The organism is Spirosoma validum, from assembly GCF_014699035.1.
In the GTDB taxonomy this organism is placed as follows: domain Bacteria; phylum Bacteroidota; class Bacteroidia; order Cytophagales; family Spirosomataceae; genus Spirosoma; species Spirosoma validum.
On sequence record NZ_JACXAA010000020.1, the window covers coordinates 1 to 57,671 of the forward strand.

49 protein-coding genes (1 of these 49 running past the window's edge) are annotated in these 57,671 nt (G+C 48.3%); 19 read left to right on the forward strand and 30 right to left on the reverse strand.

Translation table 11 applies throughout. The features are described from left to right. The first annotated feature begins 118 nt into the window (after positions 1–118). Complete coding sequence (locus IC230_RS34260) at positions 119–3,094, forward strand: sodium:solute symporter (protein ID WP_223860962.1); 2,976 nt, start codon at positions 119–121, stop codon at positions 3,092–3,094. Positions 3,095–3,225: 131 nt separating this feature from the next. Next, the gene (locus tag IC230_RS30750; protein ID WP_191042916.1) at positions 3,226–4,110 is read left to right on the forward strand and encodes a sugar phosphate isomerase/epimerase family protein; all 885 of its coding nucleotides are present in this window, start codon (positions 3,226–3,228) and stop codon (positions 4,108–4,110) included. 59 nt (positions 4,111–4,169) lie between these two features. On the opposite strand, the gene IC230_RS30755 is transcribed toward IC230_RS30750, so the two are convergent. Continuing rightward, positions 4,170–5,291: a ScyD/ScyE family protein gene (locus tag IC230_RS30755; RefSeq protein WP_191042917.1), complete on the reverse strand. Its 1,122-nt coding sequence runs from the start codon at positions 5,289–5,291 to the stop codon at positions 4,170–4,172. A gap of 233 nt (positions 5,292–5,524) precedes the next feature. On the opposite strand from IC230_RS30755, the gene IC230_RS30760 reads away from it, so the two are divergent. Continuing rightward, positions 5,525–6,589 (forward strand): glycoside hydrolase family protein, encoded by a 1,065-nt coding sequence (locus tag IC230_RS30760; RefSeq protein WP_191042918.1) that lies wholly within the window; start codon positions 5,525–5,527, stop codon positions 6,587–6,589. 80 nt (positions 6,590–6,669) lie between these two features. Further along, a complete protein-coding gene (galB, locus tag IC230_RS30765; RefSeq protein ID WP_317171876.1) occupies positions 6,670–9,093 on the forward strand; it encodes a beta-galactosidase GalB in 2,424 nt (807 codons plus the stop codon). Between the two features lie 11 nt (positions 9,094–9,104). On the opposite strand, the gene IC230_RS30770 is transcribed toward galB, so the two are convergent. Beyond that, positions 9,105–11,651 carry a glycosyl hydrolase gene (locus IC230_RS30770; protein WP_191042976.1) on the reverse strand — a complete coding sequence of 849 codons (2,547 nt, stop codon included), beginning with the start codon at positions 11,649–11,651 and terminating at the stop codon, positions 9,105–9,107. Positions 11,652–11,749: 98 nt separating this feature from the next. Between IC230_RS30770 and IC230_RS30775 the strand changes: the two genes are divergently transcribed. Further along, on the forward strand, positions 11,750–12,751 hold the full coding sequence (locus IC230_RS30775) for a glycoside hydrolase family 43 protein (protein ID WP_191042920.1): 1,002 nt from the start codon (positions 11,750–11,752) through the stop codon (positions 12,749–12,751). 37 nt (positions 12,752–12,788) lie between these two features. On the opposite strand, the gene IC230_RS30780 is transcribed toward IC230_RS30775, so the two are convergent. Further along, on the reverse strand, positions 12,789–13,118 hold the full coding sequence (locus tag IC230_RS30780; protein WP_191042921.1) for a DUF4377 domain-containing protein: 330 nt from the start codon (positions 13,116–13,118) through the stop codon (positions 12,789–12,791). A gap of 203 nt (positions 13,119–13,321) precedes the next feature. On the opposite strand from IC230_RS30780, the gene IC230_RS30785 reads away from it, so the two are divergent. Next, the gene (locus IC230_RS30785; protein WP_191042922.1) at positions 13,322–13,453 is read left to right on the forward strand and encodes a 30S ribosomal protein THX; all 132 of its coding nucleotides are present in this window, start codon (positions 13,322–13,324) and stop codon (positions 13,451–13,453) included. Between the two features lie 168 nt (positions 13,454–13,621). Next, complete coding sequence (locus IC230_RS30790; RefSeq protein ID WP_191042923.1) at positions 13,622–13,930, forward strand: hypothetical protein; 309 nt, start codon at positions 13,622–13,624, stop codon at positions 13,928–13,930. A gap of 164 nt (positions 13,931–14,094) precedes the next feature. On the opposite strand, the gene IC230_RS30795 is transcribed toward IC230_RS30790, so the two are convergent. From IC230_RS30795 to IC230_RS30805, 3 genes are all read right to left on the reverse strand, one after another. Continuing rightward, positions 14,095–14,817 carry a hypothetical protein gene (locus IC230_RS30795; RefSeq protein ID WP_191042924.1) on the reverse strand — a complete coding sequence of 241 codons (723 nt, stop codon included), beginning with the start codon at positions 14,815–14,817 and terminating at the stop codon, positions 14,095–14,097. A 10-nt stretch (positions 14,818–14,827) separates the two neighbouring features. Further along, positions 14,828–15,463, reverse strand: coding sequence for a type VI secretion system tube protein Hcp (locus IC230_RS30800; RefSeq protein WP_191042925.1), 636 nt, complete (start codon positions 15,461–15,463; stop codon positions 14,828–14,830). A gap of 315 nt (positions 15,464–15,778) precedes the next feature. Then, positions 15,779–18,388 (reverse strand): YfhO family protein, encoded by a 2,610-nt coding sequence (locus tag IC230_RS30805; RefSeq protein ID WP_223860963.1) that lies wholly within the window; start codon positions 18,386–18,388, stop codon positions 15,779–15,781. Between the two features lie 97 nt (positions 18,389–18,485). Here IC230_RS30805 and IC230_RS30810 point away from each other — a divergent pair, with 97 nt between their 5' ends. Next, a complete protein-coding gene (locus tag IC230_RS30810; protein ID WP_317171877.1) occupies positions 18,486–18,785 on the forward strand; it encodes a hypothetical protein in 300 nt (99 codons plus the stop codon). A gap of 157 nt (positions 18,786–18,942) precedes the next feature. Here IC230_RS30810 and IC230_RS30815 read toward each other — a convergent pair whose 3' ends face one another. Further along, positions 18,943–20,370 carry a hypothetical protein gene (locus IC230_RS30815; RefSeq protein WP_191042926.1) on the reverse strand — a complete coding sequence of 476 codons (1,428 nt, stop codon included), beginning with the start codon at positions 20,368–20,370 and terminating at the stop codon, positions 18,943–18,945. 1 nt (position 20,371) lies between these two features. Beyond that, positions 20,372–21,208: a hypothetical protein gene (locus IC230_RS30820; protein ID WP_191042927.1), complete on the reverse strand. Its 837-nt coding sequence runs from the start codon at positions 21,206–21,208 to the stop codon at positions 20,372–20,374. Positions 21,209–21,807: 599 nt separating this feature from the next. Here IC230_RS30820 and IC230_RS30825 point away from each other — a divergent pair. Further along, positions 21,808–22,104, forward strand: a complete 297-nt coding sequence (locus tag IC230_RS30825) for a hypothetical protein (RefSeq protein ID WP_191042928.1) — start codon at positions 21,808–21,810, stop codon at positions 22,102–22,104. On the opposite strand, the gene IC230_RS30830 is transcribed toward IC230_RS30825, so the two are convergent. The 8 genes from IC230_RS30830 to dusB form a co-directional block, all read right to left on the reverse strand. Next, positions 22,092–22,283 carry a hypothetical protein gene (locus tag IC230_RS30830; protein WP_191042929.1) on the reverse strand — a complete coding sequence of 64 codons (192 nt, stop codon included), beginning with the start codon at positions 22,281–22,283 and terminating at the stop codon, positions 22,092–22,094. The genes IC230_RS30825 and IC230_RS30830 overlap by 13 nt on opposite strands. Positions 22,284–22,803: 520 nt before the next feature. Continuing rightward, positions 22,804–24,798, reverse strand: a complete 1,995-nt coding sequence (locus tag IC230_RS30835; RefSeq protein WP_191042930.1) for a hypothetical protein — start codon at positions 24,796–24,798, stop codon at positions 22,804–22,806. A gap of 173 nt (positions 24,799–24,971) precedes the next feature. Then, positions 24,972–25,199: a hypothetical protein gene (locus IC230_RS30840; RefSeq protein WP_191042931.1), complete on the reverse strand. Its 228-nt coding sequence runs from the start codon at positions 25,197–25,199 to the stop codon at positions 24,972–24,974. A 51-nt stretch (positions 25,200–25,250) separates the two neighbouring features. Then, a complete protein-coding gene (gene frr / locus IC230_RS30845; RefSeq protein ID WP_191042932.1) occupies positions 25,251–25,811 on the reverse strand; it encodes a ribosome recycling factor in 561 nt (186 codons plus the stop codon). 125 nt (positions 25,812–25,936) lie between these two features. Further along, the gene (pyrH, locus tag IC230_RS30850) at positions 25,937–26,659 is read right to left on the reverse strand and encodes a UMP kinase (protein WP_191042933.1); all 723 of its coding nucleotides are present in this window, start codon (positions 26,657–26,659) and stop codon (positions 25,937–25,939) included. A 132-nt stretch (positions 26,660–26,791) separates the two neighbouring features. Beyond that, a complete protein-coding gene (locus tag IC230_RS30855; protein ID WP_191042934.1) occupies positions 26,792–27,757 on the reverse strand; it encodes a sugar phosphate isomerase/epimerase family protein in 966 nt (321 codons plus the stop codon). A 31-nt stretch (positions 27,758–27,788) separates the two neighbouring features. Then, positions 27,789–28,286 (reverse strand): acetyl-CoA carboxylase biotin carboxyl carrier protein subunit, encoded by a 498-nt coding sequence (locus tag IC230_RS30860; RefSeq protein ID WP_191042935.1) that lies wholly within the window; start codon positions 28,284–28,286, stop codon positions 27,789–27,791. Positions 28,287–28,379: 93 nt separating this feature from the next. Beyond that, positions 28,380–29,369 carry a tRNA dihydrouridine synthase DusB gene (gene dusB / locus IC230_RS30865; protein ID WP_191042936.1) on the reverse strand — a complete coding sequence of 330 codons (990 nt, stop codon included), beginning with the start codon at positions 29,367–29,369 and terminating at the stop codon, positions 28,380–28,382. 261 nt (positions 29,370–29,630) lie between these two features. On the opposite strand from dusB, the gene IC230_RS30870 reads away from it, so the two are divergent. The 4 genes from IC230_RS30870 (at position 29,631) to IC230_RS30885 (ending at position 32,382) form a co-directional block, all read left to right on the forward strand. Then, the gene (locus IC230_RS30870; RefSeq protein WP_191042978.1) at positions 29,631–30,545 is read left to right on the forward strand and encodes a CPBP family intramembrane glutamic endopeptidase; all 915 of its coding nucleotides are present in this window, start codon (positions 29,631–29,633) and stop codon (positions 30,543–30,545) included. Further along, entirely contained in the window at positions 30,517–30,735 is a 219-nt protein-coding gene (locus IC230_RS30875; protein ID WP_191042937.1) for a putative signal transducing protein, read from the forward strand. Before IC230_RS30870 ends, IC230_RS30875 begins: the two co-directional genes overlap by 29 nt. Next, the gene (locus IC230_RS30880) at positions 30,716–31,549 is read left to right on the forward strand and encodes a phosphatidate cytidylyltransferase (protein WP_191042938.1); all 834 of its coding nucleotides are present in this window, start codon (positions 30,716–30,718) and stop codon (positions 31,547–31,549) included. Before IC230_RS30875 ends, IC230_RS30880 begins: the two co-directional genes overlap by 20 nt. A gap of 104 nt (positions 31,550–31,653) precedes the next feature. Continuing rightward, positions 31,654–32,382 (forward strand): carboxypeptidase-like regulatory domain-containing protein, encoded by a 729-nt coding sequence (locus tag IC230_RS30885; RefSeq protein ID WP_191042939.1) that lies wholly within the window; start codon positions 31,654–31,656, stop codon positions 32,380–32,382. 23 nt (positions 32,383–32,405) lie between these two features. Here the strand turns inward: IC230_RS30885 and IC230_RS30890 are convergent, their stop codons facing one another. Further along, positions 32,406–33,185, reverse strand: coding sequence for a UDP-2,3-diacylglucosamine diphosphatase (locus IC230_RS30890; RefSeq protein WP_191042940.1), 780 nt, complete (start codon positions 33,183–33,185; stop codon positions 32,406–32,408). Between the two features lie 237 nt (positions 33,186–33,422). On the opposite strand from IC230_RS30890, the gene IC230_RS30895 reads away from it, so the two are divergent. Next, a complete protein-coding gene (locus IC230_RS30895; RefSeq protein WP_191042941.1) occupies positions 33,423–34,187 on the forward strand; it encodes a hypothetical protein in 765 nt (254 codons plus the stop codon). A 164-nt stretch (positions 34,188–34,351) separates the two neighbouring features. Here the strand turns inward: IC230_RS30895 and bioB are convergent, their stop codons facing one another. Next, positions 34,352–35,353 carry a biotin synthase BioB gene (gene bioB, locus IC230_RS30900; RefSeq protein WP_191042979.1) on the reverse strand — a complete coding sequence of 334 codons (1,002 nt, stop codon included), beginning with the start codon at positions 35,351–35,353 and terminating at the stop codon, positions 34,352–34,354. A 236-nt stretch (positions 35,354–35,589) separates the two neighbouring features. Between bioB and IC230_RS30905 the strand changes: the two genes are divergently transcribed. Further along, entirely contained in the window at positions 35,590–36,942 is a 1,353-nt protein-coding gene (locus IC230_RS30905) for a D-arabinono-1,4-lactone oxidase (RefSeq protein WP_191042942.1), read from the forward strand. 111 nt (positions 36,943–37,053) lie between these two features. Next, entirely contained in the window at positions 37,054–38,280 is a 1,227-nt protein-coding gene (locus IC230_RS30910; protein ID WP_191042943.1) for a DUF6563 family protein, read from the forward strand. 49 nt (positions 38,281–38,329) lie between these two features. On the opposite strand, the gene IC230_RS30915 is transcribed toward IC230_RS30910, so the two are convergent. The 4 genes from IC230_RS30915 to IC230_RS30930 are packed head-to-tail and all read right to left on the reverse strand — an operon-like array spanning position 38,330 to position 45,467. Further along, the gene (locus IC230_RS30915; RefSeq protein WP_223860964.1) at positions 38,330–40,771 is read right to left on the reverse strand and encodes a hypothetical protein; all 2,442 of its coding nucleotides are present in this window, start codon (positions 40,769–40,771) and stop codon (positions 38,330–38,332) included. 47 nt (positions 40,772–40,818) lie between these two features. Then, a complete protein-coding gene (locus tag IC230_RS30920) occupies positions 40,819–41,958 on the reverse strand; it encodes a DUF4249 domain-containing protein (RefSeq protein ID WP_191042944.1) in 1,140 nt (379 codons plus the stop codon). 3 nt (positions 41,959–41,961) lie between these two features. After that, positions 41,962–44,733, reverse strand: coding sequence for a TonB-dependent receptor (locus tag IC230_RS30925; RefSeq protein ID WP_191042945.1), 2,772 nt, complete (start codon positions 44,731–44,733; stop codon positions 41,962–41,964). Positions 44,734–44,735: 2 nt separating this feature from the next. Then, a complete protein-coding gene (locus IC230_RS30930; RefSeq protein ID WP_191042946.1) occupies positions 44,736–45,467 on the reverse strand; it encodes a hypothetical protein in 732 nt (243 codons plus the stop codon). Between the two features lie 689 nt (positions 45,468–46,156). Here IC230_RS30930 and IC230_RS30935 point away from each other — a divergent pair. From IC230_RS30935 to IC230_RS30945, 3 genes are all read left to right on the forward strand, one after another. Beyond that, positions 46,157–46,573, forward strand: a complete 417-nt coding sequence (locus IC230_RS30935) for a hypothetical protein (protein ID WP_191042947.1) — start codon at positions 46,157–46,159, stop codon at positions 46,571–46,573. 247 nt (positions 46,574–46,820) lie between these two features. Then, positions 46,821–47,084: a hypothetical protein gene (locus tag IC230_RS30940; protein WP_191042948.1), complete on the forward strand. Its 264-nt coding sequence runs from the start codon at positions 46,821–46,823 to the stop codon at positions 47,082–47,084. Between the two features lie 153 nt (positions 47,085–47,237). After that, a complete protein-coding gene (locus IC230_RS30945; protein WP_191042949.1) occupies positions 47,238–47,840 on the forward strand; it encodes an HD domain-containing protein in 603 nt (200 codons plus the stop codon). 134 nt (positions 47,841–47,974) lie between these two features. Here IC230_RS30945 and IC230_RS30950 read toward each other — a convergent pair whose 3' ends face one another. From IC230_RS30950 to IC230_RS30985, 8 genes are all read right to left on the reverse strand, one after another. After that, on the reverse strand, positions 47,975–49,942 hold the full coding sequence (locus IC230_RS30950) for a pyrroloquinoline quinone-dependent dehydrogenase (RefSeq protein ID WP_191042950.1): 1,968 nt from the start codon (positions 49,940–49,942) through the stop codon (positions 47,975–47,977). Between the two features lie 94 nt (positions 49,943–50,036). Beyond that, a complete protein-coding gene (locus tag IC230_RS30955; protein WP_191042951.1) occupies positions 50,037–51,272 on the reverse strand; it encodes an acyltransferase family protein in 1,236 nt (411 codons plus the stop codon). A gap of 129 nt (positions 51,273–51,401) precedes the next feature. After that, positions 51,402–52,613, reverse strand: coding sequence for a helix-turn-helix domain-containing protein (locus IC230_RS30960; protein WP_191042952.1), 1,212 nt, complete (start codon positions 52,611–52,613; stop codon positions 51,402–51,404). 89 nt (positions 52,614–52,702) lie between these two features. Beyond that, positions 52,703–54,466: a signal peptide peptidase SppA gene (sppA, locus tag IC230_RS30965; protein ID WP_191042953.1), complete on the reverse strand. Its 1,764-nt coding sequence runs from the start codon at positions 54,464–54,466 to the stop codon at positions 52,703–52,705. 183 nt (positions 54,467–54,649) lie between these two features. Then, a complete protein-coding gene (locus IC230_RS30970; protein WP_191042954.1) occupies positions 54,650–55,252 on the reverse strand; it encodes an inorganic pyrophosphatase in 603 nt (200 codons plus the stop codon). Positions 55,253–55,305: 53 nt separating this feature from the next. After that, a complete protein-coding gene (locus IC230_RS30975; RefSeq protein ID WP_191042955.1) occupies positions 55,306–56,316 on the reverse strand; it encodes a glycosyltransferase family 2 protein in 1,011 nt (336 codons plus the stop codon). 87 nt (positions 56,317–56,403) lie between these two features. Then, positions 56,404–57,120, reverse strand: coding sequence for a tRNA1(Val) (adenine(37)-N6)-methyltransferase (locus IC230_RS30980; RefSeq protein ID WP_191042956.1), 717 nt, complete (start codon positions 57,118–57,120; stop codon positions 56,404–56,406). A gap of 35 nt (positions 57,121–57,155) precedes the next feature. Then, positions 57,156–57,671, reverse strand: the 3' portion of a protein-coding gene (locus IC230_RS30985; protein ID WP_191042957.1) for a ribonuclease H1 domain-containing protein. Its footprint extends 123 nt past the window's final position; only the last 516 of its 639 coding nucleotides appear in the window; its start codon lies beyond the right edge, outside the window — the gene reads right to left on this strand; the stop codon is at positions 57,156–57,158.

Here is a 57,671-nt window from a genome sequence, read left to right on the forward strand (position 1 = left end):
GATGACCTTTGACAAAAGGTAGTCTACCGACGGAGGCACTCAAAAAGGAACGCGCACAAACATAGAATGACAAAAAACTACTCTATAATCTATTTATACTGTTTTATTTTCAAACCGAATGCCAAACCTAACCTTGAGCGTAATTGATTACCTGATAATCGTTACGGTGTTGATAATCAACCTGTATTTTGGTTTGCGCTACGCTAAAAATCAGAATACAACCCAGACGTATTTTGCCGCCAAAGGTAGAGTACCCGCCTGGGCAATCGGGATGTCACTGCTCGCTACGTTGATCAGCAGCGTTACGTTCCTGGGGTATCCGAGCGAGGGCTATTCGTCCAATTGGATTTTGCTGGTACAAGGCTTAATGGTGCCTATTGTCTTGCTGGGCACCATCTGGTTTATTGTGCCGCTGTATCGCAAAGTGATCGGGCTCAGTACGTACGAATACTTCGAAAAACGCTTCGGTAGTTTTGCGCGCTATTACAGCTCCATTGCGTTCGTTCTCAGGCAATTTTCGTCCATGGGAACCGTCTTCTTTCTATTAGCTGTCGCCCTGACCAACATGACCGGCGGCAACACGTTCTACATCATTGTTCTGGTTGGATTGATCATCATTGCCGTCAATTTACTGGGTGGCATTGAGGCCGTTATCTGGCTGGATGTGTTTCAGGGATTTATGCTCTTTGCCAGCGGCATTCTCTGCGTAGCGGTCATTATTTTCTCCGTCAACGGCGGTTTGCCCGAAATCATCAACGTAGCGTCAGCCAATAATCGAACGGGATTTGGTCCTTATGAACTCGACTTTACGAAGCTCACGTTCGTCGTCATGGTCATCAACGGCGCGTTCTACGCCGTTCAGAAATACGGTACTGATCAGACCGTTGTGCAACGGTATCTTACCGCCAAAACTGACAAAGCCGCCATCAAAGCGTCCATTCTGGGCATCTCGCTGACGGTACCGGTTTGGGCGTTGTTCATGTTCATCGGCACGGCTCTGTTTGTGTATTACAAGCAGCAACCATTGCCGCCGTCGCTACGTCCCGATGCGGTTTTTCCGTATTTTATCATGACCAAATTCCCAACGGGTGTGGTCGGATTTATTCTGGCGGCTATGATTTCAGCGGCCATTTGCAGCCTCAGCGCCGACCTGAATTCGTTAGCCGCTGTTGGTCTGGAAGATTTTTACAAGAAATTCCGTCCGGCACGTACCGATAAAGAGTATCTGACGATCAGCAAGGGAATTGTCGTCCTTTCGGGTTTGATAGCGATTGGTATTGGGGCCATCTATTTGCAGGCTGGAAATGAGGGTGTATTGGGGATTGTCTTTACGTTGTATGCTATTTTTTCGGGCGGGATCGTCGGAATTTTTCTGCTCGGCATCTTTAGCGCACGGGCTAACAAACAGGGCGTCAACATTGCGATTATCGTGTGCATTCTGTTTACGGCTTACGCGTTTCTGACGTCGACTAAAATCGGGTATGGCGACAACAAACGGCTGTTGCTGGATCTGGGTACGTATAATTTTACGCATCACAAACTGATGCTGGGCGTGTATAGCCACCTGATCGTGATTGGCGTTGGCTACGTGGCAAGCTTGTTCTTCCCCAAACCGAAGCTCGACAGGAATCTATTATACAGCGGCTGGCGGACCGCATCGAAAGAAGCGGCAAAAGAAACTTCCGATGCGTCGAACCGGACTAGATTTGAAGCAGCCGGGAAACTGGGCGTCATCGTTTTATTACTTGGATGCAGTCTAACAGCATCTGCTCAAACATCTGATGATCAATTTAAAAAGCCACTCAAGGAAGTCATTGATGAAATTGAGAGTCGCTATGCCGTTAAAATTCGCTACCCCGAAGAGCTAATCAAAGACAAATTCGTTACGTATGCCGACTGGCGGTTTCGACCGGGAGATGTCGAGAAAACGATGACGAATATTCTGGCGTCGCAGGACATTACGTTTGCCAAAGAAGGCGATAAAAAATACAAACTCCAGGCGTTTCAATACCACCTCAAAACCCCCGACGAAGGCAAACAACAACTCGACTATCTGGCAACGTTGTATACCGACGTAACAAGTTGGGAAAAACGCAAAGCGGAGTTGAAAACCTGTATGTGGGAGGCTCTTAAACTGTCACATCTGCCCGCCAAACCCAACAGTCAGCCCATCATTACGAACAAACGTACCTACGATGGCTATACGGTTGAGAACGTAGCCATTGAAACCCTGCCGGGTTTATACGTAACAGGATCTCTTTATAAGCCACTGAATACTAAAGTTCTGATGCCCGTCATTCTCAATCCCGACGGGCATTTTGGGGATGGACGCTACCGGGCCGACGCACAATATCGGTGTGCGATGCAGGCTCGACTGGGCGCCATTGCCTTTAGTTATGATCTGTTCGCCTGGGGCGAATCGGCGTTGCAATTCAAGTCGGAAGATCATCGAAAAAGTCTTGCCCAAACGATTCAAATACTCAACGGAATGCGTAGTCTGGATTGGCTGCTGACACTCAAAAATGCCGACCCGAAGCGCGTTGCGATTAGTGGAGGTTCGGGTGGCGGAAGTCAGACGATGCTCTTGACCGCCTTGGACGACCGCATTACGTTGAGCGTGCCGGTGGTGATGCTATCGGCCTATCACAGTGGCGGTTGTCCCTGCGAAAGCGGTATGGGCGTACACCTTTGCGGCAGCGGCACGAACAACGTCGAGATTGCAGCTATGGCGGCTCCCCGCCCGCAACTGGCCATCTCCGACGGCAAAGACTGGACCCAGCACGTACCCGACACAGAATTTCCCTTTCTGCAACGTATCTACGGCTTCTACGGAAAAACCGGCGTAGTAAAAAACGTGCATTTGCCACAGGAAGGCCACGATTACGGGGTCAACAAGCGGCTGGCGCTGTATGATTTTCTCGCGAAGAACTTTGCCCTAGATATCAGGAACGTACAGGATAAATCCGGCAGCATCGACGAATCGAAATGTACCATCGAGAAATACCCGGAGATGTATGTCTTCGGTGAAAAAGGCGAAAACCTGCCCGCTACCGCCATCCGAAAGTTCGAGGATTTGGAGAAGTTGGTACAATGACTTTAACGTGACGTCAGGTTCCTAAATCTGACGAGTGCGGTTTCTCAAAACCGCGTGTAACATTCTGAAACGGTTTTGAGAAACCGCACAGTGTCGGGTTTAACAACCCGACACCACATCGCCCAACGACCATGCTCCTCAACCGCCGACAATTCATTACGTCCAGTTCACTCCTATCAGCCGGATTATTTTTACCTGAAGCATGGGTGAAAACGAAGCCTACGTATAAGATTGCCGTCGTTGATTTGATGATTCTCAAACGGCAGAAACTCGGCGCATTCCAGCTCACGAAGGAGATTGGTGCCGATGGTCTGGAAGTTGATATGGGTGGCTTGGGTCAACGCGAAACATTCGATAACCAACTGGCTAATCCAGAAATTCGGCAGCAGTTTCTGGCAAAAGCAAAGGAATTGAATCTCGAAATCTGTTCCCTGGCAATGACGGGATTTTATGCGCAATCTTTCGCCACGCGGCCAACGTATCAGCGCATGATTCAGGATTGTTTCGATACAATGAATGCCATGAATGTGAAGGTAGCGTTTCTGCCATTGGGTATTCAGGGCGATTTAGTCAAGAATCCTGAATTACGTCCGGCTATTGTTGAGCGCCTGAAAGTCGTTGGTAAGATGGCCAGAAAAGCGGGCGTGATTGTTGGTATTGAAACATCGCTGGATGCAAAAGGAGAAGTCGCGCTGCTGGACGACATTGGATCGAAGAATATCCAGATTTATGTCAATTTCTCAAATCCACTCAAAGCCGGACGCGACTTGCACGACGAATTGCGAATACTTGGCAAAACGCGTATTTGCCAGATCCACTGCACGGACGAAGACGGCGTCTGGCTCCAGAACAACCCCCGTATTGACCTCAAAAAAGTGAAGCAAACACTGGACGATATGCACTGGAAAGGCTGGCTGGTCATCGAGCGTTCCCGCGATGCCAGCGACCCACGTAACGTCAAAAAGAACTTCAGCGCGAATGCTGCTTATTTAAAATCTATCTTTCAGGCTGGTTGACTTGACTCCGCGGTGTCGAATTCTTAAGGCCAACACCGCGGAGGTTCTATCCCACTAACTCACAGAGTTACTTTCTGAATGGTTCCGTCGAAGGTCTGAGCGACGTAATACGTATTCGGCCCTGTTCGCTTGATCGAGTTAGGAAAATTCAATCCACTAACCAACCTCGTATTTGACTGAGCTGTCGAGCGAACGATCGAACCCGAATTGTCTTCGAATCCCTGTCCGTTGAAGATTCCATACTCAACGACCACGGGTTGCTGATCTAACCCTAGCTCAATATCCGTCATAGTCGTCAACCCCGTTTGATAAGCCGACTCACTGCCCTGAAGATCATACTGGTAGATAGTTGCCTGTCCTGTAGGAAACGGATAACCCGTAAAGTTGCTGACCAGGAATTTCTGGCCATCAAACACAATGCCTGTAGGTACCGCTTCGAGCGTATCCCCGCTAGGCTGAATAATTGGGGGAATGGTCGAAAAAACACTGAACGCTTTCGTAGCAGCGCTCCGGCGAATGATAGCATTGGCGCCCGCATCCACAATGAACAGGTCGCCATCGGGCCCAACCGTCAGATTAAATACATCCGATTCACCCGTATCGTCCGGAAAATCATGGTCTTTCACAAACTTGCCAATATCTTCAAACGCTATGTTACTAGCTTGTAAAGGCATATCGCCCAGTTTAAAGGACGTAATATCAAATTGGTAAAGCCTCCCTTCTACCCCGTGTAACATCCAGAGTGTATTCCCCTGAAGAAGTACGTGATTGAGTCCAAATATAGCTCCCTCCGGACTAGCTTTTGATGTAAAACCCTGAATTACAGGATACTTTCTTCCGTCAGGCGTGACAAGGGTAAGCTGACCATCATTGGCCGTTCCGCTACCAGCTTCCGTCACCCACAACTGACCTTTGGCATCGGCTTCCAGACCCAGCGGAGCCACCAACCCCGAAGCGAAGGAAGTGACCTGAGGTTGACTGGGATGATCAACCAGCAGGTTTTGACAGCCGGTCGTGTAGACAACGATCCCGAGCAGGAGGAAAAAAATTGATACGTTACGTATCCGGTTCGCACGAGGCCAGCCTACTACGTCGGCAGATGGATTAACTTTTCGGGAGAGATGGCGAGACCATGCTGCAGCTAATTCTTTTGACTGAGGTTTTGCAACTGTGTTTTTCATGAATGAATGGATTGGTGAGAAGGTTATTTGTGTCACAACGAGAAGATAATAAGGCAGAATGCCTACTGTTTCTTTGGCACGCTAACATGCTATAATCTTCAGAAAAAATAATAGACACGTATAATCTTCATCGCGGATAGATTTGTAGCCTCAGTCACCCTAAGCCGCAATTAATCAGCGCAATGACTTCCCAACTCATCCGAATTATATTTCTTTGCCTTCTATCCACACCTATGTTTGCTCAGTCTGCGCGTGTTTCCGATGCGCAGATGCAGCGAATTTATGACGAAGTCAAAACGCCGTTCAAGTACGGATTGGTGATGACACCCGCCGACAATTCGCGAAAAATGGATTGCCCAACGGTGTTTCTGAAAGATAAGAAATGGTACATGACGTACCTGATCTACGACGGGCGCGGTTATGAAACCTGGTTGGCCAAAAGCAACGATCTGTTGAAGTGGGAGACGCTGGGACGTATCATGTCGTTCTCCGACAGTACGCAGTGGGATGCGAATCAGAAAGCAGGTTATAATGCTTTACAGAATTACCAGTGGGGCGGAAACTACGAGCTGGAGAAGTACCAGAACAAGTATTGGCTATCGTATATCGGCGGTGCTGCTAAAGGTTATGAAGCAGGTGATTTGTCAATTGGCATCGCTTATACGTCTCAGGAGCCCACGATAGCGCATGAATGGCAACGGCAATCGACGCCCGTTCTGACCGCCAAAGATGCCGACACGCGCTGGTGGGAAAATCGAAAATTATACAAGAGCACCGTCATTCACGATCCGAAAAAACTGACGGGTCACCCGTTTGTGATGTACTACAATGCCAATGGCGATACGACCGGGGTGAATAAAACCCGCTGGTTTGAACGTATCGGCATGGCTGTTTCGGACGATATGCTAAACTGGCAACGCTTTCAGACAGAGCCCGTTCTGATGCATCCGGTTGGTATCACAGGCGATGCTGTTATTCAGAAAATCGGTGATCTCTACGTCATGTTCTACTTCGGCGCGTTTTGGGAAGATCGAAAAGGAGCCTTCAACCGATTTGCTGTTTCAACGGATCTGGTCAACTGGACAGATTGGTCAGGCGCAAATCTGGTCGAGCCGTCGGAACCCTATGACGAGCTATATGCTCACAAATCGTTCGTTGTGAAGCACGATGGCATTGTTTATCATTTCTACTGTGCTGTCAATAAAGCAGATCAACGAGGCATTGCCGTCGCTACATCGGTTGATTTAGGGAAAAGTAAAAAGACGTTCGTGCCTGCACCTGCCAATAAGAAGCCATGAGGAATAAGCCTTTTCTCGGGATTAGTGGTGTCAGATGCTTACATCTGACAAATGAGGTTTCTCAAGACCGACACTACGTAGTGGGATTAATCTACTTATTACTGAGTTTGTTCACCGCTCCCGTTTTCGCCCAGAACGAACCCCGTACCATTCAGGATTTCAACAAAAATTGGCGGTTTCATCTGGGCGACGAAGCGAAAGCAAAGGACGTAGCGTTCAACGATTCGGACTGGCGAACGCTAACCTTACCCCACGACTGGAGCATCGAAGGGCAGTTTAGTGAACACCATTTGAGCACCACGCAGGAAGGTGCGTTACCAACTGGCATCGGCTGGTATCGAAAGGCGTTTACGGTGCCCGTTTCGGCAAAAGGTAAAAACGTTTTCATTGAATTCAATGGGATTTATCGAAACAGTGAAGTCTGGATTAATGGGCATTCGTTGGGCATCCGGCCATATGGCTACAGTTCCTTCCGCTATGAGCTGACGAAATACCTAAACGTTGGTAATGTGAAGAACATTCTTGCGGTACGGGTTGATAATTCGGCGCAACCCAATTCCCGCTGGTATACGGGCTCAGGCATTTACCGGAACGTGCGATTGATCACTACGTCGCCTATTGCTGTTGATCATTGGGGTACCTACGTAACGACGCCAGCGGTAACGAATCAGAACGCCAGCGTTACGTTGCAAACCAGCATTCGTAACGCGTTCGGTGGGCGCTCCGATGGGAAACCGCAAACCGTCAGCATCAACAGCGTTATTCTGGATGCGACGGGCAAAGAAGTCGCTACGTCAATATCCGCAGCAGTTCGCCTACTGGATACGCTATCGACGGTTACACAGCCATTTGAAGTAAAAAATCCAATTTTGTGGTCAGTTGACAAACCTTACCTGTATAAAATCGTAACCCGAGTTTACAGTCAAAATCAACTGGTAGATACGTACGAAACGCCACTCGGCATTCGCTATTTCAAATTTGATCCAGCTACCGGTTTTTCGCTGAACGGACAGTCGATGAAAATTCTGGGCGTTTGTCTGCACCATGACTTAGGCGCCTTGGGTGCTGCCGTGAATGTGCGAGCGATACAACGACAGCTTGAGTTATTGAAGGCCATGGGTTGCAACGCAGTTCGCACGTCGCACAACCCACCCACACCCGAATTTCTGGACTTATGCGACCAGATGGGGTTTATCGTTATGGACGAAGCCTTTGATATGTGGAAGAAAAAAAAGACGAAACAGGATTACGGACTCAACTGGGACGCCTGGCACAAAACCGATCTCGAAGATATGGTTCGTCGTGACCGAAATCATCCGTCAATTTTTATGTGGAGTATCGGCAACGAAATCCGCGAGCAGTTCGATTCAACGGGGCTTACAATTACGAAAGAACTGGCCGGTATTGTTAAAAAACTGGATTCAACCCGCCCCGTTACGTCGGCGCTGACCGAGAATGTACCGGAGAAAAATTTTATTTATCGCTCCGGCGTTCTGGATTTGTTGGGCTTCAACTATAAGCACGAAGCCTACGCCGATTTTCCAAAAACGTTTCCGAATCAGTCTGTATTGGCGTCCGAAACCGGTTCATCCCTGCAAACGCGCGGGCATTACGACATGCCCTCAGATTCGATACGTATGTGGGGTAAAGGCGGGCCGACCAAGTTCACGGATGGTAACCCCGATTGGACCGCATCAGCCTATGACAACGAAGCCGCTTATTGGGGCTCTACGCACGAACAGACCTGGAAAGTTATCAAAAAATACCCGCATATGGCGGGGCTCTTTATCTGGACTGGCTTCGATTATTTAGGTGAGCCTCACCCCTATCCGTGGCCTGCCCGGAGTTCGTATTTCGGCATTCTGGACCTGGCCGGTTTTCCCAAAGATGTGTATTATCTCTACCAATCTGAGTGGACTGATAAGCCTGTTCTGCACTTGTTCCCGCACTGGAATTGGCCAAAAGGCAAGACGGTTGACGTGTGGGCGTATTACAGTCAGGCCGATGAAGTCGAGCTTTTCCTGAATGAGAAATCCCTGGGCGTTCGTAAGAAAACCGGCGATGAGTTGCATGTCATGTGGCGCGTTCCATACGAACCCGGTACGTTAAAAGCTATCTCCCGAAAGGCGGGCCAAACCATACTTACCCAAACAATTTCAACTGCTGGCAAACCCGCTAAAATTCAATTGGTTGCTGATCGAAATATACTTAAAGCTGATGGCAAGGATCTGTCATTCATCACCGTAAATGTACTGGACGAACAAGATAATCTCATCCCAGATGCCAGTCACCTTATTACGTTCAACATCCAGGGCGAGGGCGAATTGGTGGGCGTCGACAATGGCTATCAGGCTAGCCTTGAACCGTTCAAAGCCAACTACAGAAAGGCTTACAATGGAAAATGTCTCGCCATCATTCAAACAACAGAAAAAGCGGGAAAGATAACCGTTAATGCTACGTCGGAAGGATTACAAAGCTCTACTATTGAGTTGAGTAGTCGGTAATTTAGCTGCTGTCAGAAACTACGTCGAATTTGAATCGGACCGAGAAGCCCCGAAGGCATGGGTTCCCATTTCGACGCATCGAAAGGTTGGTAGCGAATGTCTACGATGTTAATGTCGTAAAACTTTTTCCAGCCTGGGTTCTGGCGGTCATACAGCCGCATGTAATTGGCCGAGAGATTCGTTACGTCGATTTCCAGTCGATTCGCTCCCCGCCGAAGCCGGTTGGCTGGAATGGTCAACTGAAATAGGATGCACCAGGCTGTACCGAGTGGTTGCCCATTGAGCCGTACCTCCGCTACTTCCCGCACGTCGCCGAGATCAAGCGTATAGGTTTGGGTGATATCCAGCGTGGCGGGTAAATCGAACGTTGATACGTAATGCCCTTGGCCGGAAAAGTACGAAGCCGAATCGCTCAGCGTCGTCCAGGAGGTCAGCATTGGCATCGTTTGCTGTAAAGTAAGTGCTGGTCTTCCTTTCTGAAACTGGAATTGCCAAGGGCCGTTTAGTTGTGCGATCACCGATTCATCATGAGACCGTTCAGCCGTTTTTGTTACAGAACGAGCTGACTTTACTACGTTAATAAAAAACGACTGACCCGGTTTAACATGCAAAAACACTTCGTCCTTCCCAGCCGATGTTCTACGTTGTTCTATCTGTTGGATTTGATTAGTCAGGGGATCGTATTGCGTAGCGTTACCGATCATTGACAGTGTCACCCAGCCTTCCTGGAAACGATCGCCGAGATTCGTGATAAAGTACTGCGTCGTATCGGCGATTTGTTTGCGAATGAACGACAACCCGGATGAAGCCAGCTGTTCGGAGCGAACGCCCAGACTGTCGAGCGTCTGAAATACATTCTGACTTACCCGCACCGAACGTAATTTCTGTAACTCTTTTCCCCGCTGCTGCATCGCCAACGAACGCGACTGGTGCTGATAAAAACCGGCAGCCTGCTTCGGCAATTGGTCTGCAAACACAACCCGTACCCCCTGCTTTGCCAATTTTTCGATCTGAGCAAGCGTCGTTTCGGGCAGATACGTACAGCGGGGAATCAGCAACACCCGATACGTAGCAGAACCGCTTTTCAGTTGCCCCTGCTTATCGACGGTTAGCTTAGCCAGCAGATCATCCGATACATAATCGAACGAGTAGCCGCGTTGCAACAATTGCTCCCCAAGTCGGCCAAATGGTAACGGCAATAACCATCGCTCCACATGGTGAACTTCTAACTGATGAATCCCGCCAGCCGATTTAGCGGGTGTTGACCACAGATCGTGGATAGGAAAATAAACCAATACGTCGTTATCAGGCCGACTCCGTTGCAAACGGCTTTGACAACGTTCGATATATTGATTTAGTAGCGGAAAATGGGGCCACAAGTGTGACGTCGGGCCATAGTGAGTCGAGGCATAAAACAACCAGCCGGGATAGGCCTCCGCTGCGGGTGAATAGTTTGTGCCGTGGTAAAAAATGTGGTTGATGCCCGCCGTAAATAACTCGTCGATCTGCGGTTTGATCTGTGACAACGATACATGAAAATGATTCGCCAGCCAGGTCGTTGTTTCGGAGCTAACCAACGGTTTACCGGTCAGGTTAGCTGCTGACGAGGCAAACTTCATGGCCAGTGGATGGGGCGTTCCAAAGCGCTCTACGTCGTAATATTTATCGACACGCAAGCCAGGAATTGGAAAGCGGCTACTGCCAAACGACTCGGTTTCGGGAATATCGGTCAGTGCGTACAAATCAAGTAAATTACCGGGTGACCCGTGCGCCTGATTCCGGGTTTTATAGCCCTTCGATTGCGCCCAGCCGGTCCAGGTATCGGTGAAACCATCGTGCAATAAGTCAGAAAGTGTCTGATGAAAATCCTGTTTTACCCAGATCCCGGTTTCGGTTCCCGTTGTGTCCAGGAACGCCGGTAACTGACTGTTCAGATCATACCCACGTCGTTTCTTAAACTCATCCGCAAACGTGGTGGACCAATTGGCTCCGTATACTTCATAAGAATCGTTATAAACCGCTCTCGGTTTTTGCGGAAGCCGGACCAGTGTTGAGTCGAAGCGGGTGAGGTATTGCCGAACGGCCGTTTTGTCGAAATAATCCACAACCAACCCTGCCCCTCCGGGAGCCGCCCGTTTGACCTGTTGCTTGGTTAGCTCAGTTGTCAATTTTCCGTCGATAACTTTCCATTGTTTGGCGGCCATATCGGGCGTTACGTTCGGTCCGCCAAACGGCCAGCCAGTACCCGCACTCAGGTCAACACCTAAACCGACCCGGTTGGCCTCCCGAACAGTATGCGCAAAAACGGCCAGCCAACGGTCGCTCAGAAAGGGAATAAACTGTTTTTCGTAGCCACGCACGCCGTAGATGGGAATAATGTGAACCCCACCCAGACCAGCCCCCGCAAACTGCTCCAGTTGCCGGGTAATGTCGGCCTCGTTGACGGCGCTGCCCATCCACCACCAGTACGTCCAGGGGCGGCTGGTCTGCGCAAGCGATTGGGCATTAGCGACCGTAGTGACAGCAAACAGGAAAGACAGAAGCAGGAATCTTTTTATCACGGAGCTTTCGATTTTGTATTCGCTATGGATAAAGCAGGTTTTGTTTTTACTTTTACCCAATCATCCGTATTCATTGATTGCTACGTTCCTCTGTTATGCATCGTTTACGCTTTATCCTATCCCTCGGTTTCCTTACGCTTATCAGTACGTTCAGCCTGGCGCAAAGTTCACCGAAAACTACACCAAAAAAATCAGGCAACCCCGTTTTTCCAGGCTGGTATGCTGATCCTGAAGGGGTTATTTTCGGCAAACAATACTGGATTTACCCGACCTATTCAGCGCCATACAATCAGCAGGTGTTTTTTGATGCATTCTCCTCGCCCGATCTGGTCACCTGGACCAAACACAGCCGTATTCTCGACTCAACAGCCGTTAAGTGGGCAAAAAAGGCTATGTGGGCACCCGCCATTATTGAGAAAGGTGGCAAGTACTTTCTGTTCTTTGGCGCCAACGATATTCACGATGACAAAAAAGAAGTTGGTGGTATTGGCGTGGCTGTTGCCGATAACCCAGCCGGGTCGTTCCGCGACTATTTAGGCAAACCACTGGTGGGCCAGATTCATAACGGTGCGCAGCCAATCGATCAGTTTGTTTTTAAAGACAAGGACGGTCAATATTACCTGATCTATGGCGGGTGGAGTCACTGTAACATCGCTCGATTGAACGATGATTTTACGGGCTTTCTGCCATTTCCAGATGGCACTACGTATCGCGAGATCACGCCGAAAAATTACGTCGAAGGCCCGATCATGTTTGTTCGGAACGGTACGTATTATTTCATGTGGTCGGAAGGGGGCTGGACGGGGCCAAATTACTCCGTGGCCTATGCTACGTCATCGTCGCCTTTTGGCCCGTTCGAGCGGGTGGGCAAAATTCTTCAGCAAGACCCGACGGTGGCCAGGGGTGCCGGCCATCATTCGGTGATTCAGGTTCCCGGTAAAGATGAATGGTACATTATTTACCACCGTCGCCCACTAACCGAAACAGACGGTAACCATCGCGAAACCTGCATCGACCGGATGTATTTCGATGAAAAAGGGGCGATTAAACCGGTGAAGATCACCGTTGAGGGGGTAGAGGCAAGGGCATTAAAGTAATGATCCGTCTGTTACCCCTAAACATCGAAAAAAGCACTTACATTTTAATCTTATCTACGATTTCAACCAGCGTATAGCGGATACTTGACCCATCGGCAGGCGGATTGGCGATCGGTTCACGTTTGACAAGCAACTGATACTCGAATCCTTCTTCATAGGAAAATCCCTCGATTCCGCTATAAAAGAATTTCCAGTCTGTGTCGCCATCCGTTTTCACCAACAGGCATTTTTGAGGGCCTACGCCTACACAATCCTGTCGATGGTCAGCAACACGCATTGTAACTACGTCTGGCTTCAGATCATTCTTATCACAACTTGATAACACGGTTAAAACAACCAACAATAGAGATAATACGAATCGATTCATAGTTTAAATAAGGTACGTTTTGTTTGTTGTGATCCATTGAATCACCGATCCGTTGCAAGAGCCATACTCTTTTTTACTTTTTTTCCAGTACAGTGCGCCTTTACTTCATTACTATGGGAGGAGTTTTAGCTAACATTAATAGCTTCAGGTGAACAAACAAAGCTAGTTTCGAGTAGCCCCTAAACAACTGAACGACTAATAATATGGGCAAGGGCGATCGAAAATCCCGCAGAGGCAAAATAGCAAGAGGATCATACGGAAAGAGCCGTCCTCATAAACCCAGCGAACCAGTGACTGCCGCTCCTCCCAAGCCGGAGGTCAACACGCTTGAATAATTGATCGTTATCAACCGGACTGATGGAATACTGATTGTCTTTTCCAAAGCGGTTCGCTTACACAGTGTTTGTTCAGCAGGTAGATTATACAGAGGTACGAGTTTCTTCAACAATGAAGTTGCTCCCTGTGTTAAACATACAGGAAGTATAAACTCCGTACCCCTATCTATGGAAAACGAATCGATCAAAGCTCGAATTCTGGCTGATTACAAAACGCTGCTAGCCATTAAATACGACAGCCCGCTGGTCATTGTCGATAAGCTCAAGCTGATCGGTGAACACATTACCCAGCTTGGCAACGCCGGGCCAGACGAGCAGGCAAACTATACAAAGGCTGGCGAGTTGATTGAGTCAGCCAGGAGTACGGAATACGTAGCCTTCAGTCAGGCTCAATCCGATGACGAAAAAGAGCAGAGACTGGCCGACCTTAAGCACAAAGTAGCCGAGGCCTGTCAGCTGTTAGCCATTCACAGTTAAGCGGATACGGTCGAATTCACAGTAGGTATCAAGCCAGTACGTATTGTAAGCAGGCGCCGATAAGCTCAGGCTTACAAAATTGATCAAACATACGTAAACAGCCTGCCCCTGATCAGGGGCAGGCTGTTTACGTATTACTTTTCTACTGATACCGAAACCGGGAATCACTGCTGAAAATATTCGACCTTATCCGCATCAACGTTATTCGTTGCCCGCACTTCACCAATGGCCGTTCCCAGCACGACCACACTCGCCGTCATAGATCCGGTTGTGGCTCCTGGGGTAAACGTTCCCGACAAACCTAAAGTCAGCTTGTCGCCAGCGGCAATTGGTTCACTTGTCGTCAGGACGTAGTAGTTGGGGTCGGTATCAATGAAAGTCCATAGGCTGTTCGTCACGTCCCGGTTGTTGATGCGTGTTACCGTTGGGGAAAAGCTTAGAGTGGCTTTTTTGTCCCGGGTCAGTTTGACCGTAATCAGTCCGCTGGTTGCCACATTGTTGACTTCTACTACATCAACGATCACCGTTACGCTGGAATTGCCGTAGAGCGTTGTGGGTCGAGCATAGACGATGGGGGTCAGGTCGGGATACTGGATAACAGCTTTCCGACAAATAGTGCTGCATGGCAAAGGATCAGCCGCGACCCTGGGCGGGGAAGCAAACGAAAATTTATCTTTCGGCGTGGTCGAGAACTGGGCTGTGTAATAGCCTGCTTTAGTCATAGACACTAACTGATCGGCCCGCTGCTTTATACTGAAAAAAGGGGGATCCGTTGTGGTTACTGTCCCGCCTGCGTTTGCCCATTCGGTGTTTCCTAGCAGGATTAAAACGAATAGCGCACCGTTGACTGTAAATGATTTTAGGATCATTCTGAATTGAGTACTCATCAGCGCTTATCTAATTAGTTCCTAATTCAGTTGAAGGATCTGTATCTTGTACATTCCTTACCCGATTCCAGCCCGCAGGGGGGTTTTGCGTGAATGAGCCGTTCGACTGCTGCTTGTAAGTAGATTGTATCATCCCACCATACTCAAAGCTAACACTCTCGGCCACACACCCATTTGCGCAATCAGCCACCGAACTGACCGCCTGCGTCTTGACGCCAGCGAGTTTAAGAAGGACTTTATAGATTACAGAAGCCGTGTTACCATCTGCAGTCGGTTTAACAAACAGAATTTCTACAAACTTATAAGCTGTTCCAGAACACATGGCCTGGAACAGCTTGGGGGTAAGCGCATCCACCGATTTGGTGATCGTCAGGGGATTGAAGGCTACTCTCCCCGCACCCGCGCCAGAACTTTGCGAACCGATGTTCAGGGTCTGCTCTTCATCGAACTGGGCACTGGATACCTGAAGATAATCATTGAGCCGAACGGTATTATTACCATCCTTAACTGTTTGGTCTGGGCCGAGACCTACCGTCGCTACGGCACCACTGCCGTATGGCGTAAATTTCATGTAAATGTCCTGTGCGCGAACCGTGATGGCAATCAGGCAAATTGCGAGCGTACTGAAGAGTTTAACAGATTTCATATACTATTCAAAATGAGGTTAAAAAGCGCTATGGTCATAGCTAATGCAATTTACGAAAAAGTATTTAGTATAGTTTATCAATAGTTTAACTCACTTAATCTTATATATTTATATATAATCTTATTAAAGTTACCGTTTATACCAATAAAAATAATCTATGTTACCATATAATTCAATTTGTAAAAATTTTATCTATTCAGGCGGGTCAACCTGGCTTTACCCTATCTTTCTGATTAGAACAGAACAGGTCATATGGCAAAAAAAAGCCTCGCTACTTAGAAACTAGCGAAGCTTTTTTTTACTGATTTAAGGAACTTACCGGGTCTTCGATTTGGCGGGTCGCTGCGTCGGTCTGATTTCTTCCGGCGCGGATGGCATAACCGGCTCGGGTTCTGGCAGGGATTTAGAACGCCGATTACGCCCTTCGTGGAAAATCACGAAGCCAATCAACGCAATCAGCAATACGTTACAGATCAGGTCAATCGTGTCGCCCGTATGCGCCAGTGGCGGATCGAACCGAAACTCGACTGTGTGTTTACCCGCCGGGATGCGCATCGCCCGTAGTACGTAATCAGCCCGTAGATGAGAAGCCGGTTTGCCATCGATAAACGCCTGCCAGTCTTCCTGTCCCCGGTAATAGATTTCGGAGAAAACAGCCAGCCCATCGCGAACGGCATTGACCTGATAGATCAGTTTATCGGGTCGGTAGTTGGTTAATTGAATGGTGCTGCCGGTATGGTCCATTGTTGCAGGCAGGTTGCCCAGCTCAGGAACAAACCGTTTGTCGATCACTGCCGAATCGCGCGGATTCAGCGTTTTCATCACCGCCAGTTCCTCATCCGCATTGCTTACCTGCTGCACATGGCCAACAAACCAGGCCGCACCCAGCGCTTCGGGATTAGGTGCCGCAATTGGCCCCGCGGGTTGTTGCTGCGGATTGGCGGGATCGGGCTGTCCGGCCTGAATGACGTATTTCGCATTGAGCATGTTCAGGATGTTCAACGTATTAGGCTGGAACGCATAGGAAATCAGCTCATTATACCGACGTAGTTTGGCCGCATGATACCCACCGATAGACCGATGGAAATACGATACGCGGTTATCATTCATGAAATTACTCGTCTGATCGAACACGCGATAACCGAGGGATTTATCCTGCAAAATCTGCTGATCAGCGACCGTGGGCTCGAAAATCTGATTAGCCTGCGATTTGGATATGAAATCTGCGTTGTTCAGGAATCTTTTGTCGACACCAAACAGATCGAAAATAACGATAGCCAGCAATACCGGATAGAAAACGATTGGCTTGAGTTTACCCGTTACAAATCCCCACAAGGCACCCGCCGTTAACAGAATCAGAATGAACGACCGGAAGGCATCGCTCCGCAACATACTTTGCCGGTCATTGATCAGCGCCGTTTGGAAATCTTTTGCAGCTTCCCCAAAATAACGCGACAGCATATCCAGATCCGTAGGCGTCTGGAACGTAAAGAACGTAGTACCTAACAGCGCCAGCAGCAACGACACGCCCGCCGTTAATGCCAGACTGATGAGCAGCGGCTGCCGGAGTTGGGCAAAGGTTAGTTTCTGGTTGATGATGGTTTGTATGCCCAGTGCGGCCCCGATACCGATGAACAACTGCGCCAGACAGAGCGCCATCGTCATCGCCCGGAATTTGTTCAGGTATGGTAGGTAATCGAATAGAAACCCGTTGATGGCCATCAGATTTTTCCCCCAGGCCAGCATAATCAGTACGCCAGCCGCACTCAGTAACCACCAGCGAATGGGCGTGCGAATGACGAACATGCTGAGCACGAACAAAAACATCAGGGCGGCACCTGCATAGGCAGGTCCACCAACCATGGGCTGATCGCCCCAGTACGTCGGCGCGCCCAGTTCAGCCATTTGCTTTGCTGCCGCCGGATCAATACCCCGACTCGTCATGGCTTTATAAAATTCAGAATCAGTACCCAGGCCCCCGCCCGACGCGCCACCAAAAGCATTCGGTATGAGCAGCGTAAATGTTTCGGCTTTGCCGTAGCTATAGCTGAACGCGTAGTCTTTATCTAACCCACTTTTCGACTCATTGCCGGTAGACTTCCCGTCTGGGTTGGTCGTTTTAGCCGTTAGTTCCGATGTACCGCGAATGGTTTCTTTGGTGTATTGATTGAGCACAAGCAGTCGTTTGCCAAAGCTTCCGGCCGCCAGACCACCGGCCAACACCAGTGTAGCCAGCCCCAGAGCCAGTTGTTGCGCTTTACCCGCCCGGATCAACGAAATACCTTCAATAAGAACGTAGAGGCCAATGGTGATAAAAAGATAATACGTAATCTGAATGTGGTTGGCACCGAACTCCATGCACAGAAATAAACCTGTCAGCGCAGCACCGAGCCAGTAACGACCCCGTAACGCCAGAATGACACCCGCCAGCACACCCGACCCAAACGCCATGGCATAGAGTTTGGAAATGTGCCCTGCTTCCAGACTGACGATGCTCAATGTACCGAATCCGTAGGCAGCTGCACCGAGCGCCGAAAGCCAGGGGTTACAGCCCAGAACAACCAGCAACAGGTAGGCCCCGAGCATAACCGTAAATACTACACTGGCTGTATTGGGAAGTAATCCAATAACCCCCATCACAGCCTTATAAACGAAAATAAATGGATAATTGAAGTCAATCATGTAGGCGGGCATACCACTGAAAACAGCATCGGTCCAGAGGGGTTTCTGGCCCGTTTGCTGCGCTATTTCGCGGATTTCGCGAGCCGACGCCATGCTCTGCTGCACATCGGACATAGATAGGGTTTTGCCCGACAGCACCGGTGAAAAATAAATGATGGCCAGCACGAGCAGCCCCAGTACCGCAATCAGGTGTGGAAGCAGGCCAGTCCGCTGGGGCGGGTGAAACAGGGTTGGTTGGTTCATAGAATAAAAACAGTACGTAGCTCAAAGATACGGCTTTGTGCTAAAACGGACAGAAATGCCGGTCGATTGTTAGCAACAGCCCCTCTTCTAAAAAAGAGTGAACACACGCAACCCTACTACACCTTTTTACGTATATGGTGTCATGCGCTACATCGTTGTTTTCGCTCAACAGGAAATTGGCTACGCCGTGGGATTCGACGACTCCTCCGACGCGGCTGATTTTTTGTATTGGGGTTACGAAGAATACGATCTGGTGCCGTATGGTACGTTCGATGTGCTCACGGGCGAGGTCTGGCCTTACGAGCATCGGGGTGAGCGGGTAGCTGAACTGGACGAGCCAGGCATTCGCAAAATCGCGCTCGATTATTTAAAGTCTGCCATTCGGCAACGAACATGAGCCGCTACTTATTTTCCACTACGTTAGCCGGATCAATTGACCACAGAGGCACAGAGTACCTATGCAAAGTCGGTACACTAGATAGACATCACCTTTGACAACGCTTAAAGCGTTGTCAAAGGTTGACTCTTTGCTTCGCAGCACTAATTTTCGGAACTCAATTTTCCTTTACAATGCGATACCGGCCGGTCCGGTAACGGTATGAATCCAGGTCCAGGGTGCCCATATCGTAGGTTGCGCCTACCAGCTTTCCACTCACCGGGGACTGACTGGGCGGATAATTGGGATTTCCTCCATTACGTCCTGGCGAGGAAACCGAAAGATAATATTGACTCTTTTTCTTATCCGACGTATTGAATACAGGTTTTGTATTCAACCCATGCGCATCGTAGCCTTTTGCCTGTAGTAACGCCAGTGTGGATGAATTAACGGCCCGTGGATCGCTCCCCCCCGTCGTTGTTCCTTGAAAAATACCGCGGCTGGTTGTTTTGTAATATAAATTATAATCACTACGTAGCTGGTCGGAATCATAACCCATAGTTCCAATATTCACCAATGCATTCGTATTGGTACTGTTAGCGATATAGATATTTCCGTCGTGTTCCAGAAAATTTTTCGAGTTGGTAAAGCTGACCAGGTTCGTTGCATTACCTACCCCTTCAATAAATATGTTGTTGTATAGTTTTACCTCCAATCCCTTTGTTTGCTGAACCGCCTGCGCTTTTTCGCCGTCAAATACGCAGGACTCAACCAAAAGCTTTTCCGTTGTTCCTGAACCGGTCGTTACGTTTGGCGCTACGTCGATGGTTCCTCCGGAGGTAGCTTTAGCATGGCCACCAACGAATATACAGCGTCGAACGGTGGTCTGACAGCCAGTTACCGGATCGTAAATCGATATAGCGTATTTGGATGGGGTGTTGAAAACGCAGTCTTCAATGAGTAAGGCAGGCATTCGTTTCAGCACCAGATCCGCTTCAGAGTTACTGTTCCGGTCGGCATAGAATTGGCAACGCCGAAAGATCATCGCGCCCATATCCTGAACGCCCGGCAGTACGCCCGTTTGAGAACCCAACCCAAACCGAAATACGCCCATTGTATAATTTCGGGCAATGCAGTCCTCCACCACAAACGAGCCACAATTGGTGGTTGCTCTGATGGGTATACTACAATTGTTAAACGTGAGTCGACTTAGCGAATTGGTCCCTCCTACCGTTGTGTAACGGAGGGCTGCAGCGCTGGCGGTGTTGGTGTTGTTATTGATTATACGAAAGTTGTCGATCGTGATACTGGTCAGGGTTTTACCAGTACCATTAAACGACATAAACGAGTCGAACCCGTTACAGTCCAGCGTCTGCATTCCCGAAACACCCCGGATGGTTAATCCCGCAATATTCTTGCTGAGTGTAGCAATGCCTGTGGCTGTCAGAGGACCATCGACTTCGATCAGAATGTTGCTTTGGCCATCTTTGAGAGCCGCAAAGCAACTGATCATATCGGCGTAGTTTATCCCCGTAGTTCGATTGTGCACTGGCTGCGCCAGGGCCGAAGCACTCAGAAACAAGAAAACGAACAGTGTGTTTTTCATCTTATTGCAGTTTGTGGCCTATAACAATAATGGCTGTATACGTAGTGGAGACAAGTGGCTGGATCGTTACGCCCGTGTCGGTAACGGAATTCGTATCGAACGGCATGTCTACACTAACCCGGGTATTCACCTCATAGGCAACAATCCGGTCAATGCCCGTGTTCGCGCCAAAGTTGTGGCTAATGGTCTGGCCTGTACCCGCCGATGTACTCACATTCGTTGCCCTGTACTGGAGCATATAGGTCACTGTCTGTCCCCCCGTAGAACCCTGATTATTCTGCGCCAGGGCCAGTGCCTGTGCAGCCGTAGCCGAAACCGAATTAATGGCCGTTGTAGTCGCAACGATACGCGTGTTGAGCGTATCGGTAGCGGAACGAATAGTCGCTCGGACCTGAGTACCCGTTTGATAATCGGCATCATTGGCAAAAGCAGTCAATGTCGTCGGCTTACAGCACAGGTCAGCGTAACTACCCGAGAACAAAACAGGTTTGTTGGCCAGATCCGCGTAATTCCCCGAGAACAAGACAGGTTTATTGGCCAGATCAATGTAGTTACCGGAGAACAAAACAGGCTTATTGGTTAGATCAGCATAATTGCCCGAAAAGCACGTAGTTGATAAGCTGGATGAGGGCGTAAGAGCAGCCGCTTGCCGACCACTTCCCTTCTCGAACTTCAAATAACGTATTACCCCTTCTTCAGCTATTGAGTCCTGTATGGTACGGTTACGGATCGATACGCCCGTTGGACTATCCACTGTAGTGATTTTGCCGGATGTCTGGACTTGTGCTCGTACTGTCCAGCTAATGAATAAAACGGAAATCAGTAAAATGTTTTTCATTGGATAAGACGTCAAAAAGATTAAACAGTGATTTTAGATACAGCTTATTTACTCAAAATGAAGAGTCTTACGATCAGTGTTCATGGAGAGATAATATGCGAAACTGACTGCTCGCAGCATGTCTCCTGACGAAAACGTTGGTTACAAAGTCGACTATCGTAAAAAAGAAAATCGTGTTTCTGGTTGACATGGTCAACCAGAAACACGATTGCTAAATGAGTTACATCTATTTTCCTCCCAGCGCCCATCCTTTAGCAGGCGCGAATATCGAATGAGTTGAGGGTAGCAAAATTGTCCAGGCATATGGTGCAGATGAATACGCCAATTTATCAATTATTCACCAGACACCATATTTGACTCTTTTTTATTTACCAATATTCTTATTAATATACTAAAAGAAAAAATAATGAGTCAACAGATCGCTTCGTGTCTTTTCGCTTTATCAGGTAAGCAGTTTTAAGTAATCAATTCAGCCGTACCTGGTCAATCCATTTTTTCGAGGAATTTATTTTCGGAGGCTCCCTAAAAGAGGTGCTCAAGGCGGCAGGTCCAAATTGGTTGGGGTTCTGTTTATTGACTTTTTTTCTACCTTCGGGATTATGGACGATATTTTTAATTTTCTCAACAGCACCTTCGAAGCTGGGCAGTCGATTCTGGACGGAAAAGGTCGAATCATTGGTTACGCGAATGACGGTGGTTCCATCAGCGGTGTTCTGTCGCTGGGAAGCGATCAGATCAAGTATCAGATTGACCCCTCAATGTCTCCGGGCGACATGCGTAAATACAGCTTAACGCTGGAACGGACCGGGCAGACGGTTGTGCAGGAACACCTCTATGCAAAAGAAATCATCCATATCCTTAAAACAGGCGACCTACCTATTTTTCAGACTGCCTGACTGATTTTCCGAAGCAACCGACCGATCACCACAGCTGTGCGTCCGGTGTCAAATTGAACGAGCATCGACCCATTTCGACCGCGTATGCATTGGCCATCGTCGCGCCTTACGGCCTGGCATAGCTGACCTTTCAATGTCGGGTCGGTCATTCGATCTCCCAAATAAGTGTAACTGGTCATTACGCCTGGACTAAGCGATACATTCAACTATATAACCACGGAACGTTGTTGTTCTATTATAGCCGACTGCCGTTGATGACTGGGTTTGACTGCTTGAGGTTCGTTACGCAGTTCGACTCCCCCGCCTTCACCACTGAGATCTTTTCGTTTCAATCCATCTTTTCGTGGAAGTCTGTTACGTAGGACTATTTCTCAGTGAAGAGGTGCCGAGGCTTGCTATCAATCGCTACCGATTGGGAGGTTGCTGACTCTCCGCTTGTTGATACATTGACTCAATCCATCACCCAATCAGGCATTTATGGAGTTTTACAAACCTGTCTGACTGAATTGAAAGCCGAATTAAGTATTCCATTAATCATAAGGAACCTTATCCCTCACTTTCTAACGCGAACCTACTCTGGAAGTACAGACCGTCTCGTCTGCTCACCCAGCGGCAGCGTAATAAACAAAAAGTTGGTCACCTTTCGAGCAATGACCGACTTTATCGTTTTCAATTATTTTGGCGGCAACCTACGTTCCATCAATTACCCGGCAGCGCCCCTACATAACCCGCATAAGCGGGCTTTTCCCAGGATGGAGCCGCAGCTGGAAGGGCTTCGTAGAGTTGGTCTTTATCCGACGACTTGACTATAAATTCGTACACCTGGGCTGCTGGTCCGCGCAACTTGATTTTGAAGCGGTTCCCATTGAGCAAGCCACCCGGTACGCGCACTACGTCCGTTCGTTCATCCGTCCAGTTTTGTTCCATACCACCCATAATCAGTACCCGCCAGCCGCCCGGCACGGGTTTGTACCGTAGCATGTAGGCCGGTCGTTTGGGGCCCCGTTTCCCACCGTCGTTATTTACCGCAGCTACGCCATTGTAAGCCACAAAGCTACCCGTTTGATTCACCTGCACTTCCGGGTCTTCGACTAACGTACTACCAGTGTAATACGTCTCGTAGGGTTGCAGATCAGCCCGGGCCTGTAGCAAGGCCGAAACCGGATGAAGAGAGAAATTATAATACGCTTTCGTATCGGGGTCGGCGGAACTGCTCAGGTCCTTGACAACATCGGGTGGGTCGGCGGGAAACAGATAGAAACCCCAATCAGGCTCGTCGCCCGCAAAAAATCGAGTCACTACGTATCGGGAATATTGCTCGTAGGGCGGTTGCCAGAGCCTGGGCGTATCTCGAAGTTTATCGTTTCCATACCGTCGAATATTCTGTAGCTCCGCGAAGGGTGGATGCCAGTCGTTTTCGTAGCCAGCTACGATCTGTCGCCAGATCGGGCGTACCTTACCGTTGCGGAGTCGCATCAGTCGCCGGTTTTCCTGAAGGTACCCTTTCTCTTCACCAACAATGTGAATCGGTTTTATCTTACTCCAGAGGTAGGGGTAGGTTTGCGTACCGGGCTTTTTCTTTACGAAGATGTCGTTATTATCCTGCTCATCGATATCAAAGTATGTGCGGTACCAATATCCCTGGTTGAAATCTTCGTGATCGTAAAATCCACCATTGAAGCGAAACGTAACGGTTCCTCCACCCGGTTTTTTGAACGTAAGATTCCCCTGACTGTCGCCCCCAATATGCGATACGACACAGATTCCTTCGAAAAACAGGTTATTTGCCCGTTCAAAATCCAGTCGGGGTTCACCCTGCGTCATGGATGCGCCAAAGGCGATTTTACTGCCCGGTTTGCTCCTGTAACGAGCTAGCTCCATCAGCAGCGTAAGCCGATTGGCCCGTCGAACAAGCATTTCGTCCTGCCAGGCATTTTGGCCACGCGCGGCCAACTGCTCAATCGTCATCGTTTCTCCGGAGATTTCCAGCTTAATAAGCTTCTTCTTAACGTTGTGCCAATTGCCGTCGCCCGCGTCCTGTTTTGAGAAAAAGCCAGCATCCCGCCAGCCCGGCAGTGGGTTTTCCTCTTTATTGCCAGCATTAAGCCAGAGACTGGTTTCAATATCATAGACAAGGTATTTTGCGTTTGCCAGTCCACCATATCCTAGCGTAGGCACTACGTTCCAGGCTTCGTTAAAAAATTCCTGCAACGTATTGAGGTAAAATCGACCATTCCGCAGATTACCCAGAAAGTTCTCAGTGGCGTAGTACATCTCATCGCCATAAACCAACTGCGACTCGTGTTCTGGTTTTACCGACCAGGGCGTAAAACTGTTAATACCCACAGCCTTACGCTCCGTCACGGATTTATTACCCAGGATATCGATGCAGAAATGAAAGTTCGGTGAATAATATTTGCCGGTTCCGAACTGCGTCATGTTGATCTGCCCTTTTGGCTCAGGAGCATAGGGCAACAACGAACGCCCTGCCGAACGGCCCTGCACAGCATCTGAAGGCAGTTTGCTTACCACCTGATCGAAACTATTGGAACCTGGCCTGGATTCTCTACTAATAACCTGCATATTGTCGGCAGCCTGCGTGAGCTTATATCGTAACGGCTGAGCGATCAGCGGCAACGTAGCCACTGCCGTCCACACGACGAAAAGAAACCGGATTGTCTTTCTCTGTATCATAATTCACGAACGAAGTACTAGGTTTTGGCCCGGCCCAGTCTATCTAATGTCGCTGCCAGTACTGGCCGAAACCTGGAGAGAACAGGTCGAACAGGTACTAAAAAAGCCGATCACGTTGAAACATGAACGGCTTTTCCTGTCATTTTGTATGTAATCCGGCCGTGCAAAGGCTGCTAATTACACGTTGTCACAACAGTTGTGCTGCTATTACTGGTATTGTTGGCAATGATATAAGCGGAGACTTCATCGTCGCCACACACTTTATTTTCGATTCGACTAGTTTGACCCTGCTGACCAGAGGTGGTCGTTACGCAGGTTTTACAGTCCTTTTTCTTGAAACTGCCCCCTTCGCAGGATACAAAGCCAATGGCAATCACTACAATCAGTTTTGCTAGTTTCATGTCTGTTTTATTGGAGTGCGGGTGGAAACCCGCATTACGTAACAATACGGCTTATACCACCAGAATGTCCTTTTCTTTGGCAACAAACGTATCGTCAATCCGGGCAATGAACGTATCGGTTAGTTTCTGAACCCGCTCCTCTCCCATTTTTACCGCATCTTCGGACACCCCTTCTTTCACTAACTTACGGATATCGTCGTTCGTATCTTTCCGGATATTCCGTACGTTAACTTTAGCCGTTTCCACTTCCTGTTTTACTTTCTTGACCAGATCACGACGGCGCTCTTCTGTTAAGGGTGGAATGCTCAATCGGATCAATTCGCCATCGTTATTTGGTGACAGGCCTAAATTCGAATTACGAATCGCCTTTTCAACTTCGCCGATGATCTTCTTTTCGAACGGCTTGATGACAATGGTGCGGGCGTCGGGCGTGTTGACAGAGGCTACCGTATTCAATGGAGACAGCATTCCGTAATACTCAACCTGAATACCGTCGAGCATACCAGCATTCGCTTTACCAGCCCGAATTTTAGTGAGTTCGATGGCCAAATGCTTGAGCGCTTTTTCCATCGTGTCTTTTGCATCGTCGAGAAACAACTCGATCTCTTCCATGTTTTATTAAGTTTTGACTGATTGAGGGATAGACTGAATGGTCCGTCGTAGCGGTGTATGGCTCTAAAACAGCTATTCACCACAATGGCAGGCTATTCACGCTATCACTTAATCAGTCTATCATTTTAAGCTGAGATAAGCGTACCAATGCTGTCGTCTCCCTCAACAATACGAAGAAGACTCCCCTGATCATTCATATTAAAGACGATGATCGGTAAATTGTTTTCCTGACACAGCGTAAACGCCGTCAGATCCATTACGTTCAGTTTCTTTTCGTAAACGTCCTCGAAGCTGATGGTCGTATACCGGGTGGCGGTTTTGTCTTTCATGGGATCGGCCGTGTAAACGCCATTCACTTTCGTCCCTTTCAGCACAACGTCGGCTTCTACTTCAATAGCGCGAAGGGCCGCCGTTGAGTCCGTAGTGAAGTAAGGGTTGCCCGTACCTGCGCCGAAGATAACAACACGCCCTTTTTCAAGATGGCGCACGGCCCGCCGACGTACGTAAGGTTCACAAACCTGTTCCATTTTGATGGCCGACATCACCCGGGTATAGAGCTTATGCTTTTCAAGCGAACTCTGGATGGCCATCGCATTGATAACCGTGGCCAGCATACCCATATAATCGCCCTGAACGCGATCAATGCCGGACCGTTCGCCAGAGACACCTCGAAAGATGTTTCCGCCACCAATCACAATAGCCACCTGAACGCCCAGGTCTACGACTTGTTTAATCTCCTTGCTGTACTGTTCTAAGACTATAGGATCAATGTTGTATCCGTTAGGGCCCGCCAAAGCCTCCCCGCTTAGTTTGAGCAGGATGCGTTTATACCTTGTTTGCGATGTCATGAAGGGAAATTTTGCGGGCAAAGATAAGAAAAAGGCGGAAAGCGAGGAGAGGAATACCAGGAGGAAGGGTATTTTTTCAGACGAGTCTTTTTCCTTTCTCGTTTACTCCATTTCTTCCCAATCCTCCTTCCCTCAGGCAGACTGCCAAAGTTCTTTTAGTCGATTCAGATCCCGCTTCATTGCCATAAACACTTCATTTTGAGGAATTGACAATTTTGTTGCGCCGTGTTCGGCTCCCCCCATCGGGTACTCGATGTGTAAGGAGATGGGTGCACGTAAACGGCTTTTTTTGAGCAAGTTAAAGTACGTCTTAAAGTCAACCATGCCTTCGCCAAGCGGTACGTCCTGTACGTCCCATTTACCAGTCATCGGCCCGGTTGTTTTCTTTTCCCAGATAAAATCTTTGATCGTGATGGACTTAATCGAAGGCAGAAGTAACCGCAATCCGTTGGGCCACGATTGCCCACCTTCAACGGTAGCGTGCCGGATATCGTACTGAACGCCCATGTGTTTGGGATCTGCCGTTTTGAGTATTTCCCAGAGCTCCCAAACGGATGAACCGACTAGCAGGCCCGCATGATTCTGGTAACAGCCCGTTAGGTTCAAGCTTTTGTTTAACTCGCTTAGAGCCCGCAATTGCTGCTGAAATCCCTGAATGTCGTCGGGTATGTTCTTCTTCTGGTCATACGAATACCACTTCATCCGATACGTCCGAAAGCCTAATTTAGCGGCTATTTTCAGAACCTGGTTATCAGTTGGATTTGTCGCATCGCCAACGGTCGTGGTCATTAGATTAGGGGGAAGACCAGCTTTTTTTAGCGTTTCAGCAACTCTGGGTAGCTCATCACTAACGCGTTCCGGTTTTACGTGCCCATCCGGCCGAACGGTCAGGTCGACGCCGTTAAAGCCCATGTTGGCGGCTGCTTCAGCCATGTCGGCATAGTTCAGAAACTGTAAATGCTTTGAGAAGATGTGAATCTCAGGCAAATCGGTATCCGCTAGGGAGAGAGGCATTGACAACGCGGATGGCAAGAGGGGAAGCGCCCCGGCACTCAGGGCGGTTTGCTTTAAAAAGTGGCGTCGGGAGTACGGGTTCATAGCAACAGAAGCTTTGCTTATAAACCATTGATCAGGCAAATTCTACCAGTACCTGCCCCTTTTCAACCCGATCCCCTTTGCTGATACGTATCGCTTTTACCGTACCGTCGCCCGTTGCCTTCAGAACGTTTTCCATCTTCATAGCTTCCAGGACCAGCAATGTATCGCCTTTGCCAACCGTATCGCCAATCTGTGCATTTATGCCTACAATCAGGCCAGGCATAGGTGCTTTCAGATCGTTGACCTTCGCGCTCGCTACGTGGCTCATACCCATTTTTTCGAGCAGCAGATCGAAGCGATCTTTGAGCTGGACCGTATGGATATGGCCATTAATTTTCAGGCTAACGGATTTATCCGCTACGTTCAGGTCAAGTATTTCAGCGGAATAAGAGCGATTCTGATGAAGAATGTGAAAGGTACGATCCGTGAGTTTAACCAAATCCCAGTTGAACGACTCGCCGTTGAGCGTAGGACCATCTGGCGTGAAGTCAATCGTATACGGTTGATCGGTTAGGGTTGCAGTGTACATAAATATCAATATAATCGCCAGTTTTGACCCGGCGCAAGATAATCAAAGAAATTTGACATTGCGCCGGTTTAAAAACCGGTAATTAAAAACATCCTACACTAATTCACCTACGTACTTTTCCTGAATTTCGTCGAGAACAGCACTTACCCCATCATACGAGTCGGTGGTAACCAATTGCATTCGGTAAGGTTTGAAATCGGGGAGTCCTTTGAAATAATTCGCGTAATGACGGCGCATCTCGAACAAGCCCACAATTTCGCCTTTCCAGCGAATTGAAAAGTCAAGGTGCTGACGGCAAACGGCTACCCGGTCTGCAATTGTCGGCTCGGGCAAATGCTCGCCGGTTTGAACAAAGTGTTTGATTTCGTTAAAAATCCACGGATGCCCGATACTGGCCCGGCCAATCATAACCCCATCGACACCGTAACGATTTTTATACTCCAGGGCTTTTTCGGGTGAGTCAATATCACCATTGCCAAAGATGGGGATCTGAATCCGGGGATTTTCTTTGATCCGGCCAATGAGCGTCCAGTCAGCTTCACCTTTGTACATCTGTACGCGCGTTCGACCATGAACCGTTAGCGCTTTGATGCCTATGTCCTGCAAACGTTCGGCCACGTCGCCAACGTTCTTGGTATGCTCATCCCAGCCGAGTCGGGTTTTCACCGTAACGGGCAGATGAGTGGCTTTGACAACGGCTTCAGTCATGCGAACCATTTTGGGGATATCCTGCAACAGAGCGGCCCCCGCCCCCCGACACGCTACGTTCTTCACCGGGCAGCCATAATTAATATCGATCAGGTCGGGCTGAGCGCGACTGGCAATCCGGGCGCATTCACCCATTGTTTCAACGTCAGAACCAAACAACTGAATACCAATAGGGCGCTCATATTCGAAGATATCAAGTTTCTGTACACTTTTGGCGGCATCGCGAATCAAGCCCTCCGATGAGATAAATTCGGTGTACATCAAATCTGCCCCGTTGGCTTTACAGACCGCCCGAAAAGGTGGATCGCTGACGTCCTCCATAGGGGCCAGCAAAAGCGGGAAATCCGGGAGTTGTATCGTGCCAATTGTTACCATAGCTTCTTTGTTATCACGAACTTTACGTCAATTAGTAGCCACTTGTCGTCTTTGCTGGTTGTTCCTGGTGTACTAGCGATTGACGACCGGAACATCAGCGATTACAAATGACGAATACTTCGTTTTAGCACAATCCAAAGGCGGAAATGGTTCCCGTATGGTGATTATGCGAACGAGTGTGTAAATTTACAGGGAAATATGCAATCCATTCATACGCCGGAAGGCTCTACATCACGACCACCAACCCTCGGCGGGCTGATCATGCTCGTCGGTTTCGTGCTCATCGGGGGCGTTGTCAGCACACTTCTTCTATTTGGCATTTTAGCCGTCAGCAAAGGCATGGGGCTGGAACAGGCTCAGGTATATCTGAGCAACCTGGCTGCCAACCCGACCGCTTCGCCCAACAGTTGGTATGAACTCATGATTCTTCAGGCAGTCAATCACGCTGGTACGTTCTTACTACCTGCCGTGGTCTACTGGTATATGATCGAACGCCGATCCTGGATGCAGTTCAGTGCACAGCCTGTTTCGGCAGTAGCGGGCTTAGGTCTGGTCGTACTGATTGTCATTGCGTTTATGCCCTTCGATGGTTTGATCATCGAATGGAATCAAAATCTGCACCTACCCGAAACGCTGGCTCCGATCGAGCAGTGGATACGCGATAAAGAAAAGAACCTGGAAGGTATTACCAAGTACCTGACAACCTTTAAAACCACTGGTCAACTGCTTGTCGCCATACTGGTTATTGGTGTTATTCCAGCCATTGGAGAGGAAGTTTTATTTAGAGGAATCCTTCAACGGAATTTCACCTATTGGTCAGGTAATCCGCATGTGGGTATCTGGCTGGCAGCAGCCTTGTTCAGTGCCATCCACGTGCAGTTTCTGGGGTTCTTTCCGAGAATGCTGCTTGGCGCTCTATTTGGCTATCTGTATTTGTGGTCGGGTAATTTGTGGGTCCCGATCCTGGCCCATTTCGTCAATAACGGCTTTACCGTATTCATGGTCTACCTGTATCAGACAAAGGTCATATCCATGGACATCGAAAGCACCCAATCGGTGCCCATAACCGGTGCCTTGGTTGCTTTTGGTCTCACTACAGGATTTTTATACTATTTCAGACAGCTTAACCGACCTACGCAGACACCCAATGAACGAAACCTGGGAATCCATTTATAGTACCCCCCTGCCCTATCGGGCCGAACTGGCAAAAGCCTTATTGCTTGAACATGATATTCCGGCGGTAGTTATCAATAAACAGAGCAGTAGCTATCCAACTATTGGTTCGGGTAAAAGTGAGGTTCATGTATTAGCCAAAGACGCGATTCTGGCCAAAGTAATCTTAGAGAATGAAGCAACGTTTAGCTAACCTAACGAACCTTCAGCAGCGAGTCATTGCCGCCGTAGCCGGGGTTCCGTTTATTCTATTCATGATCTGGTATGCCGACTGGACGTTCGCGCTTCTCTTCTGCGTGATCAGTGCGCTTACGCAACGGGAGTTTTACCGACTGCTGGGCCTGGATGGCTTTGAGCCCCTAACGGCCTACGGTACGTTGGTCGGCGTCATGATCTGCGTACTGGCTTACTTTGTCGAAACTGATCAGATTAGCATGGGTCACTATTTTCTGATCTGTCCGGCTTCGTCGATGATTTTCCTGATCAAGCTCTACAAAAAGCGGGATATGAAGCCGTTTACCAACATTGGCTTCACTTTCCTGGGCATTATCTACGTAGCGATGCCGTTTGCGTTACTCATTATCCTGGCGCTACGGGGAAGTGGGTTTCATCCGATGTTAATTACGGGCTGTCTGCTATTGTTATGGGCCAGCGACATCGGTGCTTACTTCGCTGGTACGAAATTCGGTCGCCGGAAATTGTTTGAACGGGTGTCCCCCAAAAAATCGTGGGAAGGGGCACTGGGCGGAGCGGCTGCGGCTGGTCTGGTAGCGCTTGGACTGGCCTTCTGGGCACCTGAACTGAGACCCTGGCAATGGTATTGTGTTGGTGGAATCATCGTGGTGACAGGCACCTACGGCGATCTGGTCGAGTCGTTATTCAAACGGAGCATTGCGATAAAAGACTCGGGCAGCAGCATTCCCGGACATGGCGGGTTTCTGGATCGCTTCGACGGTTTATTGCTGGCTGCCCCGTTTATTATTACGTTTCTGAAGCTGTTTGCCTAAGGGCAGATTGTCAATACCAAGCTTGTTAAATTTCTTAAAATTCGGGTAATCGAAACCATATCTTGCCTTTTCCTCGTTTACTTTGTAAGATGGACTGGAGGTGTATGAAAAATTTGTTAACGTTAATCGGGTTCGTTCTGGTGTTTTTTCTCCTGGGCGGTTTATTTTCTACCGCGCAGGCGCAGGGACAGGATCGGCAGGTTACGTTTACTGGTTTTCTGACGGGGGGTAAAACCAATGAGCCGTTGCCGGGGGCTTACATCTATATTCCCAAAGCGGGCAAAGGCGTTTTGTCGGCACCGAACGGCTATTTTGCTCTGCCCGTTTTTCCGGGAGACAGTATCATTTTCAGCTACGTTGGTTTCAGAACGCAATACCACATTATTCCAAAACGCTTAACTGACCTTACGTATTCGGCCGTTGTCGCGTTGCAGGAAGATGTAAAAACTCTGGCTGAAGTAAAGGTATACCCGTATGCAACGGAAGAGTTATTTAAAGATGCTTTCGTCAACCTTAAGCTCCCCGACGAAAAAGAACGCGAGAATTTAGCCCGGAATACAAGTCCCGAAGCCATCATGCGGCAGGCGGCTACCATGCCAATGAGCGCACTGGCGAACCACCAGAATTTCGTCAATCAACAATTTTTCGGGCGTGAGTCCATCGTTGGGCGCACGCAGACGCCTACGTTCTCATTCACCAATCCATTCGCCTGGGCCAACTTCATTCGTTCAGTCAAGCGGGGTGATTTCAAGAACAAGGAATGGCGCAGTGAGCTTAACAAAGCCCCGCGCGAAAACGTATCGCGGAAAGATATTCTCCAGGATGGGAATTAGTCAAGACACGCCCCTTTGCGTCCCTACATAGTCCATTTTTCCAGTTGTAACGTATCGCCGTCAAACACGCCGTAGGTTTTTGCCAGTATCCATTCCCCAATATTAACGTATCGGCTGTTTGGGTTAATTTCCAGATTCAGGGGAATATGCCGATGCCCAAACACGTAGTAGTCGTGGTGATTCTGGCTCTCGATGGTTCGGCTGTACTGAAATAGCCACTCCGTTTCGGGACCTTGATACTTCGTATGCTCGTCGTTGTAGTGGCTTAGCCGACTCTGTTTAGACCAGGCATTCGCCAGCTGAATGCCAATATCGGGGTGTAACCAGCGAAATAGCTTCCGGGCAAATTTGTGCTCGAATACGACTTTAAGTTTCTTGTACGTTTCATCGCCGGGACCAAGGCCGTCGCCATGACCGACGAAAAAGCGCTTGTTGCCAATGATATAGTCGCGGGGCTGACGGTAGACTGGAATGCCCATTTCGTCGGTGAAATACGTTTCCATCCACATGTCATGATTACCCGTGAACACAATGATTCGATGCCCTTTATCCGTCAGTTCGGCCAGCTTACCAAATAAACGGATAAAGCCTTTGGGTATGGTCTTTTTGTATTCGAACCAGAAATCGAAGATATCGCCAACTAAAAAAATCAATTCCGCATCAGCCTGAATGGTATCCAGCCACCGTACAATTTGCTGTTCGCGCTGACGGCTATGGGCAGCATCTGGTGCGCCAAGGTGAAAATCAGATGCAAAATAGACCTTACGGCCAGGAGGCAATGGAATGGTTTCGGTAGTAGACATGCGTAAGCGAATTCGTCCGTAAAACTACGTAATGAATACGGTTCATGCATATAATCCTCTGCTCCCTATCAGGCGCCCCGTTGCTTACGTAAGCTCGTAGCCCGCCTTTTACTCTATTTTGCTTTTCCTTGATTACAGACTCAGGAACAGGCCAAATAATGAGTTGCGGTAAAAACATAAATCTTGCGAAGATGGTATTTAAGAAAACGTTATTTTTGGGCTTTCTCCGAACATCTTATGAAAATTAAATCGCTGATACTGGCTTTTCCTATACTGTGTTTAGCCTGCAATAGTCCCAGTTCACCTTCTGATCCGGCCAGCCAAATGGAAGCTAGCCCGCTTCTGGCCAAAGCTCCTTCCGGTGTACGAACACTGTCTGTCGATTTCAACTACGATGAACCTTGTAATATTCTGGGTGAAGAGTATGTACGACAAACCTTCAATCTGGAGGAAAAAACAGAACTGGCCGAGGCTCATACCCACAATGGCTGCGAGTTTGAATGGGCAGGCAACAAAGTTGTCGTCGCTTTTGGCGGTGCCCGGCCTTTTGCGTCTGTCTACCAGGCCGAATACAATTTTGACAAAATGTATCAGGCTAAACCATCCGAAACGCTGACAGCCCCCGTATCTGCATCAACGCTCGTTGAATCAGCCATCAGTGGCCCAGAAACGGAAGGAACCGGCGCTGAAGTATCTGCAGCCGATTCAACGCACCATAACACCGACGATAAACACCCGGATCACGCTGGAGAATCAGCAGCAACCCCACCCCTGACGAGCCCTGCGGTTAGCAAAGGAAAATTCGAAGCGGTGCCAAATGTAGGCGACAAAGCCGTTTGGGACGCCACAACTGGCGCGATGCACGTGCTCTACAACAACCACATTATTAGTATCATGGTCGAAACCAAAGGCAAATCTGAGCTTAAGAAAGAACAAGCCCAGTCGCTGACCGAAGTACTGATCGAAAAGATTTCTGCCAACGAATACACGAAACGGTTATAAGCCCGGCAAAGCTTAAGAAAAGAAAAAGGGGAGTTGAAATCATTTCAACTCCCCTTTACTTTTTGCAGGACTTCATAAAGGAGGCAAAGAGATAAACAAAGAACCTGAAAACTCCGTGTATAGTCTTTACTCCTGACAAAACCCTGTATTCTTGTCTTCAGACGCTACAGCGGAATTTGTTCAAATACGACAGCAGGCTGATTCTTATCTTTAAACGCTTTACGGGGGCGAATATTGAGTGTCTGAAATAATTGTTGATCGGCATCCTCATCCGGGTTGGGTGTTGTCAGGAGTTTATCACCCGCAAAAATCGAATTTGCACCCGCCAGGAAGCATAGGGCCTGTTCCTCCGTATTCATCCGAACCCGTCCGGCCGACAGACGTACCATCGCCTTCGGCATGATGATACGTGCCGTAGCAATCATTCGGATCATCTCCCAAACCGACACCCGCGGCTGGTCTTCCAGGGGTGTTCCTTCGACGGGTACCAGCGCGTTTACCGGTACTGACTCCGGATGTTGTGGCAACGTAGCGAGCGTATGCAACATACCAACCCGATCCTGATGAGATTCCCCCATGCCTATAATGCCGCCGGAACAAACGGAAATACCGGCCTTCCGGGCATGACCGAGCGTATCTAAACGATCGTCATACGTACGGGTACTGATGATGTCGCCGTAGAATTCTTCACTCGTATCCAGATTGTGGTTGTAAGCATACAGACCGGCATCCCGGAGTTTCTGGGCCTGACTTTCGGTTAACATCCCGAGTGTACAGCACACTTCAAGCCCCATTTCATTGACGCCCTGTACCATATCGAGCACCTTATCGAAGTCGCGGTTGTCGCGCACCTCCCGCCAGGCCGCCCCCATGCAGAAGCGGGTGCTTCCTGTGTCTTTGGCGTGCTGCGCGGCCGTCAGCACCTCCTCTACTTCCATCAGTTTATGTACCTTCACGGCGGTATGATAGCGGGCCGCTTGTGGACAATAGGCACAGTCTTCAGGGCAGCCTCCTGTTTTTACTGACAATAATGTACATACCTGAACTTCTTGTGGATCGTGATGCTGGCGATGCACGGTAGCGGCCCGATATATCAGATCAAGAACAGGCGAATTATAGATTTCAGCAATTTCGGCGCGGGTCCAATCAGTACGTAGCGAAGTCATAAGTGTTCCGCTGTCGCGGGCGTAAGTCATAAAAAGTCGTAAGCGCCAAGGCGCAAGTCAAATGTAGTTGATGACGGCAAAACGGGCAAATAATACGCTTATTATCAACCGGACCAATTTTAGCCTGTAAGCTGAAATACTACACGATGATTTGTTCGGCGTTCGCTCAGAATTTGTTTTACAAAGCTCTGATAGTATCGAATTATCCAATTAGTTTAGCAAAAAAACCTATACCCATGAAAAAAAGAACCTTCATAAAACTATCCTCAACGCTAATGGCCGCTCCCGTGTTCTCACCACTCTCTGACTGGTTTGCCGCTGAAAAATTAAAAAACTGGGCAGGTAATCTTGAGTATAGCACGGATAAGCTGTACAAAGCCAATTCCATAAAAGATGTACAGGAACTGGTAAGAAAATATGACAAAGTAAAAGTGCTGGGCACGCGCCATTGCTTCAACAGCATCGCCGATACTAAATACAATTTCATCTCGCTCAGAGAGATGGATCAGGTTGTGGCCCTGGACCCGAAGGCTCGTACCGTTACCATTGAATCGGGTATGAGCTACGGCCAACTGGCTCCTTACCTGGACAAAAAAGGGTTTGCTCTGCACAATCTAGCCTCCTTACCTCATATTTCAGTGGCTGGTGCCTGTACGACTGCCACGCATGGCTCGGGGGTTAAAAACGGGAACCTGGCAACGGTCGTTTCAGCGCTGGAAATCGTTACGGCGAATGGTGACGTCCGAACGCTTTCGCGGGCAAAGGATGGCGATACGTTCCGGGGTGCGGTTGTTGGCTTAGGTGCGCTGGGGGCTATCACGAAAGTGACGCTCGATATTCAGCCGACGTTTCAGATGCGGCAGTACGTATACGAAAACCTTCCGCTGGAGCAACTCAAAGACCATTTCGAAGCCATCGTATCGAGTGGTTACAGCGTTAGTCTGTTTACCGACTGGCAGAAAAAACGCATCAATGAAGTCTGGATAAAAAGCAAGGTAGAAAAAGGCGATACGGCAAAAGCGAAGACCGAGTTTTACGGAGCCAAACTCGCAACGAAGAATCTCCATCCCATCGCTGAACTTTCAGCCGTCAATTGCACTGAGCAGATGGGCGTACCGGGTCCCTGGTACGAACGACTCCCTCACTTCCGAATGGGCTTCACGCCCAGCAGTGGCAAAGAATTACAGGCTGAATATTTTGTGCCACGCAAAAACGCCGTGGAAGCCATCCTGGCCGTTGAACGACTCCGCGACCACATCAGCCCGCATCTGTTTATCTCGGAACTCCGTACTATCGACGCCGATAATTTCTGGATGAGCCCCTGTTACAAACAACCTTCTTTAGCCATTCACTTTACCTGGAAACAGGATTGGGCTTCGGTCAGAAAAGTGTTGCCCATGATCGAAAAAGAGCTGGCTCCGTTTCACGCCAAGCCGCATTGGGGCAAGGTCTTTACGATGGCACCCGCTACGTTACAATCGCGCTATGAAAAGCTGGCGGACTTTAAAAAATTAGTGAACGAATTTGACCCCAAAGGTAAATTCCGCAATGATTTTTTAGCAACGAATCTATACGGAGGTTCTGTGTAGAATCAATTACAAACACCCTATTTATGCTCACCATGGTGAGTATAGCTTTAAAAAAGGTATTCGCTAAGATAGATACCTTTTTTAAAGCAAACCTTAGCCACCCATAATTATATGAACCGACTGTTTACAATTATTACTTTTTTTCTAATTAACTGTGGATTATCCAGTGCTCAAAAAGCTGATGTCTATGATGTGCCACTCGAAATAGATTTGAGAGTCGTGCCAACCGGACGGCTATTTTCCGTTGACACAATCATTAATGCTCGTGTCGACACAGTCACTCACATTGGAACCTGGCAACAGCCTTCTGGTAAAATAGTGGAGCTACGGTTTACTGAAGGTTTTCAGCCTACTCTGACAAACTTCATTTTTTCTACCTTAACGAACTTCGATAACAAGCTCCCATTTTATAGTATAGCTGTCAGGGATTTTACTATCAATAGTGCTAGAGGATTTAATCGTTTCGAGCTGGCTGTTACGTTCTGTAAACGTAATGCTTATCAGCTTGGTAGTGCAGCTGTCGATACTACAATCAGTGGTGTTCATGCGTTAGCGCCGGTCTTTAACGCTGATATTATTGTGGAAAGCAGTGGTACTGACTTTTCGAGTTTAGTTAAAGAAGGGCTAACTAAACTCTTTCTCAAATTCAACAACTACCTGACTAATACTGAGACCGTACCGTCCAATTACAGCGATTTATTAGCAGAAATGACTAAATCAGCGCAAGAGTTAAATTTAACTCAAGCAGTTTATGACAGCAGCCATACTACTATTGACGATGATTTACTACGTTGTAATCAACTTCGATCAGGTGTCTATCGGACTTTCAATGATTTACGACTCAATCGACCATCCTTGACAGGTCAACTATCTATTCAGGAGAAAAATGGCTTTGCAAGCCTACGCAAGTCTTCTGGCTCGCGAGCTAAATATCGCTTTTTTGGCTTCTGTGACGGCAGAGATCTGTTTATCAGCACAAACATTTATCCGACCGCTGGCATACGGTATGCCAAAGTGAAAAGTGTTGGCCGTTACCTACTCTGGATAGACAATTACGTTACCTCATCTGAAAGGACAGCCAGTGCAGTTGGAGCCTCATTCGGTCTGATTGGTGCGCTGGCGGCTTCATCGGCTACTTCTTACAAGGATTGTATCGCTTTGGACATGCAGACGGGAGGAGTATTTATGGTCACGAAAGACAAGCTACCTCAAATGTTGGCCGGTCACGACGATTTATTAGCCGAGTTGGCAGCCATGCCAAACCCCAAAGACGAACAAAAACAGTTTTATTTATTGGACAAATTAAATCAACGTGTACGTTCGCAAGTAACACGCTGATTTTGGACCGTGGTGTCAGTTGTGAGCAACTGACACCACAGAAATAGAGCTACTTCGGCGTATTCTTCACTACAAACGTAGCTCGCTGACTTCCAGCGGAGCCGTCTTTGGAAAGGCCATTCACTTCTATTAGATACGTACCGGGTTGATCAGAGGTGAAGAACTCGACCTGGCTTTGGCCCGTTGCATTCGTTTGCAGATTTGGATTCCAGTATAGCAGGGTTCGGCCGTCGGGCAGGCGGCTTTCGAGTTGCCTGGCGGTGTCGTACCGGGGAGAATAAAATTCGCGTTGTAATTGTAGACCGTCATATTCCAGCTTCAACAGATTCGGATCAAGCGGAAACCCAGCAAGGTCGTTTTTGTATGTCATGAGGCTGATAATCCCATTAAACATAACCGGCCCGAACAGGTAACGATTCGTGACGACATCGATCTGTTTTATTTTCAGCGGGCTGAATTCAATCACTTTGTCCATATCGAAAACGGGCACCCCGTCGATCATGACCAGCGAGAGATCATCAAAAATTTCACGGTAGGGTTCGTTTAATACGTGTAGTTGAAAATGGCCCTGTTTTTTCCTGGGCATTACACCTAATATATATTCACGTAGCACTTCCTCCATTCGCGGAAAGCGTGTGTAGGCATCCAGCAGGTAGCTTTCCCTGGGTTTTCCGTAAAAAGCCGTGCTGTCGACAAGGGGATATCGATACTGGATAGCCTGGTCGTTCCAATACGTATTTTGTAACTGCATAGATACTGACCGGCTAACCAATTGATCCGTCAGCGATTCGTTGACAGGAACTTCCGGTAATCGAACCGGAGGAACCATCGTTGAGAATGGATTATCAATAATCAGTTTGTTGATACTATCGGCTGGGTTTGTTTGAACGATCAGATTTTTAGGACCATAAAAGTCCTGAACCTCAAAGCGTATCCGGCCCTCTGAATCACTCCTGGACACATACATCCGGACGGGCTTGCCTGCTGCTGCCAGATACGTCAGTACGTTCGATACCGGTTTACCAGACGATGGATCAGTTACACTTCCCTCAACAATAGGCCCATTAAATTCCGGCAAGAATCGGAAAGCTGGTTGCTGAGCATTGCCCGACGAAGCTCCTCTCCCAGAAGACAGTACGTCCTCCCAGCGAAACCGACGCCACCCGTGTGTCAGCATAAGGTTATCGGTTGCCAGACGAACATCAGCGGATTCAGGCTGCCAGTAATATTCGGGCGATTCAATTACACCGGGCAAGTCAGACGTCATCCATAAACAACTCTGAATGGTACCGGAAGCGGCAGTCCCCAACGAATCAATGCGATAAACAGCCATGGACAAACTCGCCTGATTTGTTTTGGTGGCGGCTGATGCTTGTACGTCTGTCGTCAAAGCTACTTTCGTTCGGGAAGCATAACTTGCCTGATCGGTTTTGAGCGAAATGTTCAACAGTTGAGTAGGTCGTTTGAAATATAACCGCTCACAAACCGGTTTGCGATCAGCGTCAAAAACCGTCAGATGCGAAATACCATCCCCCAACACCTTTTTATCAATCAAAAATGTCGTTTCGCGCTGAATTGGGCGTACTTCCGCTACGTCGATTACCTGTCGGGTATGCGCCAATAGATACACAACCGATGGCGTTGCTACGTTCGCATTAACCGTAATTTTCAGTTGATCTGCGCTGGCTTCCTCCAGTCGCATCGCATAACCCTGCGTGTATATTTTAGGCAGTGTTCGGGTAACTGAACGACCGATTGAATCCGCTATAATGACCTGGTAGGCTGCCGTGTCGGATGGGGTAAACGTAAAATTTCCAATACCAAACTTGTGTGAGTTGAACCGGGCAAGTGTATCGTTTTTTCCGTTCAACAGCCAACCCCGAACGTTCACCCCTCGCCCCGCTCTGTCAGACACTTTGAACCCTACTTTACTGAAAATACCCTGCACCAGATTACCTCCTTCGGGGAAAAACTGAATATCATAATTGGCCGTCTCCCGGAGTAGCGGCAGACCTAGTCGTTTGAACGGATTAACAATCGTCAGTTTCTTTTCAAAGAAATAAGCAGCATCGAAATTCTTCATCCAGTTCGTATAGGCCCGCAGTCGATACGTACCGGAATTGACCGAAGAAGGCAGAAAAAACGTACCGTTTCCGCCGGACGAACTCAAAGTCACTTTCGTTTGTAGCACCGGCGCGCCCTGTTGATCAAGTAATTCCAGATAGGCCACTTTACTCAGGTCAACCGGTTGATGAAAGGTCCCGTCTACGTAATACACCTTAAACCATAGCGTTTCACCGGTCAAGTAAAAGCTCTGGTCCGTATGAACGAACAGTTTTTCCGGCAAGGCCTGCCGTCGATACGTATCAAACGGCTGCACTAATGTACCGACTGACGCAGGTGATTGCCCAAAAGAACAGACACTGCCCAGAAGCAACAGACTATTTAAGAACGTTTTTATAAAGGATGGCATAACGGGCTGGTTCATCATGGCTTCGGGTTCTCAAACCAAAGCCACGCATACGGAATTATAGCAACTCAATTTTCCCAGAAATCCGGTTTCTTATTCACTCCGCCCCGTAATCGACAATCTATGCAGGCGAAAGGAGCTGTAATGTATTGTAGGGAGCCTGGTGGTGGTGGGTAGTACGTTGTAACCACCCCTGTCGGAGACTCCTGTAATTCTCTCAACGTCAGCGTATCCGTGACACAGCTCTCATAACCGGTAAGAGTTCGCCAACTGGGCAGCTGCGATTTGCGAATGTAAATTCGTTTGGTAACAACGCTTCCAACCCGAAAAAACCCCAATACCAGATCAGTCGGATTCGTAGCGGAGCGGATGTTGCCGGTAATCTGCGAAGGCTGCGGGTCAAAAATCGAGCCGATGTTCTGGGTTATTTTGGCCAATTGATCATAATAGTCATATCCTGCCTGACTAAGCGCATACTGGCGGACAAGAATGCTGTATTTACTCTGAAACTTGATTGACGATCCTGCGATGGTGTTCAGCGGAAACTGACTCACAACGTCCCGGCTAAGGCGGGTGGTTGAGGTAGTTATAATATTTTTCGATGTTGAGCTACCCCAGCAGTTATAAATGTTTTCGTTTCGCAGATCAACTCCCTTTGTTTTATCATTGTACACGTACGATGAATTATATCCGGCGGTGTATTCCCAGGTTTCGTCGAACTCCCACCGGTAATAATGCGTGTTGTTTTGTGGATCGTGCGTATTGACGTTGATCTGTACACCGTCATCTTCAGCACGCCAACTAAGGCTGTCAATGGGTGGCGTTGTAACGACCGGTACGTAGTCAGAATAATAGTCGAGTCCTTTGGCTGTTTTGATATGCAGCCGGTACGTTTCACCCGATAAGGGCGTTACCCCCGACATCGAGTAAACACCAGCGCTTCCTTCCGCCAGCGCGTAACTGGCGTTATGTGCGCTTTCAATCGTCACTCTCGCTTTAGTTTCGGCCGTTGGGGTCTTAGGATCGGCCAGGTTCTGCGATCGGGATAGTTGGATGGTTGTTGTCGTTCCTGGCGCGCTGTTGAAAAATCCATTGACGACTAAATAGCTATCTGGAGCCGTGATTTCGGGCGGCCGATATGGGTCAACGCAGCCCCCAACAAGTAGAATCAGGAACCAACCGACTAGTTTTACAGGACTGTTTTTCATCGCTCAAAATCTGAAATTATACGTAATGGACGGTATAGGCTGCCCAAAGATGGACAACTGATAACCATTGATACCCCCATTCTCCGATTTAAAGTAAACTGAATACGCATTGTGCCGACCCGTCAGATTGTAAACCGCAATCGTCCACGAGCTATGCGCCAGCTTTTTCACTTTATGATTCCCTTCAATATTCATCGCAAAATCAAGGCGGTAATAGTCCGGAATTCGATACTGGTTCCGTTCAGAATACAACAAGCGTAAGGCATTATCGACCGTGTACTTCGCAATTGGCAACGTAATAGGCCGCCCCGTACTATACGTAAAATTCAACGACAGGCTAAACCGGCGGTTAATTTTGTAGTTACCGATCATCGTTACGTCGTGCGGTTTATCGTAGCTGCTGGGATAATACTCACCCTTATTGATTACGTCGGAGCCAGTCTGTCCATTCGTTCGGAGCAGGGTTCGGGCGTAGGTGTAGCTCAACCAGCCGTTCAACTTGCCGGTCATCTTTTTCACCAGAAATTCAATACCATACGCCATCCCCTGTGCGCTCACTACGTCGGTTTCAATGTGGTGATTCAGGATCAGCGAAGCCCCGTTCCGGTAGTCCAGCAAATTGTTCATGGTTTTATAATACGCTTCGACCGACATTTCAACCGTGTTGGTTCGGTTATTTTTATAGAATCCGAGAGCGTATTGATCACCGATTTGCGGACCAATGTTCGGGTCGCTTAGTTTCCAGATGTCGGTCGGTGAAATGACGGTTGTGTTCGACAGCATCTGAATGTACTGCCGCGTCCGGTTAAAACTCGCTTTTACGGAAGCTGACGACGAAAGCGCATACCGAAGTGACAGGCGATATTCCGGTCCATGATACGTATTGATGAATTTGTTACGTCCGTAAGCGATCGTATCAGTGATGGTTGCTACGGTTTTGGGCTGGCCCGGTACGTACTGAAACACCGAATGTGGACCCAGATAACTGTAGATCGAATAACGTAGACCGCCACTGATCGACAAGCGTTGATTTATATCGAACCGATCGCCAATATAAACGGCATTTTCCAGGCCCTGCTCGGCCGCCACTACGTCGGGAGAAATCAGCGATTCACCACCATTGGGCTGAAAATTTCCCGGAAAAAGCTTGTAGTGAGTGGCACTAACGCCAAAATCGACCGCATGCTGATTGGTGGGATAGTAATTGAAATCGGCCTTTACCTGCGTCTGATGAATACCGAAGTCCAGCTTGTAGGCATTGACAGGGTTCTTCTCGCTCGAAACCGAATAGTTATAGCCGCTATAGCTACCCGTATACACGCTATATAGTTTATTCGAGAAAATATGCTTCCACTTTAACGTAGCCACCTGATTCTGATACCGATAGGCTGTGTCGCTACCCAGCTTGAAGCGGTCGCGGCTCAGATAACCAGTTAAATAGACCGTGTTTCTTTCGTTAAAATCATGGGTTACGTGCAGGTTCAGGTCATAGAACTGCGCCTGACTTTTCTTAAAATTGGCATCCTGGAGTTGCCCCAGCAGCCAGTCAGAGTACGTTGAGCGGACACCAACAATAAACGACGTTTTGTCTTTAATGAGAGGTCCCTCAAAGGTGAGTCGACCCGTAAGCAAGCCAATACCACCGGAGCCAATAAACTTCTTTTTATTCCCATCGCGCGTTTGCACGTCCAGCACCGACGATAAGCGTCCACCAAAACGCGACGGGATGGCACTTTTATACAGCTCGGCACTTTTGATCAGATCGGGATTAAAGGCCGAGAAGAACCCGAACAGGTGGGATGAGTTGTAAATCGTTGCGTCGTTATACAAAATCAGGTTCTGATCGGTAGCGCCCCCGCGTACGTTCAGTCCGGTCGAACTCTCCCCAACCGTTTTAACCCCCGGCAGGGTTTGAATAACCCGTAGTAGATCAGCCTCGCCCAGCGCCGTGGGAACCTGTCTGATGCTTTTGATATCGACTCGCTCCTGCCCCATCTGAAGCCCAGCGATGTTCACATCTTTTTCGGCCTCGATCACCACTTCTTTCAACGCAATGACATCATCTTCCATGTCGATGTCAAACTTCCCATCGCCATACAGCACAATTCGTCGCCGGGTATCTTTCATGCCGATGCTCCGAAGTTTCAAGTCGTGCCGGCCACGAGGCAACGTTATGGAATAATAGCCAAACTGGTCGGATACGGTACCCAGACGAGGATTTTCGATGTAAACAGCCGCGCCGACAACCGGTTCTCCCGACGCTACGTTCCGAATGGAGCCGGCAATGGTTGATCGTCCCGGCCGGATGGGGTTGGTTCGTTTGCCGATTTCGTACAACTTCGCTTCGGGTTCGGGTCTCTTTTTCTGGGTTTCGGTTAGGTAAGCCGAGCCTGTCGAGTCGGTGTCAGCATCCGTACCGCCCCGTTGAAAGAAACCGATGGGTAATTCCGTACGGATCAACCGGTTAACGGTGATATAAACCCGCTGTTGACCATCGATAGAAAATCCGTATTTACTGCCTTCGAAAAGTTGCCGAAGTACCGTCTTCAATGGCTGCTTCTCCACGCGCATATCAACCGTGAGGCTATCTACATCGGCAGGATTATAAAAGAAGCGATAAGCCGTTTGGGATTCTACGCTTCGAACAAACTGCTCAAAGCGCGTATTCGTAAATTCCCCGCTAATTGGTTTATCAGGGGGCGTTTGTCCGAACCCGCTCGGTATCGAACAAACTAGTGAAAAAAGGAGAAGCGTAATCCGGTAAAGTTGAGCCATAATTAACGCGTTAATTCATCATACCGTTGTGTAATTCGGCTAATTGCCACTTCGCGCTTTTCATCATTGAATTTCAGACGATTTGCACGTGCATATTTCCGTAATTCTTTTGCCTGATCTGGAAACAGGTTCAGTACTGAACGTTTTGATTTTACTTCGTAAAAAGCGCCGTCTTTTTGAATGATGTACCGATCTTTCTGTAAATAATCGCCTTTGTAGGTGCCTCCCGAAATGTCTTCGTGAATCGTTTTAAGCCGTTTAGCCAGCGCTTTTGCCTTTCCGTTATAAATGATTTCATAGAAACCCGTCCGGATACCAGCAACACTGTCGCCCACAATGCGGGCAAATCGGTGAGGTCCTAACGAAAAGGCAGAAATTTTATCGGTTTCCAATCGAAGCCGATAGCCACCACCGGGAGGCTGAACGACTAATTCATCACGCACAATGTCGTAGATCATGGCTACGTCCCGGTACTGTATGCCCTTATAGACAACCGTTCCGACCTGCAAACTATCGACTACGTAGTATGGGTGAATCTTAATACGTGGGTCGTGATTGATATATTGATTGCCTTCGTACACGTGGGCTTGCATCTTCACCGTACGTTCATATAGTGCAGTCGCCTGGCTGCGGGCCGCGTACACAAACGAACTGTCGATCGGCTTAGCCATCTGCCCAAAGACACCGTTACTCAAGAAGAAAATAAGTACGATCGCTACGGTAGAAAAGCGCATACGTTTAGATCACAGAATGAAAACACTAGTATAGCAAAAAAGCAACTGGAAAATGAATAAATAAAGACTTGATCATTGAATTCATACTTTTAATTGTATGCCAGGAGTCAATTTAAGCCAGGTTTTTATCCATCTCACAGTACGTAGAGTACGTACAATCAGAAAAGGTTGTGGCGTTCAGATCCATTTTCTCTAAAAGCAATTCGCACAGATGACTTGTGGTATTATGAGTCCGGAGCAGCATTGCAGATTACGTCAAACTTCGCTACGAGGTGGTAGTCCGATATAGTTCATTGTCATCCCCGAACAAGTATATACTGTTTGTCCATCTGGTTTCTGAGCGTCGATTAAACTTATTTTGATTGCGCCAACTTTGGCTAATCAATGAATGAGATCCTATAAGTAGGAACGTAATGCTATTTTCTTACTGTTTTCTCTCTGACTATCAGCCATTTGATATTAAGAAAAGTTTCGCACAATACTATGCTGGGTGCAGCCAAACAGTGAACAACACAATGACTAGGTTGTGTGAGACAGGCTGCACGTCCCGACAGACAGGCTTCTTTACTTGCTTGGCAGCTTCGGTTGACACTAGAAACGCCCCGAGTAGACAATTGGACAAACCGAATTTATTCCGTTGTTTAGCTATACGCTTTGATGTGAAAAGCATCGTACTCTTAATTATTCACATGACAGAACTTTCTTTTGATTATTGGAATAAACTAGCTGGACAATTCATTGTAATAAGCTCTTTACTTGGTGGTTTCTCTCTGTCGGTGATCATCCCGCTCATTGAAGCCAAGTCAGACAGTAAGATCATGAATTACGTATTCCGCAGTGTGGTCATTGCAACAGCCTCTTTTCTAATATCAATTTTTGCAATGACCAAAATCCTTATGGTCACCAGTCAAGGATTCCCCTTTAAAGTATCTAGTAGTGCTTTAAGCTTCCCAAGAATTGTTGGATTTGCCTCTTTTATAGTCGGATTATTGGCAATAATAGCCGTACTGTCACTTTCTGGCTGGCTTAGATCCCATTCAATGAAAAGGTTCACCATCATTGTAGGACTGTTAACTTTACTTCTAATTTTTGCTATGATAGTTTAGAATGTCAGCAATTATCCATTGAACGTTGCTGAAAATCTGGACCCTTTAGTGTGTTTAGCTCCGCGCGGGTTGGTTGTCGGGCGACAGCTTGCACGTCCAGAGGGAAAGCCGCCAACCCAACCAGACAAGGATGTAAAGGTCGAGGTAACGTAATGAAATGAGCTAATTCGCATACCATCAGCCCTTGTTGGCGTTGGGTGTACCATGTACCCAGAGTGTCAAAATTTTTTTTAACGTAAATAGTAGTATGCTTTCAAGTAAAGACTACTCGACAATGACACTGGAAGAATTAGTGTCAGAAGAGAAAAAGATGAAATCAAAAACAACTACAGTCCCAACTGCTTTGTGCGTAGGCTTTTTAGTTGGCGTTGCTATTTGGTCGGCTACACATAAAGGAGGTTTTTTCCTTACTGGTGGTTTGCTAATTTTTGCTGCTGTGATTAGTTCCAGATATTCAAAAAACCTGAAGAGCATCCAGTCGGAAATAAGCCGCAGGGATACTGTTCGTTAATTGGCGTCGAAGTGCCACGGTTCATCGGATAGGCAGTACGTCCAGCAACAGGACGGTTTCGGCTCATTCGGTGGCTTCGGTTGACAGGCCAACCGCCCCGTAGGTCGGGTGTAGTTTTGTGTATTGGGTAAGTGGATTTAATCATAAATGAAAATGGCAACTGACGATCTGTTAAAGCAGGTAGATTTCATCAAGGAAATTGACAAACTCAAGTACATACAGCGTAAAACCAAGCTATTTAACAGCAACAGGCATGAAAATGATGCAGAACATAGCTGGCATTTAGCTATGATGACAATCGTTTTAGCAGAGCATTCCGATGTTCCAATTGATGTCCTGAAAGTCCTTAAAATGGTCTTGATTCATGATCTTGTGGAGATTGATGCAGGAGATACCTTTATCTATGACACGCAAAAAAATCATACCAATACCAATGAGGAATTAGTGGCGGCAAAGCGAATATTTGGCTTGCTACCACAAAAGCAGGCTGATGAGTTCATTGCTATTTGGGAAGAATTTGAAGGAGGCCTAACGGCTGAAGCAAAATTTGCACGAGCCATGGACAGATTTGAACCGCTGTTACAAAATACGTCAAATGATGGTGGAACCTGGGCGGAGTTTGATGTAAGCTACCAAAAGGTATATGACAAGAAAAAGGCTATCAAAAATGGGTCAACCATACTTTGGAATTACGCGGAGAGCTTGATCAATCAAAGTGTTGATAATGGCATACTAAAAAAGGAAAAGTTAGACTAATTCGCTTTAGGTGAGCATGCTTTTGGCACCCGGAGTAACATACACACAGGGCGCTGATTACCTAAGTTAGTGGCCCATTCGGTCGACAGCCAAAGGTTCCACTAACTTAGATGGCAACAGCTTATTAATCCAGACTACGGCAATCGATACGCCACTACGTAATCGCCTGGCTTTGTTCCTAGTTTTCCGTGTCCGCCAGCGGCAATCACTACGTATTGCTGGCCGTTTACTTGATACGTCATGGGGGTAGCCTGACCTCCGGCGGGTAGTGGCACTTCCCACTGCAAACTTCCGTCCTGAGTCTTAAACGCCCGCAAATGTCCGTCCAGACTGGCGGCAACAAACACTAATCCGCCCGCTGTGGCAATAGCTCCCCCTAAATTTAGGGAACCCCATTGTTTGGCTTGCGGGTATTTTGTCACATCCATCATATAGCCTAAGGGTACCTCCCATGCCAATGATCCTTTCTGAAGATTTATGGCTACCAATGTGCCCCAGGGCGGTGGCGTTTGCATTATCAGGCCCTGTTCATTTTTGGTAAACAAATAGCTTCGTTTCACTACGTAGGGCGTTCCAGCCTGCATGCCGGTTTCGGCCCGGAGTAAATCCTGATCATATTTCACGGTTTCAGCCAGTTTCTCACGGGGTAGCAAGCGAATCACGGCGGCCATCCGATTCACGTTTGTCAATAGCAAGCCTGACTGAGGATCGTAGCACATGCCGCCCCAGTGGATACCCCCCACATTCCCCGGCACCATGAGACTCCCCTGAAGCGAAGGGGGCGTAAAAAGTCCCTCATACCGAAGCCCATCGATGCGTTGCTCAGCAGCTGCTTTATCAGTAGGGGTCAATCCCCAGGCTTCTGGCTTTCGTAAACCCAAGGCGGGAAGTGTCGTTGGAATCGGTTGAGTAGGAAAAGCTTCTTCACCAGCAACCGTCGATTTAGGCACGGGCTGCTCTTCGACGGGCAGAAGCGGAACACCCGTTTCGCGATGCAGGATAAATATGTGGCCCATTTTGGTTCCGACCGCTACAGCCGGAATCGTTTTACCATTTTGCGTAAAGGGCAGCAACAAGGGCTGCGCGGCATTGTCGTAATCCCAGATGTCGTGGTGAACCGTCTGAAAATGCCAGACGACTTTCCCCGTCGAGGCTCGAATGGCTACGATAGAGCTGGCGTACAGGTTCTTGCCCAATCGTTCGCCACCGTAATAATCCGGACTTGGACTGGTGGTGGGAACAAACACCAGATCTCGTTCGGCATCGGCGGAAATAATCGACCAGGCATTAGCCGCCCCCGTTTGCGTGGCATTTGGTCCTTTCCAGGTATCGAAACCCGCATCGCCTTTTGTGCGGGGAATTGGATCCCAGCTCCAACGTAGCCCACCGGTCACGGCATCGTACGCTCGCACAACCCCTCGCTCATAATTGAAGCGGTTGTTATCGCCCATCGATGAGCCAACCACAATCGTATTGCCGATAACTGCGGGTGGCGACGTAACGCTGATGTTGCCAACGCCCTGCCGTAAATCAACACTACCCTCTTTCCCGAACGTAGCAATGGGTTTACCCGTCAAGGCATCCAGCGCAACGAGTCGTCCGTCTAGTGTAGCTACGAAAATGCGTTTGTTTGCACGAGTCGTCGCGCTTTTATCGCCGGGCACAGGCCAGACCGAAACACCCCTTGACGTAATTTCAGATAAATCCTGGCGTAGATACACATCAGGGGTATACATCCATTTTTTCTGGCCGGTGGCGGCATCAATGGCAAAAACCCGCGACGTCGGCGTACTGAAAAATAGCGTCCCATCGACCATGATCGGCGTAGCCTCGAAGGCAGCTTTTTCAGCAGCATCGGTCCCTTTGTACTGTTCCAGTTCGCCCGTTCGGAACGTCCAGGCTACCGTGAGCTGCTTTACATTAGCTGGATTTATTTGCGTTAACGGTGAAAACCGCATCCCGCCCGCATCGTTCCCATACGCAGGCCATTCCACAGTACTAGCTACTTGATTTTGCCCAACGACGGCAACAGACTGACTAAATATCAGGAGCGTAATACTCACCAGTTGACCTATGCAATTCGCCTTATTTATAAGTTTCATAAAAAACGGATTATAACCACAGAGACACAGAGAACACGGATTATAGAAGCGTCAAATCCTTGTATACTTTGTGGCTCTGTGGTCAAAGATGAGTTTATACCTTTAAGCCAAACAAAATCCGTGATAGCTTGAACGGTCGTATCACTAGTAAATAAACAGCTGTACAGACGGCAAATGACGAAAGACTTATGACCAGAAAACCGTCGTAAACGCCCAGGCTGGTCCGTGTTAGCACGTAGTAGCCGATCAGTATAATGGCGGTTTGGTGCAAGATGTAGAACGGGTAAACTGCTTCGTTCAGATAAGGCAATAGGCGGTGATTTTTGTTAAGGTATCGATACCCATACGCAACGGTTGCCAACACCGAAAACCACGTAACACCGAGACCGTTGAAGCTAAAAAGTGTAATCAATAACCTCGAATTATCATAAGTCTCAGCACTAACAAAAACCCGGAAACTGTATAGAATAGCGGTGCAGATCAGCGTAGCTACCAGGAAATAATGCCGCTGATCCGTAATCGTTTGCCAGAAATCACGTCGACTGATCAGAACATACCCTAACCAGAACAAGATCAGGTTTTTCGTAAAATAAGCCCAGTCATTGACTAATGCATGCGTTTCGTTCGGAAAGAACCCGCCCAGCACTATGTCGTTAAGGAGCAAGAAACCAACCAGCCACAAAGCCCCACCAGGTCGGGCAATCAGCCGCCCGATTCGATCGACGAAGCGTTGACCCGTATTACTTTTTAGCCAGCGGAATATAGGGATGCTAATGAGTGAATACAGAAACAAATACGCAACAAACCACAAATGGTGCCAGCTAAACGCTCCACCTTTGCCCCCATCCTGATACGGTTGAAAGGTAAAAACTTCCGGGTAAAAGTCGGTATAACTACCTGTAAATCTGCCACGAAATAGCCATTCCGCATAAATCTGGGGCGGCACGATAATAAACATACCAAACACAAGCGGCACAAACAAACGCCGGACGCGTTCGCTTGCATATGAACCGAGCGAGCACTTACGTAACGCGAAAAACGTACCAGCGCCGGAGATGAAAAACAAAAGTGGCATTCGCCAGCGGTGCAGCCATACCATAACCTCCTGCATCGACTGGCTGTGTTCGGCGCTTTTGATGTGAAAATCCCACGAGACGTAGATCATGCCGGTATGGTAAAACACCAGCGTTATGATGGCAATGACACGGAGCCAGTCGAGGTCGTATCGTCGAGCGCCTTGGGCAAAGGGCAGAGGGTTCGGGGCTGTGGGTAAGGGGTTGATGGCAAACGGTTTGGTCTGGGAGATGTCAACTCGTGTTTGGGCTTCCATGAGCTTTTTGTTGGTTTCGTACCCAAAATTGGCTTTTCACCATCCGAAACGCCCTATCTTCCGATAAACACGAAGTTCGCGCCGACCGGCAAGAACTCAATTTATCAACAAACCCTATGCCCCTACGCATCATGCCCCCTGTCCAAGGCTTTTTGCCCGATACTGGGCGGGCGTTTGATCAGTCAATCGTTTAAACGTAGTATGAAACGCTGACGTTGAGTTATAGCCGACTCGCTCCGAAATTTCTTCGATTTTAAGGTGTGCCGTGGTGGGGTCGTTCAAGAGTAACTTCGCTTCCGCAATACGATACGTCGCCAGCCAATCGAAGAAGCTTTGTCCCAACCGGTCGTTGAGCAATTGCGAAAGATGATGCGGAGACGTATTGAGTCGGCTGGCTAGTTTTGGCAGGGAGAGATCACTTTCCAGGTAAGGTTTTTCCGTCTGGAGTAGCTGAGCCAGCTTCGCCAATACGGCGTCTTCCAGCTCTTCCGACAGCGCCGATTTTTCGTATTTCTTCTTTGGTTCGGGCGATCGTTCGTCCGTTGGTTCAGCTAGAGGCTGTTCGTCTTTAAAAAACGTTGAGCCACGCATGACCAGATAACTGGTTATATAAATAATTCCGGTTACGTAACAGGCCAGAATATAATCGCCCAGATCTTCATAATACTGGGGTTTGATTAAACTGATAACGATTGGAAAGGATACGTTCAGAAGCGTCAGATTACGCAGTTGCCCCAGTTGAATAGATGACTTCCCAGAAAACCGATCCCCCGATTGACGATACGCTTTCCAGACAACCAGACATGCCCAAACGCCATAAATCAGGCAACTCAACAAGGTTATTTCGGTAACGTAATCGCGCAGATGCGTAAAGTCCGTTGGGATGTAATCCATTGAACGGACATAAGCTAGCTCCGGGTGATAAGCATGGATATACGAATTGTATTTGAATTCAATCGGCTGATAAAACCAGGTTACTGAATTAGCCGCCCAGACGCCAAAGGGAATCAGATGCCAGCCCCAACCCCGGGGCAGTCGGTGATGAATCCGGGCAAAGACAAAGAAAAAATAGAGCGGTCCTACCAGGAAATTAAAAGGCTCAGAAAAATCGATCAGCCACAGAACGCGAAACATGTAGTTCGTGTAGCAGAGAAAAATCTCGGTTATAATGGCTGCCAGGGCCAGCATAAATAGCCCCAGACAGCGGTTCGCTACGTTGCCTCCCCGATCGCCTGTCTGGCCGGATGGAGTCAGGAAAAAGACGCCCAGAAATAGACCCTGTGCGATACCCAGCAAAATGGCCAGCGCTGATACGTTCAGGTGAATGGGGAGTGTTTGCATCGACACATCGTTACGTAGCGAAAGATAAAAAAAAGACCTATAAGGTTTTAAAAACCTTATAGGTCCGGACTACTGGCAAACCTACTTTTTTATCGAATCTCTAACTCGAAGGGCATCCGCATCTGAATTCCTTCCATCGTTTTGAGTTTTTTCATATACTTTACATACGGGGCCAGCTCACCAAGCTGGGCCTGAATTCGGCTCTCTTCATCGCCACCGAATGAACTCATTATCTGCTCAAAGAAGGGCTTTTTTCGGGGTTGGTATTTTAACTTATAATCGCCGTCTTTGAGTTTAGCTGACTGAGCGGCTAGTTTAACGGCATCATCCAACCCACCGAGTTGATCGACCAGACCAAGCGCTTTTCCCTGAATTCCTGTCCAGACGCGGCCGCCCGCAATGGCCCGAATGCTATCCACAGGGAGCTTACGACCAGCAGCGGCTTTGCTGGTAAAATCAGCATAGATACGTTCCGTCGAGCGTTGCATGGTCTGCTTCTGGAACGGTGTCATCTCGTGCGTAGCGGCCGGAAAATCCGCGTTCTCGTTGGTTTTTACCCGATCGAACGTAACGCCGAGCTTGTCTTTTAGAAACGTTTCCGTGTTGAATAACAGCGCGAATACGCCAATCGAACCGGTAATTGTGTTTGGTTCCGCAACAATCTTGTTACAACCCATCAGCATATAATACCCACCGGATGCCGCATAGTCAGACATTGATCCGATAACGGGTTTCGCTTTTCGGGCCAACTCGACTTCACGGTACATTATGTCCGACGCTAGTGCGCTGCCGCCACCCGAGTTGACACGTAGCACGATGGCTTTCACTTTATCATCTAATCTCGCTTTTCGTAATTCCTCAACAATGGTTTCGGAACCGATGCTGTTGTCGCCGTTCTTACCAGTATGGATATCCCCCGTAGCCACGATCACCGCTATGCGATTTGAACCGCTTCCTTCGGCATCATCTTTTTCCGACTGCTCGTATTTACTCAGCGATACGTAGTTGATTTTCTTTTTTTCGGCAACGCCCAATTGCTTCCGAATAACGCTTTCCAGTTCATCCTGATAGCCAACGTTGGTAATCAGTTTCGTACGTAGCGCATCTTCGGGTTTCTGAATGGTTAGCTTGTCGGCGTACTGTTTGAGCGAATCGACCCGCAGGTTTCGGCTCTGCGCCACCCGAACCAGCATATGGTCGTTGATCGAGTTCAGAAAGGAGGTCACCTGAAGTTTGTTGGGTTCGCTCATGTTTTCGCGAATGAACGGCTCAATGGCGCTTTTAAACTCCCCTACCCGGAAAATTTCAGGTTTTACCCCCAGTTTATCGAGCGTTCCTTTAAAGAACGACAGTTCTGCATTCAGGCCGTTCCACTCAAGATCACCGGCGGGGTTGAGGTAGATTTTATCGGCTACTGACGCCAGGTAATACCCCTTTTCACTCATCGACTCGGAATAGACGTAAACGAATTTCTTCGATTGTTTAAAGTCGATCAGTGCATTGCGGATTTCTTCGAGCGAGGCCCAGCCGGCGGTCGGCGATTCGGTTTGAAGATATATGCCTTTGATATTATCGTCCTCTTTAGCGTTTTTGAGCGATTGTTTCAGTTCAATTAATCCAATAGCATCCCCGGATGATCGAACCGGACCAAAGTCACTAAATGGATTTTCACTGCTCCGCTCTTCAATAGGTTTATCTAAATCAAGCTTCAATACGGAGTTGGCACTAACGGTCGTCTTGCTGTCCGACGAGGAAAACGCAGCACCTATGCCTAACAGTAATAAAAAGCCAACGAACGAGAAAAGCATTAGCCCGACAATGGTAGCCAATACGTACTTAAGAAACTGTCGCATGAATCAGATTAAGTAAAAGACCTTTCTTTAACAGGTCCTATACAAATATAACCCGGAAGTAAGTTTCCGGGTTATAAAAGTGTTAAGTGCGTAAAAATAACGGACGAATGGCAAAAGGGCATGGGGTTAGGGGCAGAGGTAAAGCTCGATTGATTAGCCCTCTGCCCCTAACCCCATGCTAAACTACATCAGCTTATAATCGTTGATTGAGGCCTGAATCACTTCCCACGCTTCGGCTTGTCCATAAATGCTGGCCAACTCCATTATGGCGGGTTCTTCAGGCAATGTTTTGTAAGTCAGGAAATAGTGGCGTAACCGCTTCACAACGGCTTCGGGCAGTTGACCAAGCTCCGTAAACTGACCATACATAGCATCGCCCTTCAAAACGGCGATGATTTTATCATCGGCTTCACCCTTGTCGATAAGCCGAAATCCTCCAATAGGAATGGCCTGCAAAATAATATCGCCATGGGTGATATCACGCTCGGTCAATACGCAAATATCGAGTGGGTCACCATCCCCTTTCTCAATCGTCTTTCCCGCTTTCTCCGTAGCCAGCCGGGCAATTCCTTCACCACAATACGTTTGCGGTACAAAGCCGTAGAGAGCCGGTAATACGTTGGAGTATTGTTGAGGGCGGTCAATTTTCAGATAGCCCGTCGTTTTATCGATTTCGTACTTCATTGTATCGGTCGGTACAATCTCAATAAAGGCCGTCACTTGCTGTGGGGCTAAATTTCCGATCGGAATACCATGCCAGGGATGTGCTTTAAAATTACTCTTCATTCGATTTTATGTAACTGGTTGTATTAATTGATTTTGATTATTACACTGCAAACCTAGGCAACTGGTTGTTCAGTCGGTATTTTTTTCTCAGAAAATCCTACTTTTTCGGCGACAAGGTGATCACCGGAACGATTCAGATTCTGCCGTACGAGCATTTCGCCCAGGAAACCAGCTAAAAATAACTGGACGCCAAGAATAATAGCGACTAACCCAAAGAAGAACAACGGGTTATCCGTTACGTTACGAAATTTAACACCCCGAGAAATATTAATTAATTTTTCGGCAATAAGCCAGATGGCCAACACGGATCCAATAAAGAACGACAACGTACCGAACGTACCAAAAAAGTGCATGGGCCGCTTGCTGAACCGGTGAACGAAGCCAATAACCAGTACGTCCAGAAATCCGTTGACGAACCGTTCCAGACCAAATTTCGTCGTACCGTATTTGCGGGCCCGATGCTGCACTACCTTCTCGCCAATTCGGCGAAACCCATTCCAGTTGGCCACAATCGGCAGATTCCGGTGCATATCGCCGTAGAGCGAAGGCGCAATGACTTTCACGACTTTCTGCCGATAAGCTTTCAGACCGCAGTTAAAATCGTGCAGTTGTACGCCCGAAATCCAGCGCGAAACGGCATTAAAGAGTTTAGTCGGCAGGGTTTTCGTGATTGGATCGTAGCGCTTCTGCTTCCAGCCTGATACCAGATCGTAATGGTCCTGCGTAATCATGCGGTACAGCTCCGGAATTTCGTCGGGGCTATCCTGTAAATCAGCGTCCATCGTAATCACAACTTGCCCGCGAACGGCTTGAAAACCAGACTGCAACGCCATTGTTTTGCCATAATTCCGGTTAAACCGAATTCCGCGTACGTTCGGATTCACTACTGCCAGTCGTTCAACAACGGCCCACGACTCATCCGTGCTTCCGTCATCGACAAACAGAATTTCGTAGGTAAACTGGTGTTCCGTCACGACCCGCACAATCCAGTCGTGCAGCTCGGGAAGTGACTCTTCTTCGTTATAAAGCGGAATCAGAATGGTCAGTTGAGGTGATTCGGTCATGTACTGATTGATGCTAGTCAGTTTAAGACGTATTTATAACGTTATCCGGATAGCATTAATTCTCCTGGTGTAAAGGTCGCAAGAGAATTAGAAAATCAGGTAAAAATCGCGAAGCAATGCTCGAAATTCTCCTGTAAACGTCTGACCATTATGTTCATAAACAGCCAACGATTGCTCAGTAATCGACTCCTTATCGAACGAAAACCCCGTTACGAACCGAAACGCAGGCTTTTGCGTGTGATGCCGCAGCAAAAGACGTTGAAACGGAAACAACCCGTTTTCGCCAGCCAATTTGGTAAGCTTCTCCGTTTCGTAAGGTGGCAATAATACCCACCACTGCCCCGTCGGTTTCATTAACCGGACGACAGCCGCAATCAACTCGTCAAACGAAAGCTCATCCGTATGCAGGGCGCGATTCACGGCCGCATCGGGCGAACGCAGGTGGTTTGTGTAGAAAGGTGGGTTTGTCAGAATCCGGTCATACGTAGCGGCACTGACAAAATCCTGAATCCGGGTATGCACTACGTTGATTCTGGCCGCAAATGGGCTAGCCGTTACGTTCTCAGTAGCCTGCGCAAACGCAGAGTCATCCACTTCAACGGCGTCAATAATTGCCAGTGGGTTACGTTGTGCGGCCATAAGCGCTAGTAAACCCGTTCCAGTGCCAATGTCGAGAATACGCGCCGTTCGCGCCTTCGCATCGACGTCCGTTACGTTCGCATATGCTCCCAGCACACACGCATCCGTACAGACCTTCATGGCCGTGCGGTCCTGCTGAATAGTGAATTGTTTGAAGCGGAACATGAATCGGGATTTAGTAGCCTGGCTGGACTACAACGCTATTTTCGCCCAAAATCAGCGGGATTTTCACCCCAGACGGTGGTCTCCCATTTCAGGACGGGATTGGCAAATTTATGGGTCTGGAGCCAGGTTTCAGCTCGGTCGAGAAGGTCAAAGAGTTCAGTATTTCGAGCTGTCTCTTCCAGCTTCGTATTGGCTTTCTTCTTCTTGACCCAACCAATAGCCGTTCGAGAATCGGAGTATACAGGAATGTTGCTACCTTTTTGATGAAGCAATGCCAGGGCATGAACGATGGCCAGAAATTCGCCGATATTATTGGTACCATCGGCATAGGGGCCTTTTAGAAACAACCGTTGTTTAGTGCCTAAATAAATTCCCTGATACTCCATATCGCCCGTAGCCGTGTTCCAGGCAGCATCGACTACCAAACTATCCTGAATAGGCGAACCGACTAATCCAGCTAATTTCCCCTGCTGACCCGCTGGTTTTGGCGTCTGTCCGATATGAAGATGCGGCTTATCTTTGAACGCTTTTAGCGCGGCCGCTTTCGTATC

Bases quoted from the DNA above. Each gene is read 5' to 3' on its own strand.
- IC230_RS30955 (WP_191042951.1), bottom strand. From the start codon at position 51,272: ATGGAAGCCCAAACACGAGTTGACATCTCCCAGACCAAACCGTTTGCC.
- IC230_RS30815 (WP_191042926.1), bottom strand. From the start codon at position 20,370: ATGAAAAACACACTGTTCGTTTTCTTGTTTCTGAGTGCTTCGGCCCTG.
- pyrH (WP_191042933.1), bottom strand. From the start codon at position 26,659: ATGACATCGCAAACAAGGTATAAACGCATCCTGCTCAAACTAAGCGGG.
- IC230_RS30975 (WP_191042955.1), bottom strand. From the start codon at position 56,316: ATGACCGAATCACCTCAACTGACCATTCTGATTCCGCTTTATAACGAA.
- IC230_RS30885 (WP_191042939.1), top strand. From the start codon at position 31,654: ATGAAAAATTTGTTAACGTTAATCGGGTTCGTTCTGGTGTTTTTTCTC.
- IC230_RS30855 (WP_191042934.1), bottom strand. From the start codon at position 27,757: ATGAACCCGTACTCCCGACGCCACTTTTTAAAGCAAACCGCCCTGAGT.
- IC230_RS30820 (WP_191042927.1), bottom strand. From the start codon at position 21,208: ATGAAAAACATTTTACTGATTTCCGTTTTATTCATTAGCTGGACAGTA.
- IC230_RS30895 (WP_191042941.1), top strand. From the start codon at position 33,423: ATGAAAATTAAATCGCTGATACTGGCTTTTCCTATACTGTGTTTAGCC.
- IC230_RS30840 (WP_191042931.1), bottom strand. From the start codon at position 25,199: ATGAAACTAGCAAAACTGATTGTAGTGATTGCCATTGGCTTTGTATCC.
- IC230_RS30755 (WP_191042917.1), bottom strand. From the start codon at position 5,291: ATGAAAAACACAGTTGCAAAACCTCAGTCAAAAGAATTAGCTGCAGCA.
- sppA (WP_191042953.1), bottom strand. From the start codon at position 54,466: ATGCGACAGTTTCTTAAGTACGTATTGGCTACCATTGTCGGGCTAATG.
- IC230_RS30960 (WP_191042952.1), bottom strand. From the start codon at position 52,613: ATGCAAACACTCCCCATTCACCTGAACGTATCAGCGCTGGCCATTTTG.
- IC230_RS30835 (WP_191042930.1), bottom strand. From the start codon at position 24,798: ATGATACAGAGAAAGACAATCCGGTTTCTTTTCGTCGTGTGGACGGCA.
- IC230_RS30920 (WP_191042944.1), bottom strand. From the start codon at position 41,958: ATGAAAAACAGTCCTGTAAAACTAGTCGGTTGGTTCCTGATTCTACTT.
- IC230_RS30980 (WP_191042956.1), bottom strand. From the start codon at position 57,120: ATGTTCCGCTTCAAACAATTCACTATTCAGCAGGACCGCACGGCCATG.
- bioB (WP_191042979.1), bottom strand. From the start codon at position 35,353: ATGACTTCGCTACGTACTGATTGGACCCGCGCCGAAATTGCTGAAATC.
- IC230_RS30750 (WP_191042916.1), top strand. From the start codon at position 3,226: ATGCTCCTCAACCGCCGACAATTCATTACGTCCAGTTCACTCCTATCA.
- IC230_RS30945 (WP_191042949.1), top strand. From the start codon at position 47,238: ATGGCAACTGACGATCTGTTAAAGCAGGTAGATTTCATCAAGGAAATT.
- IC230_RS30870 (WP_191042978.1), top strand. From the start codon at position 29,631: ATGCTCGTCGGTTTCGTGCTCATCGGGGGCGTTGTCAGCACACTTCTT.
- IC230_RS30795 (WP_191042924.1), bottom strand. From the start codon at position 14,817: ATGAGTACTCAATTCAGAATGATCCTAAAATCATTTACAGTCAACGGT.
- IC230_RS30800 (WP_191042925.1), bottom strand. From the start codon at position 15,463: ATGAAATCTGTTAAACTCTTCAGTACGCTCGCAATTTGCCTGATTGCC.
- IC230_RS30780 (WP_191042921.1), bottom strand. From the start codon at position 13,118: ATGAATCGATTCGTATTATCTCTATTGTTGGTTGTTTTAACCGTGTTA.
- IC230_RS30915 (WP_223860964.1), bottom strand. From the start codon at position 40,771: ATGATGAACCAGCCCGTTATGCCATCCTTTATAAAAACGTTCTTAAAT.
- IC230_RS30910 (WP_191042943.1), top strand. From the start codon at position 37,054: ATGAACCGACTGTTTACAATTATTACTTTTTTTCTAATTAACTGTGGA.
- IC230_RS34260 (WP_223860962.1), top strand. From the start codon at position 119: ATGCCAAACCTAACCTTGAGCGTAATTGATTACCTGATAATCGTTACG.
- IC230_RS30940 (WP_191042948.1), top strand. From the start codon at position 46,821: ATGCTTTCAAGTAAAGACTACTCGACAATGACACTGGAAGAATTAGTG.
- IC230_RS30930 (WP_191042946.1), bottom strand. From the start codon at position 45,467: ATGCGCTTTTCTACCGTAGCGATCGTACTTATTTTCTTCTTGAGTAAC.
- IC230_RS30970 (WP_191042954.1), bottom strand. From the start codon at position 55,252: ATGAAGAGTAATTTTAAAGCACATCCCTGGCATGGTATTCCGATCGGA.
- IC230_RS30775 (WP_191042920.1), top strand. From the start codon at position 11,750: ATGCATCGTTTACGCTTTATCCTATCCCTCGGTTTCCTTACGCTTATC.
- IC230_RS30790 (WP_191042923.1), top strand. From the start codon at position 13,622: ATGGAAAACGAATCGATCAAAGCTCGAATTCTGGCTGATTACAAAACG.
- IC230_RS30760 (WP_191042918.1), top strand. From the start codon at position 5,525: ATGTTTGCTCAGTCTGCGCGTGTTTCCGATGCGCAGATGCAGCGAATT.
- IC230_RS30950 (WP_191042950.1), bottom strand. From the start codon at position 49,942: ATGAAACTTATAAATAAGGCGAATTGCATAGGTCAACTGGTGAGTATT.
- IC230_RS30805 (WP_223860963.1), bottom strand. From the start codon at position 18,388: ATGAACCAACCAACCCTGTTTCACCCGCCCCAGCGGACTGGCCTGCTT.
- IC230_RS30905 (WP_191042942.1), top strand. From the start codon at position 35,590: ATGAAAAAAAGAACCTTCATAAAACTATCCTCAACGCTAATGGCCGCT.
- IC230_RS30880 (WP_191042938.1), top strand. From the start codon at position 30,716: ATGAAGCAACGTTTAGCTAACCTAACGAACCTTCAGCAGCGAGTCATT.
- IC230_RS30875 (WP_191042937.1), top strand. From the start codon at position 30,517: ATGAACGAAACCTGGGAATCCATTTATAGTACCCCCCTGCCCTATCGG.
- dusB (WP_191042936.1), bottom strand. From the start codon at position 29,369: ATGGTAACAATTGGCACGATACAACTCCCGGATTTCCCGCTTTTGCTG.
- IC230_RS30860 (WP_191042935.1), bottom strand. From the start codon at position 28,286: ATGTACACTGCAACCCTAACCGATCAACCGTATACGATTGACTTCACG.
- IC230_RS30935 (WP_191042947.1), top strand. From the start codon at position 46,157: ATGACAGAACTTTCTTTTGATTATTGGAATAAACTAGCTGGACAATTC.
- frr (WP_191042932.1), bottom strand. From the start codon at position 25,811: ATGGAAGAGATCGAGTTGTTTCTCGACGATGCAAAAGACACGATGGAA.
- IC230_RS30825 (WP_191042928.1), top strand. From the start codon at position 21,808: ATGGACGATATTTTTAATTTTCTCAACAGCACCTTCGAAGCTGGGCAG.
- IC230_RS30785 (WP_191042922.1), top strand. From the start codon at position 13,322: ATGGGCAAGGGCGATCGAAAATCCCGCAGAGGCAAAATAGCAAGAGGA.
- IC230_RS30925 (WP_191042945.1), bottom strand. From the start codon at position 44,733: ATGGCTCAACTTTACCGGATTACGCTTCTCCTTTTTTCACTAGTTTGT.
- IC230_RS30890 (WP_191042940.1), bottom strand. From the start codon at position 33,185: ATGTCTACTACCGAAACCATTCCATTGCCTCCTGGCCGTAAGGTCTAT.
- IC230_RS30830 (WP_191042929.1), bottom strand. From the start codon at position 22,283: ATGACCAGTTACACTTATTTGGGAGATCGAATGACCGACCCGACATTG.